Origin of the sequence: Pontibacter populi (assembly GCF_040278685.1) — a bacterium.
Classification (GTDB): Bacteria; Bacteroidota; Bacteroidia; order Cytophagales; family Hymenobacteraceae; genus Pontibacter; species Pontibacter populi.
In genome coordinates this window covers 1-57,671 of sequence record NZ_JBEOKT010000017.1, presented here as the reverse complement: position 1 = coordinate 57,671, position 57,671 = coordinate 1, and the positions used below count along the sequence as shown (strand labels likewise).

Here is a 57,671-nt window from a genome sequence, read left to right as displayed (position 1 = left end):
TGATAATGTAGAAGATGCCCTGGAGTGGCTTAAACAGCCTTTTGAGGATGAAATAGTCCGCAATGGACCCGGTTCTGCTTCCGCTGAAGCTTGAGCCGGCGACTAACATAAACACTACTTTTGCCTGCCTGTTGTCGGCTATAGTTCTGGCTCATTCCATCGCAGTTTTCTACGGAGCCGATTTATAGTTATTCCGTCGCTGCGGCTTTTAAAAATAACTATGTGCTAATCAGCACGTAGATTTTTATACACAAACAACTATAACTATGAAAAATTACGGACTACTAACTTTAGGACTTGCTGTTATATTGTCATCATGTAACGATCCGAAAGGGGATGTTGAAAACGATTCAATGCAAGAAGCAACAGAAGATACTGCTGTTGTGTATGATGATGCGCGTGGACGGGTGGAAGCCGATGGAGCCGAAATAAAGGATGTGGGTGAAGACTTTTGGGCAGACATTAACTGGGATGCTCCTGTTGTAGATGATCCGGAGTTAAAAACATCTGAGATCGAAGTTCGCGCTGAAAAAGAATACAACATTTATGGTTTAGATGATCGCCTGCTATTCGACACTGACAAAGCACAAATAAGGGCTGAAGGCGAAGAAAAGTTACAGCAGATAGTTAATGAAATTAAAGAGTTGCCACAGAACGGTCAGATCCGTATTTTCGGGCATGCCGATGCACGTGCCGGTAACGAGTATAACAAAGAGCTCTCGGCTGAGCGCGCCAATGCCGTAAAAGACTGGCTACAAAATAAAGGAGGTATTGCCGCTAACAGGTTGTCTATAGAAGCCATGGGCGAGACTGCACCTAGAGCAACAAACGAGACAGCCAGAGGGCGCCAGCTTAATCGCCGTGTTGCGATTGTGGTTGTTACCCGCGAATAGCGGCACAGTTCAAAAGCCTTTTTTATAAAACGGCAGTACAGCAAATTTATAAACGCGTTGATGGTTAAGGAAATACGGCCCTGAAAGACTTCGGTAATGTATAGGGCATTATACTTTGGTTTTTTAATCCAAATACAACGCAGGACGATAATAAAAAGGTGAGCTATAGTTCATTAAACAAAAGGCACAAGCTAAAACTTGTGCCTTTTGTTTTGCCTGCTTTATAGTTAAGTATTGCCTCAAAAGTAATCCGGTTTCTTTTTAGCTGTATTTATACTTTTGGCGTATCAATTACGCATAAGGGGCATTTAACCTGACCTTAAATTTAAATATACAACTATGAAAAAGACGATATTATACCTGGTGCTTGCTGTAACAGGCTTGGTAAGTGCCTGCAATACGGTAGATGAGAAAACGGAAGCTACCGTAGATGAAGCAACAGAAGCAACTGCCGATACAGCCGTTACTTTCCAGAATGATAATGCGCCCGACTCAGCAGCAGATGGAACTATAGTTGACGTGGATGCCAGCGGAGATGCAGACTGGAACAATTTAGACATCGCTACTGAAACCTGGGAAATGTTTAAAGTCGGTGATTTGGAAGTACGAAGTAACGAAGATTATAGTGTTTACTCTCTCGATGAAAACATCCTGTTTGATACCGACAAAGCCGTGATCAGGAAAGGCGCTGAGGAAGATCTTAAAGAGATCAGTAATTCTATAGCCGAGCGCAGCAAAAATGGCGCTGTGCGTGTGTATGGTTATACGGATGCCAGAGGCAGCGCCGGTTACAATAAACAACTGGCCGAACAACGTGCTGAAGCTGTAAAGAACTGGTTAGTAAAAAATGGCAACATCAACGCCTCCCGTATTTCTGTTCACCCTGTAGGAGAAGCCAAACCAACTGCCACCAACGAAACCGCCAAAGGCCGCCAGCAAAACCGCCGTGTAGAAATTGCCGTGCGTAATAGCTAAGCAAGTATAAAGTATAGTTAAAAGGCACCTGGGAGAGATTTCAGGTGCCTTTTTTGTATTATAGGTCAGACGCTAGCAGGAGCTGCGCACACTGCTAGGTCTTTACCGTATAAGGTTAGATGCAAAAGTTAGCAGCGTTAGAATCTGGCAAGTATTACCATATTTATACCCGTGGGAATAACAAAGAAACGCTTTTTAGGCATCCTGACAATTACCATCTTTTTCTGCAATTATACCGAAAGTATATAGTGCCGTTTGCTGACACTTTTTCCTATTGTTTGTTGCCGAACCATGTACACTTCTTAATAAGGGTAAAAGAAAAAGATGTGTTAATGTGGCATGAAGTTAAAGAAGACTCTGGTAAGCTCGTAAGTGTTGAACGTCAACTGGCACATCTACTAAATTCTTACACCAAAACTATAAATCACAAATATGAAAGAATTGGTAAGTTATTCCAGCATAGGTTTGGCAGAAAGGAAGTTACTTCAGAAGCTTATTTCAATCGACTTATTTACTATATCCATTTCAACCCACAGCATCACAGTCTTATAGAAGATTTTAGCGATTGGCCTTACTCATCTTACCACAGCCTACTCTCTAAAAGTAAAACAGCATTGCAGCGCGAAGAAGTTTTAGAATGGTTTGGTAGCAGAGATTGGTACAAGAAGTTTCATGAAGAAAACGCAGCCGACTTTGCAAGTATAGCCCCACTTATTGAAGAAGACGAAATATAAAAGACCTAGCAGCGTGCGCAGCTCCTGCTAGCGTCTGGGAATAACTCCAAAAGTTGATTTAAAGCGTAATAGGTATATGTGGAAAAATATATCTTTAGATTTAGTATCATTTTTGATACTCCTTTACGTACTTTAATCAAAAGAAAAGGCTGCCCTATCAGAGCAGCCCCTTTCTAAGATGCTGAAGTTGTCTACGCTTTGCGTAGAAATGGAACACGCCACCGTCCTTCTTGAAGACTTTCTTACCTTTTATGGTAATAAAACGTGTAAACACTTCAACATAATCAGGATGGTCTTTCAATGACGCCTTCTTCATGTCGGAAATGAATTAGGTTAGACATTACTAGCAGAGACCTTCTCTACAAGAACCTACTAAGCTGCAACTTGGTAGGTTTTTTTTACTCCATCCTTAGCGTTCCTTTGGTAAAAATTGAGTCTTTAAAGAAGAAGGAGGACAGTGAGTCCTCCTTCTTTAGTTATTTACGATCCGCAAGCTTCGCAAGCGTCCGGGTTGTCAAGTGAGCAGGCCATGTCATTTCTGTTCTGGTCCTGGTTGTAAACCGGCGACAGGGTTTCGGCGGCTTGTTTCTCAACTGTAAACTTAATGGCATCAACAGCGGCTTTGGTGCGCAGGTAATACATACCCGTTTTCAGGCCACGCTTCCACGCATGGAAGTGCATCGAAGTCAGCTTACCGAAGTTCACGTTCATTACGTGCAGGTTCAGCGACTGACTCTGGCAAATGTAAGCACCGCGGTCGGCACTCATATCAATTACCGTACGCTGGCTGATCTCCCATACTGTTTTATACAGGTCCTTTATGTTCTGCGGGATGTTCGGGATATCCTGTACCGAGCCGTTGGCTGCAATAATATCCTGCTTCATCTTATCATTCCACAGGCCAAGCGCGATCAGGTCTTTCAGCAGGTGCTTGTTAACCACCATAAACTCACCAGACAGTACGCGACGCAGGTAAATGTTAGAAGTATAAGGCTCAAACGATTCGTTGTTACCTAATATCTGGGCAGTAGAAGCAGTTGGCATAGGTGCTAATAACAGCGAGTTACGTACACCATGCTCCATTACTTCCTTACGAAGCTCTTCCCAGTCCCAACGACCTGACTTAGGCGTTACACCCCACATATCGAACTGGAACTGACCTTTTGATAATGGAGAGCCCGGGAATGTTTCGTAAGCACCATTCTTCTTTGCCAGGTCTTTAGAGGCCGTCATTGAAGCGTAGTAGATCGTCTCGAAGATATCTTCGTTCAGACGTTTCGCTTCTTCGCTCTCGAAAGGCATGCGTAGCGCTATAAAGGTATCAGCCAAACCCTGTACACCCAACCCAATAGGTCTGTGGCGCATGTTAGAGTTCTTGGCTTCAATTACCGGGTAATAGTTAATGTCGATAACCTTGTTCAGGTTAAGTGTAACATGGTAGGTTACATCAAACAACTTCTGGTGGTCGAATATCTTATGGTTGCCATTGTCTTTTACATAACGCGGCAGGGCCAGCGATGCAAGGTTACAAACAGCAACTTCGTTCTCGTCGGTGTACTCCATAATTTCGGTGCACAGGTTCGAGCTTTTTATAGTTCCAAGGTTCTGCTGGTTCGATTTGGCGTTAGCAGCATCTTTATACAGCATATATGGCGTACCTGTCTCAATCTGCGACTCCAGTATATGGAACCATAGATCCTGTGCTTTTACAGTTTTGCGGGCGCGGCCTTCACGCTCATACTTCTCGTACAGGCGCTCAAAGTCCTTACCCCAGCACTCAGCAAGGCCAGGTGCTTCATTCGGGCAGAACAGGCTCCAGTCACCGTTCTCTTCCACACGCTTCATGAACAGGTCTGGCGTCCACATGGCATAGAACAGGTCACGGGCGCGGTTCTCTTCTTTACCATGGTTCTTCTTCAGATCCAGGAAATCGAAGATATCGGCGTGCCATGGCTCCAGGTAAATTGCGAAAGCGCCTTTACGCTTGCCACCACCCTGGTCTACATAACGGGCCGTATCGTTAAATACCTTCAGCATCGGGATGATACCATTCGATGTACCGTTTGTGCCTTTGATATAAGAACCTGTAGCACGCACGTTATGGATGCTCAGACCAATACCACCGGCACTCTGCGATATCTGCGCGCATTGCTTCAGGGTATCGTAAATTCCTGGTATGCTATCGTCCTTCATGGCCAGCAGGAAGCACGAAGACAACTGTGGCTTAGGCGTACCAGCATTGAAAAGTGTTGGCGTAGCATGTGTAAACCACTTCTCCGACATCAGGTTGTAAGTCTCGATAGCCGACTCGATATCTTCTTTGTGTATACCAACAGCTACACGCATCAGCATGTGCTGCGGGCGCTCTACAATCTTTCCATCTAAACGCAGCAGGTATGAACGCTCCAGTGTTTTGTAGCCGAAGTAGTCGTAGTTATAGTCGCGGTCGTAAATTATAGTTGAGTCAAGGGTAGCGGCATTTTTACGGATGATCTCATACACATCCTTAGAAAGCAGTGATGCATTTTCACCGGTTTTAGGGTCTGTGTAGGTATACAGGCGCTTCATGGTGTTGGAGAACGACTTGCTGGTAACCTTATGCAGGTTAGAGATCGCAATACGTGCTGCCAATACCGCATAATCCGGGTGCTTGGTAGTTAACGATGCAGCAGTCTCAGCAGCCAGGTTATCCAGCTCAACTGTAGTTACGCCATCGTAAATACCATCAATCACCTTTTTGGCAACTTCAATTGGCGATACATAATCAGCATGTAAGCCATAGCAAAGCTTCTCGATGCGAGCTGTGATCTTGTCGAATTTAACGGATTCGCGCCGGCCGTCTCTTTTAACTACTAACATAGTGTATACAATTAGCGGGATTCAAAAGCCCGGGTTATTAAACAGATATAGTGAAATGCTTCTGCCGGAGCAGATAGTATTAAATATTTAAAGTATAAGATACAGTCAGCTAATACGCGGAGTGGTATAAGCCGTTGCAATACAATAGTTTATAGGTAAAGCCAAATGCTTTTACTATATAGTAGGGATGGAATTCCCCGTTGGTGGCTCGGTGGCCAGCTTTGATACCGGTGCAGTTTTGCGGTCGCTTCTATACTTCAGCTACTGCCCGGTAAGTTGTGTAAGAGTATTTAAGTGGCATCCGGAGCGTTTATCTCCTTCGCCACTTAAATATAGTTGGTTTCTGATATTATTAAAAGTCTTCGTCCAGCGAAAAAACATTTTTATCCGATCCGCCCAGTACGCCGGCTTTCTGGTATTCGCCTACGCGTTTCTCGAAGAAGTTTGTCTTGCCTTGCAGCGAGATCATCTCCATAAAATCGAATGGGTTGGTAGCGTTGTAGATCTTGCTGTAACCAAGTGATATTAACAGGCGGTCTGCTACGAACTCGATGTACTGGCTCATCAGCTTTGCATTCATCCCGATCAGGTCAACCGGTAATGCATCTGTTACAAATTCCTGTTCTATAGCTACTGCGTCCTTTATAATGGCGTGAATGCGTTCTTCAGAAAGCTTGTTCTGCAGCATAGAGTATAGCAGGCAGGCAAAATCGCAATGCAGGCCTTCGTCACGGGATATCAGCTCGTTAGAGAATGTTAAGCCTGGCATTAAACCACGCTTCTTCATCCAGAATATAGAGCAGAACGAACCGGAGAAGAAAATACCCTCAACGGCAGCAAATGCTACCAGTCTTTCAACAAAGTCTTCGCTGTTTATCCATTTAAGCGCCCATTCACCTTTTTTCTTCACGCATGGTACTGTCTCCAGTGCATTGAACAGGTGGTCTTTCTCAGATTGCTTCTTTATATAAGTGTCTATCAGGAGCGAATAGGTTTCGGAGTGGATGTTCTCCATCATGATCTGGAAACCATAGAAACAACGCGCTTCCGGCAACTGCACTTCCTGCATAAAGTTTACAGCCAGGTTCTCGTTAACGATACCGTCTGATGCGGCAAAGAAAGCAAGTACGTGACTGATGAAATGGCGCTCGCCATCGTTCAGGTTATCCCAGTCTTTCAGGTCCTGGCTAAGGTCTATCTCTTCTGCAGTCCAAAAGCTGGCTTCAGCCTTTTTATACATCTGCCATACCTCATCATGCTGAATCGGGAACAGTACAAAGCGGTTTGGGTTTTCTTGTAATATTGGCTCCATAAGCTACTAAATGTTTTATTGGTTGAAGGGGTAAGCTAATCAGCTTAGAAAACACCCCATATTTACTTTTGTTTTCGACGGGTGCCCGGCAGGTACCCGATAGTATCGTGACTTCAAATATAGAGAATTGAACTTGAAACTAGGGGCTAAAGTTGTTCAATTTATGCACAAATAATTAACTGGCTGATGCTGTGTTATTTGTGTCGAAATCAACACGGTTATGCACATGCGTTATCACATATATTATCATATGATTATATTGGTATTTATCTAAAAGATGTGTTTTAAGTGCAATGTTCAGGCGCTCTATAGTGTTTAAACACGTTATCGTAAGCATAAAGTGAAATAAAAGTCCAAAAAGCATAATTAAATGCCTTGCCCAGGAGGTGACCCACGGAGAAATAAAAAATGCTTTGTGGAAAAGTGTGGAAAAGTATTTTTGATGCAACTGTCTGCCTGTTATATGGTTAAGGCTGTTTTAAAGATGTGCAAAAAGATGTCCCTGATATTTCAACATGGTTATCCACATTGTGTAATTGCTCTCTTTATTTAGATGAACAAATTAAGCAGCAAGCATTTGCAAATTAAATATTAGCGCCGTACTTTTGCAGACTAAATTTTAAACATACATTGAAGCTGATGTACGCAATTGTAGAAATCGCAGGTCAACAGACCAAAGTAGAGAGCGGTAAGTTTATCTACTCTAACAAGCTTTCCGGCAATGAAGGTGACGCCGTTGAGTTCGCCAATGTTCTTCTTACAGATGATAACGGTACACTAACCGTTGGTGCTCCATTCGTAAGCGGTGTTAAAGTGGTTGGTAAAATCCTTGGCAACGTGAGAGGCGAGAAAATCCGCATTTTCAAGAAGAAGAGAAGAAAAGGGTATAGAAAGTCTAGAGGACATCGTTCTGACTATACGAAAGTTCTTATCGAGAGCATTGGTTAAGAGTAAGAGGAAATTATCGTAGAAACTTTCAGGCCCAGGCCTGATTAAATAGTAAACAAAATGGCACACAAAAAAGGAGCTGGTAGTTCTAACAACGGTCGTGAGTCACATTCAAAACGACTAGGTGTTAAGATTTATGGTGGCCAGGAAATTATCGCTGGTAACATCATTGTAAGACAAAGAGGTACTGCACACCACCCAGGCAAAAACGTGGGTATGGGTAAAGACCACACTCTGTTCGCACTTATTGATGGCAAAGTAGAATTTAAGAAAAGCGTTAAGAATCGTTCTTACGTTTCTGTAATTCCTAACGTAGTAGCTGAGGCTTAATACGAAACTTTGCAGATGCAACAGAAAAGGGATGCCGGAAGGTATCCCTTTTTTATTTTGTAAGATGGTGAACTAGAGATTTTTAGTCTCGTATAATAGACTATAAAGAGTTATAGTTAATACAATTAAACTCTTTTAGGAAAAGGACACTTAATGTGTCCTTTTCTGCTTTTCAGACATTCCTGAGCAAGCCTGCAACTATAGTTATATACTAATGAAACATAATTGTGGCTTTTTGCGGATATGTGTAGTAACTTGCAGTTTCTTATCAAGAAAGACCGAGGGAATGGGCCCTGTGACGTCTTAGCAACCTTGACTAAACTTGGTGCTAACTCCCTTCCGGAAGCTCTTGCTGTCCGGAGAAGATAAGATAGACCTCCTTTCTCTGGGTGTCCTTTCTTGATAAGCAGTAGCAGTTTGCAAAGCGAGAAGACGGATACCAACATGAAGAACAACCATCCCATTTACAGTTTATTAAAGGAACGCGTGCTTGTGCTTGATGGCGCAATGGGCACCATGATCCAGCGTTATCAGCTATCAGAAGCCGATTTCCGTGGCGAGCGCTTTAAAGATCACCCATCTGACCTGAAAGGCAACAACGACCTGCTCTCCATTACCCGCCCGGATATCATCAAAGCCATTCATACTGAGTACCTGGAAGCTGGGGCTGATATTATTGAGACCAACACATTCAGTGGTACAACTATAGCTATGGCTGACTATAAGCTGGAGCATATCGTGTATGAACTCAACTATGAGTCGGCTAAAATTGCGCGGGAAGCTGCAGATGAAGTGGAAGCCAAAGATCCTTCGCATAAACGTTTTGTAGCCGGTGCTATCGGCCCGACAAACCGTACCGCTTCGCTTTCCCCGGATGTAAACAACCCTGGCTACCGAGCTATAACATTCGACCAACTGGTAGAGGCTTATTATGAGCAGGTGCGTGGTTTGGTAGATGGCGGCTCTGATCTGTTGCTGGTAGAAACTGTTTTTGATACGCTGAACTGTAAGGCTGCCCTTTTCGCGATACAGCAATTTGTAAATGATGGCGGTAAAGAGCTGCCAATTATGATATCCGGAACTATAACTGATGCCAGTGGCCGCACCTTGTCTGGCCAGACCGTAGAAGCCTTTTACAACTCTATCTCGCATGCGCCTATTCTAAGCATAGGCTTTAACTGTGCCTTAGGGGCGCGACAGCTAAAAACACACATACAGGAGCTTTCCCGCATTTCGGACTGTTACATCAGTGCTTATCCGAACGCCGGCTTGCCGAACGCCTTTGGCGGCTACGACGAAACTGCCCAGCAAATGGGAGCTATAGTTGAGGAATATCTGAAAGAAGGTCTGGTAAATATTTTGGGAGGTTGTTGTGGTACTACGCCAGTACACACCAAAGTAATTGCAGACTTAGTGCGAAAGTATAAACCGCACGTTCCTACCCCGGTTGCCCCACTCCCACGTTACAGCGGCCTCGAGCCCCTAACTATAACCCCCGAAAGCCTTTTTGTGAATGTCGGTGAACGTACCAATGTTACCGGCTCCAAAATGTTCTCCCGCCTTATCGTCAATGGTCAGTTTGAAGAAGCTTTGGCAGTTGCCCGTCAGCAGGTAGAAGGCGGTGCCCAGATCATCGATGTGAACATGGACGAAGGCATGCTTGACTCGGAGCAGGCCATGACAAACTTTCTCAACCTGATCGCCTCTGAACCGGATATTTCCAAACTTCCTATCATGATCGACTCTTCGAAGTGGAGTGTGATTGAGGCTGGATTGAAATGTGTACAAGGCAAATCTATAGTTAACTCCATCTCACTTAAAGAAGGTGAAGAAGCCTTTAAGAAATTAGCCCGTAAAGTGCGCCAGTATGGTGCCGCGGTGGTGGTGATGGCATTTGATGAGCAGGGCCAAGCCGATACCTTGGACCGCAGAAAAGAGATCTGCGAACGCTCTTACCGCATATTGGTTGATGAAGTAGGCTTCCCGCCGCAAGACATTATTTTTGACCCGAACATACTTGCCATTGCTACAGGAATAGAAGAACATAACAACTATGCAGTTGACTATATCGAAGTAGTAAAATGGATAAAAGCCAACCTGCCACATGCGCTTATAAGTGGTGGCGTAAGTAACCTGTCATTCTCGTTTAGGGGTAACGATGCCGTGCGTGAAGCGATGCACACCGTGTTTTTATACTATGCCGTGCAGGCTGGTATGGACATGGGTATTGTGAATGCCGGTATGCTGGGCGTGTACAGCGAAATACCAACCGAACTGCGCGACCTGATAGAAGATGTGATCTTTAACCGCCGCCCGGATGCAACTGAGAAGCTGGTAAACTATGCTGAAACTGTAAAAGGTAAAGGCAAGACTGCCGCTGCCGCTGATACCGCATGGCGCGATGCCCCGGTAAAAGAACGTCTGGAGCATGCATTGGTGCGCGGTATAGTTGATTTTATTGAAGAAGACACTGAGGAAGCCCGTCAGAAAGCTGCCAAAACGCTGGATGTTATTGAAGGTCCGCTGATGGCAGGTATGTCGGTGGTGGGTGATCTGTTCGGTGCCGGTAAGATGTTTTTGCCGCAGGTAGTGAAAAGTGCCCGCGTGATGAAGAAATCGGTGGCGTACCTGTTGCCGTTTATGGAAGCAGAGAAGCTAGCCGGTGATACGTCTAAATCTACAGCCGGGACCATACTTATGGCAACTGTAAAAGGCGACGTACACGATATTGGCAAAAACATTGTGGGTGTGGTGCTGGCTTGTAATAATTATGAAGTAATAGATCTGGGCGTGATGGTGCAGCTAGACAAGATCCTGTCTGAAGCCGAAGCGCATAATGTAGATATCATTGGCTTGAGCGGATTGATCACGCCATCGCTGGACGAGATGGTATATGTGGCGCAGGAAATGGAACGTCGTGGCATGAAGATTCCGCTACTGATTGGTGGGGCAACTACTTCGCGTGTACATACAGCTGTGAAAATTGCGCCTCAGTATAGCGGGCCGGTAGTGCATGTGCATGATGCTTCGCGAAGTGTAACTGTAGTGAGCAGTCTGTTGAGCAGTGAGCGCGATAGCTATATTGCCGAGATCAAAGCCGAATACGAAAAGCTGCGCGAAGACCACCTGAGTCGAACCAAAGACCGTGCATTTGCAACTATAGAAGAAGCCCGTGCCAACAAGTATAAAGTTGACTGGAACACCACCAAGCCAACCAAGCCAAGCTTTATTGGTAACAAAACATACACCAACTACCCGCTTTCCGAGATAGTTCCGTACATCGACTGGACACCATTCTTTCATGCTTGGGAGCTCAAGCGCCAATACCCGAAAATATTGACCGACCCTGAGTTAGGCATTGAAGCAACCAAACTGTTTAACGATGCCCAGCAAATGCTGCAGGAGATCGTGGATAAGCAATTACTGGAAGCGCGTGCTGTAGTTGGATTCTACCCAGCCAACGTGGAAGCAGACGATACCATTGAAGTATACGCCGATGATTCACGTGAAAACGTGCTGACGGAATTCCATACCTTAAGGCAGCAGGGCAAAAAAGGTGGTAATGTACCGAACATGGCTTTCTCAGATTTTGTGGCACCGAAAGAAACAGGCGTGCCCGATTACATTGGCGGCTTTGTGGTATCAGTTGGTTTTGGTATTGAGAGGCTTATTGAAAAGTACGAAGCGGATCACGATGATTATAAGGCTATTATGGTGAAAGCGCTGGCGGATAGACTTGCAGAAGCTTTTGCGGAACTGATGCATGCTAAAGTGCGCAGAGAACTGTGGGGTTATGAGCCAAATGAAAACCTGAGCAATGAAGATCTGATCAAGGAAAACTATAAAGGTATCCGCCCTGCGCCAGGTTACCCGGGCTGTCCGGATCATACTGAAAAGATCACCCTGTTTAATTTGCTGGATGCCGAAAGAACGTCCGGGGTTATACTTACCGAAAACCTGGCCATGTACCCAACAGCAGCCGTGAGTGGTCTATACTTCTCGCATCCGGAGTCAAAGTACTTTGGATTAGGTAAAATTGGTGAAGACCAGGTGGCTGACATTGCGCAGCGCAAAGGCATGCCGAAAGAAGAACTGGAACGCTGGCTGTCGCCGAACCTGAACTATGAGCCGAAGCCATTGGCGCAGCAGGCGGTGTAGTTAGTTATTTTATTCTGTTATTTCTCCTGCTGGTGCGAGCTTGTAGCTCGTGCCAAACTATATTAGAGTATGAAAGATACGAGCTACAAGCTCGCTCCAGCAACAAGCCGGCAGGCAAATCAACTTTTTAACAATTGAACCATCTAACAATTTACCATATAAATTGAAAGTAACAGACCACTTCAGAAACGCCAACGGGAAAACCCTGTTCACTTTTGAGATACTGCCTCCACTGAAAGGCGAGAACATGCGAATACTCTTTAACCATATCGACCCCTTAATGGAGTTTAAACCGCCATTTATTGATGTGACTTACCACCGGGAGGAGTATGTGTATAAGCAGCGCGAAAATGGCCTTTTAGAGAAAATTACTACACGCAAGCGCCCAGGCACGGTTGGTATTTGTGCGGCCATCCAAAACAACTATAAGGTAGATACAGTACCGCACCTTATTTGCGGAGGATTTAACAAAGAGGAAACAGAGAACGCCCTGATTGACCTTCATTTTCTCGGAATAGACAATGTACTGGTGCTGCGCGGCGACTGTGTGAAAAGCGAACAGCGTTTTGTGCCGGAGCCGGGAGGCCATCATTATGCAACAGAGCTTATCGGGCAGGTGGTTGATATGAACAACGGACGCTATTTAGATGATGAGCAAACCTACCACAACCCTACCGATTTCTGCATAGGTGTGGCAGGCTACCCCGAAAAACACTTTGAAGCACCTAACCAGAAATCGGACCTGCGCTGGTTGAAAAAGAAGGTGGAATTGGGTGCGGAATACATTGTAACCCAGATGTTCTTCGAAAACCAGAAGTATTTTGATTTTGTGAACCGCTGTCGCGAAGAAGGTATCACTGTACCGATCATTCCGGGGTTAAAACCGATGACTACTAAAACCCAGCTAACCTTACTGCCAAGCCTTTTCCATATTGAAGTGCCTTGTGATCTGGCCGATGCCATAGAAGACTGCCCGGATAATAAGGCAGCTGCACAGGTGGGTGTAGAGTGGGCCATCAAACAATCGAAAGAACTGATGGAATTTGGTGTGCCCTGCCTGCATTATTACTCTATGGGCAGATCAGAATCGGTTCGTAAAGTGGCCGAAGCCTTATTTTAAAAATAACACTCCTTACAAACAACTAAACTGCTTAAGGCCGGGGCAACTGCTCCGGCTTTTGAGTTTATAGTTGATCGGGCTTAAATATTTCGGCAATCATACAGCGCACGCTGCCACCACCGCATTGCTCTATCATGTGTATCGGGAAGTGTAACAGGTGGTCGTTATGTCTTTTAAGCTTTGCTAATTGATCATCTGAAAGCGAACGATAAGCTGCTTCAGACATGACAAGTATCGTCTCGTTTTGCTTGTTGCGCAACTGCAGCATGTTGCCTGCAAAATAATGGTGCGTCTGGTCAGCAGTTAGTTCGATGATCTCTTTCCCGGTGCTTTCTAGTTGCTGGCGTAAGTTATCCCTGTCTTTAGCATCCACCACCTCCAGGCCAACTATAGCATATGTATCACCAAGGCACATCATGACGTTAGTATGATAAATAAGCTCGGCAGTGGGGCCGTAGGCTTTAAAAGTTACCGGTTTGTAGTTTAACTTGTCGCAGAATTCCTGTAGCGGTTCCAACTCTGTTCTTGGCGATAAGGCGGCATAGGCAATTTTGTTTTTCCTGTCCAGGATCATGCTCCCTGTTCCTTCCAGGAATTTTGGTTCAGGCAGTTCCTCGAAGTACTCTAGTTTTAGATGGTCACGGTAACCATACTTCTCTTTCAGGAAATCAATAATATCCTGCCGGCGTTCCTGGCGGCGGTTGGCTGGGGCCATAGGGTAGGTAACCAACTGACCGGATTGGTGTGTGGAGAACCAGTTATTTGGGAAGATAGAATCCGGGGTGCTTGAGTTGTCCAGATCACGGATCACGTTAACCTCCACACCAACTTCCTGTAGTTGCTCCACCTTCTGCCTGAATTCCTGTAGCGCTCTTTCCTGCACTTCTTCAAGCGTTAAGCCTTCTGCCTGCTTCTGGAATTTGTTTGTCTCAGCTGCCAAAGGGTTGTAGCCAAAGTTTGTCGGCTCTATCATCAGGATGGTGTCAGTTGTCTGTTGCATGGCCAACTATAGTTGTGGAAAAACCGGCGATAAACTATAAAGCACAGGTTTACTTGGGCTGGCATCTAACTGCAGGCTGGTGATCTGTAGATTTAACAAGTATACCCCATCCACAATGTAGTTCGGCACATAGATGAGCTCGGTTATAGTAGCGCCGCAGCGGGTATTTTTAGGATATTGCCAGAACCCATGATGACATAAAAGTTTACCTTCGTCAAGTTCACGGTCTACGGAGGGCAGGTCTAAAAGCAAATGTTGCACACCTTTCTCAGCTAAATACTGGCCTATAGTTGGCTCTAGGTATGGCGGGTTGGTGCCGGAATAATGCCTGGTTAGCTTATCGTCGGAGTTAGGTATGGTGCGAACTATAACCGCTTCCGGTTTCAGGCCTTCCAGTTGTTTCTTTACATCATCCAGCAGTACCACCTCGTCGCCGTTCTCCTGTTTTTGCGGAGCTATAGTTATAAGCTGGGCTACAAACAGAAAGCGTTTCAGGCAATTATGGATGGTGGCATGTTCGTCTGCAGAAATATGACCATAGCACTCGGTGTGGGTGCCATTGCCGTGCGGGGTTATATGCACACGTTTATAGTTGGTGCTGCCGCCCTCTGCCACAGATCCTACAAAATCACCAACCCGGATCACATCAAACTGAACAGGTTCGGCCCAAAAACACTCCGGCTGTAGTTGCCTGTCGTGCAGCGGCATCGAAATATCCAGCGGTTGCAGCGGGTTAAAACTATAAGCCTGGTCGTGGTAGGTAATGGTAGCTTCCATAATTAACAAGTATAAGCGAAATTAAGCAAACCTGTCAACTATAAAAGATTAAAACGAACTATACTTCCAGCAGCCAGCGCACTGCCTCCTCCTCCGAAGCAAAGTCCTGGATCTGGTAAGATATTTCGCCGGCAGCGTCTGCCCTGGCCACTACTGAGGTGAGCGCCAGTTTCTTGAACAGGTTATCGGGCATTACGCGGGCCATTTTCTTTAGAGCAGTCTGGGAGAACAAACTATAGTAGGTATTAGAGAGCCAGTCTTTTGTGTCGGGGCCTAGGATAGAGACCTGCTGCGAGTTTACAAGAACGATTTCTGCATTCCTTTCAGCAATTACGTCGTGTGCCCGCATTGCTTCCATCATAAATTCTTTGTCGGTTAGCGGCCGCAACCATTCTGTTCTGATATAGGCGAGGCTTTCGTCAGCTTCGATCTTGAAGTTATCTGAACTATAAACTGTTGTAAGTTGAAGCAGCAACATGGAAAAGCATGATCAGGTGAGGGTGACTAGGTAAAAAGACATACGTTAACTGTAAAGTTATGTGCTAACTATAGTAAGGTTTAATGAGTTATAAACAGCTACTCCACAAACAGATCGAGCGTGATCTGGTCGGCTAGTAGTTTGCCTTTGTCAGTCAGGTATAATACCTCATCTTTTATAGTTGCCAGTTCTTTTTGCTGAAGTTGCTGCAGGTAAGATCGGTGCGTTGCCTCTATATCGTAACTATAATTGTCGCGCATTTTTGTTAGGTCGCAGCCCCATATGGTGCGTAGCGTGGTAAGCAGGTAATCGTTGGCCTGGTCTGCTAAGGTCAGATCTTCAGTTTCTGCAGGGATGATCTGCTGACTAATGGCTTCTGTATACTTGCGGTTATTAGCTACATTATACTGCCTGCTGTTGCCGTTAAAAGAATGCGCACTCGGGCCCACACCCAAATAATGCACGCCGCGCCAGTAATTGCTGTTGTGTTTCGACTCGTAGCCCGGTTTACAGAAATTGGATATCTCGTACTGCACAAAGCCATGCAGTGCCATTTGCTCTAACAATATCTCAAACTGCTGGGCAGTAAAATCATCCTCAGAAGGTATAAACTTACCTTTTTTGCTCCAGCGGCCCAGCGCCGTGTCAGGTTCTATAGTAAGGGCGTAGCAGGAAACATGTTGCACGTCTAGTGAGAAAAGCGTTTCCAGGTCCTGTAGCCAAATGCTGTGGTCAGGTGCCGGAATGCCATAGATAAGATCTACCGTAATGTTATCAAAACCGGCGGCCTGTGCATCTTTTACACATTGCAGGCTTTCGGTGGCGTTGTGGGCGCGGTTCATCATGCGCAGGTGTGGCTCATGAAACGACTGTAAACCTATACTTAACCGGTTTATACCTGCGGATTTCAGTTCCTGTAGTTTCTCCGGCGAAAGGTCGTCAGGGTTGGCTTCCAGGGTGATTTCTGCGTTATCAGCAACTATAAACAACGATCTTATAGTTTGCAGCAACAGCTCCAGTTCCTGCTGTGTAAGCAGTGATGGTGTGCCGCCACCAAAGTAAATCGTTTCTATAGTTTGGTCCTGCAGGTAATTCTGGCGCAGTTGCAGTTCACGGGCAATGGCATCTACTGTTGCCGACTTGTGCCCCATACTTGTACTGAAATGGAAATCGCAGTAATGGCAAGCCTGTTTGCAGAATGGGATATGTAGGTAAATTCCGGCCAAGAGTTATCTGGTTAAATTGCTGAGTTGTTAAATTGTTGATGAACTATAAATCTGTAATACAGAACCCGTTACCTTTGTGAGTATAATAAGGTATATAAGCCTGCTGGTTTAATAGGTTAACAATTTAGCCGTTAAACAATTCAACAATCAATTACACAAATGTATAAAATAGCTGCCGTAGTGTTGTGTTTGCTTTTGTGGGTGCCGTATGTGCACGCACAAAAACAGCCTGATGCGCCTTTGCAGCCCAAAATTATCCTTCGCGTTCATACTACTCCGGATGATGCTCCTCGGCTCCGGAACTATAGTTTCCAGGTTACTCACCCCGACTCAGCAGAAGCAAATAAAGAAGTAAAGTCGTTGGTTTATAAAATGCAGCAGGATGCCTATCTGCTTACTTCAGCGGATAGTTTATACCTGCGCAACGATACGCTTCACGTGAAACTATTCATTGGCGAAAGGTTTGAATATGCCAGCCTGCGGAACGGTAACCTAAGCGAAGGTATTCTGATCGAGTCTGGTTTCCGGGAGAAGTTTTACCGCAATGTGCCTTTTAAGCCAGCCGAATATGTAAAGCTGCAGCAACGCATACTGGATTATGCCGAACGTAACGGCTACCCTTTTGCCAGTGTGTGGCTGGATACGATAACTATAAAAGACAATAAGATTGAAGCTGCCCTGATGGTAGAAAAGGCTTTTATAGTTACCTACGACTCGGTGCAGGTGATGGGTGGCAGCAAAACGAAACCAAAGTTCCTGATGCGCTACCTGCAACTATACCCGGGCCAGCCATATAACCAGGAACAGATAGAAGCTACCCAGCGCATGCTTACTGCTTTGCCTTACATCAGAGTGACAAGGCCACCGCAGGTACGATTTGCCCGCGATAAAGCACGGGTTTATTATTTCCTGGAAGATCGGCAGTCGAACCAGATAGATGGTGTAGTTGGCTTTTTACCTGACCCCAGCCGCAGCGGCAATAAGCTCCTGATAACCGGCGAAGCCAACCTGAACATCCGGAACATACGCGGTACTGGCAAAAGCATAGGCCTGCAATGGCGGCGAGTAAATAAAGGCTCTGTTATACTTAATGGCGAGTACCTACACCCAAACCTGTTCGGTACGCCGTTCGAGCTGGGTACGCGTTTTAACTTGCTCAAACAGGATTCATCGTTTATAACCATACAACCGCGCCTGCAACTGGGCTACTATACCCTAAAGTATGGCAAGTTTAGTGTGTATGGCGAGTGGCGTAATTCCCGGATCTTAGGTGATGTTAGTACCCAAAGCCTTCGCAACCTCGACCTGGCTGATGCCCGCACCACTACTTATGGCTTTAATTACCTCTGGAACAACCTCGATGACTTTTACTTTCCGCGACGTGGCCGGTTAGTAGAACTGGAACTGGCAGCCGGCACCAAAACCCTGTTACGCAACGCCGACCTCGAGAAAAGCTTTTACGATACCCTGGATATGCGCACTACGCAACTGAGCCTGGGTATAAGGGCTGAGAACTTTTTCCGGTTAAGCAAGAACAGTGCTTTACTGGCCAGAATTGAAGGTAATGCCTTACTAAACGACCAGGTTTTCCTGAACGATATGTACCGGCTGGGTGGCCTTACTTCTATCCGCGGCTTCGACGATTATTTCTTCTATGCCTCTTCTTATGCCATCGGAACTATTGAGTATCGTTTGTTTACGGCTGCCGATTCGTATGTGCTGCTTTTCTACGACCAAGCCTACTACCGCAGCGATCTGGAAAAATCGGAGGCAAGTGGCTGGCCTTCGGGTTTGGGTGGCGGAATTAGTTTTAGTACAGGCGCAGGAATTTTTCAGTTAGTGTATTCCGTGGGACGATCTGAGCAACAGCCACTTTCGCTCAAGTACTCCAAAATACACTTCGGGATAACCAGTAAATTTTAACTTTTTTTGCCTTTTTTAGGTACAATCACTTGCAAGGTAAGATTTGATATACTACTTTTGTAACACAATAACAGTGCGGGATGGAGCAGTTGGTAGCTCGTTGGGCTCATAACCCAAAGGTCACAGGTTCGAGTCCTGTTCCCGCTACCTAAACAGAAGCCTGATTCAGAAATGAGTCAGGCTTTTTTGTTTTTATACTAATTGCTGGAAGTTAATCCTATACTTTCACTTAGCTCATTCTCATAGACTTAGGGTGCTTGCACACATATAAGTCATTTAATAAATTAGCTTTTCCAAGTTCTAAATGCTCCTTTCCTAACTAAACCTAAATACTATGTTTATGATAGAATGTCTTAAGGCTGGTGACTTAAAGGTAAACTCTGTCTTAAAGCAACTTGAAATAGCGGACGGTCAAATAATATATCCCTTCGATAAAATTAAAAATTCAGAATGGGGGTATGTATATGAAAAGTTTGTAGGGCAGATCTTAGAAAGTGAAGGCTTTAAAGTTACCTATAACGGGTTTAATGGTTTTACAGACGATGGAATAGATTTGATTGCTGAGAAAGGAAATGCTATAACTTTCATCCAATGCAAATATTTCCAAACCAAAAAACTTTCTAAAAGTCATATAAACGAAATACTTTTCAAGGCCTCAAAAAAACTATCGGAAGCTTACAGAGAAAAGGACAAACAGCTTGCCTTTGCTTTGGTAGTACACTGCACCGAGAGTAACTTCAGACGTACCCCGCTTAAAGAAGATCCAAACAAACAAGAATACCCTTGGCTACACTGCTTTAAAAGTCAGGACCGTAGATATCCTAATTTAAGAGTAGGTTTCAGGGAGATACCAATGCATACATAAGATTAACGACATAGCTAAAATGTCCATTTTAGCATAGAGAAGTAGCGTTTTGGAAGAAGTATCAATAAGACTGAGCCTGCGCGCTTTATAAAACATAATTAAACCTGAAGTTGCCATGTGTAATATGTTGATTATCAGATATTTTTAGTTATAACAGATTAAAATCCGTATATTACATATAGCAGACTTGCCAAGAGCTACTTTACCCTTCATATGGCAAGTATTTTTTCATAGATTGATTCCAGAACGGCACATATCTTAGCTTGTATCCGTTGCTTTGGGTTAATGCATCCCCCGTTGGTATGACTTCCCAAACCGCGAACGCTTCGAATAACGAAAGCGAAATACAACAACAGTACAACAAAATATTAGTCAAACTCCGGAGCACCGTCGCTAACCACAGAGCCGATTTTCCGCAACTTTCAACAGTCGAGAAGTTTTTGGATGTAGAATTCCCAGAAGCGAACAGAGACGAAGACTTTGTAAACAGGTTGGATGAAATATGCTCTTTCCTAAATAAGTTAAGCTCAGGTTCTTACATCATCCGTCACCTGCACCACTACTTGTGCGGGGATGTGGAGTTAGTCAAAAACAAAACTTTTCATTTGTTGAATGAGCACGATGATTACCTGATATTCCCAGGTTAGTACGAATCAGATTTCGTAATCGGTAATAAAGAACTTACATGGGCTTCATAGCTACGCTATAAGGGAAGTAAAGGCTGAGCTTGACATTACCTAAACACACATTTGTTAAATGTTAAATGGGAATTGGGTCAAGTAATGGTGTTTAGGCAAAGTCTGCAATGGCTGCTAAATCATTAAAGATATTGTTCGATAAATGAAGGTTATGTTCTACAACAAAGAAGCTTGATTCAGAAATGAGTCAGGCTTTTTTGTTTTCATTTTGGGTGGTACAACTATAATTTCCTGATTATCACTTATAAACTTGGTTTCCTACAGAAACTTTACCTTTTCTTAATATGCTAAAGCAGTGATATATTTTCTTCAATAAAGTACCTTTGCGGCATCAACCCTTAGTTACTTTTCATGAAGAGAATTCTACTCGCTTTCAGTATCTTACTGTCGGCAACGCTGCAGCTTGTGGCACAAACGGCCCCGCCAGCCAATTTATCGGGCAATGAGCTTAAAACCTGGCTCAAAACAAACTGGTATGATGGGAAACACAATAATTTAAGTTACAGTACGGCGCGTGGCAAGATGTATAATTACATCGACAACTACGACAATAAAGTGACCTGCGTGTATTCTGGCTACCAGGAAACGAAGGCATATAGCGAGTCGAATACCTCTACCACTATGTCTAACATTAACTGCGAGCATAGTATACCACAGTCCTGGTTTGGTAGCAGCACGCCAATGGTGTCAGATATCCATCATCTTTATCCGACTGTTATCCAGTGGAACAGCGACCGCGGCAGCGACCCATTCGCCGAGATACCGGATAACACAACCACCAAATGGATACGCGGAACAACTTCTCAGACTACTATTCCTGCCGCTAACATCAGCGAGTATAGCGAAGATACTAATTCGCAGTTTGAGCCCCGAGAAGACCATAAAGGCAACCTGGCCCGAACAGCTTTCTACTTTTATACCATGTACCCGACGCAGGCCGGTAACATTACCCGCCTGGCAGATATAAACACTCTATACCAGTGGCACCTGCAGGACCCGGTGGATGACCGTGAGCGTGAGCGTAACCGAAGAACAGAAATAGCACAGGGTAACCGTAACCCCTATATCGATTATCCGGAACTGGTAGCCAAGGCGTGGGGACTTACCCCTGTAAACTGCTCACCTGCTACCCAGCTAACAAGCCTTACAGCTGCTCAGAAAACAACTTCAACTATAACACTTAACTGGGCAAACGGCTCCGGCGACAGACGACTTATAGTTGTGAAAGAAGGAAGCGCAGCCAACCTGGCACCAACCGGATCTTATACCGGCATTAATTCTGATTTTACAGCAGCCACAGACCAGGGCAACGGCAACCGTATAGTTTACTATAACAGTGGCAGCTCCGTAACTATAACCGGCCTTAAGGCTAATACAGCTTACTATGTACAGGCTTTTGAGGCGTGTTCATCTGATAATACCTACAATACCACCAATGCGCCAACTATAACTGTAACCACTCCTGATTATGCATGTACCGGTGTGCCAACAGCTGTTACAGCAGTAACATCAGGTAGCGTTACACAAAGCGGCTTTAACCTGAGCTGGACAAACGGCTCTGGCGACGGCAGAATAGTTGTGGTAAGAAAAGGCGAGGCTCCGGCATTTAAGCCACAGGCGGGTATCACTTATAATGGGGCCTCGGCAAATTATGCCACAGCAACAACGCTTACTGATGGTAGCAAACTGATCTATAACGGTGCTGGCAATGAGGTGGTAGTGGCTGGTCTTGAGGCAGGTAGCCTTTACTTTGTACAGGTATTTGAAAGTTGCTCTAACGGCTACCAATACGAAACTGCTACCGCACCATCCTTAGCTGTTACAACCGCAGCTGCCAACAACCCGCCAACCGGCAATGGCAACGTAATAGCTATCCAGAATTTTAACGGAACAGCAAACGATGGCTGGGTAGTAACTTCAGGTTTCAGCAGCTCTACCATAAATACTGGCTTACCTGACGGACAACGGATAAAGACAGGTGCAAGCTTACAGGTATCTAATGCCACAAAAGAAGTTGTGTTAGCTGACGTTAATACTACTGGTAAACAGGATGTGTACTTTGAGCTCTATAATTCTTCCGTTTCAGTAACAACAGGCAATGGTTTTGATACCGGAGATTACCTGGAAGTATATGTAGCCCTGAATGGTGCTGATTTTTCAACCACACCAGACATTAAGATCACTGGAAATGCCAGCGATAATAATATTCGGTACGGCATGGATGGTACGGCAACAATAACTACAGCTGCAGGTACTCCGACAGAGAAAATATTTACAGAGAAACTTACTTCTCCAAATGTATTGGCTGCAGACAAAGCGCCATCAGTTCTTCGTGTAACTATACCAAATGGTACTACTTCAGTAAAGGCAAAGGTTAATATCAAAAATAATTCATCAAACGAAGTGTGGAATGTAGAAGACGTGGCTCTTTATGCAGCTGCTTCTGCTCCTGCTGATTGTGATGAGTTTACCCTGGAAGGGCATGCGGGCGAAGATAAAACGCTTTATGTTGGTCAGGCAGTAACTATAGGTGGTGCTGCTGTGGCTGGCTATACCTATAGCTGGTCCCCTGCAACCGGTTTATCTGACGCAACTCTAGCTAACCCAACCATTACATTTACTACGCCGGGTACTTATGTATATACACTTGCAGCAACCAAAGAAGGATGCGTATCTACAGACCAGGTAACACTTACAGTACAGGCTATTACGGCACCAACAGCAAATGATGTTACGATCTGCGCTGGCCAGACTGCTACTTTAACAGTAGCTAACGCAGTTGCAGAATTTACCTATAAATGGTATGATGCTGAAACAGCAGGGACACTATTGCATACAGGCGTTACCTATACTACATCTCAGCTTACTGCCACAACATCATATTACGTAGAGGCTGTTAATGCGGCAGGTGTAGCAAGTACCCGTACAAAAGCTACTGTTAATGTTGCTTCCGGAAATCCTGAGGCGGCTACTATAACTGGCCAGAATGTAGTTTGTCCCGGCGAAACAGTAACCTATACAGCGAATGCACAAAGTGGTATTACCAGCTATAGTTGGAGTGTGCCTGAAGGATGGACTATCGTTTCTGGTGGTAATACAGCGCAGTTAACTGTAGTTGCAGGCACTACAGCCGGTAATGTTAGTATAACAGTAGCCAATAACTGTGGCGGAAGCACTGCTACAGATCTGGCAGTAACTATAACGACACCAATTGCGGACAATACAATCAGCGAAGTGCAAACAATATGCGCTGGTCAGGCTCCGGCAACTATAAACGGCTCGGCTGCAACCGGCGGAAACGGAACTTACACCTACCAGTGGCAAACCAGCACTGATGGTACTAACTTTGTGCCTGCCGCAGGTGTTAATAACAGTCAGAACTATAGTGCAGGTGCTTTAAATGCAACCACGTACATCCGCAGAAAAGTAACGTCAGGTACATGCGGCGAAAGCATCAGTGCAGCTATCAAGATCACTGTAAATGCAGCTCCTGCCAAACCAACTATAAGCCAGCAGGCAAACCAGCTGACTGCAAGTGTGGCAGGCTCTGGTTATGAGTGGGCCAAAGATGGTGTAACTATAGCAGGTGCTACAACACAAACCATAACTATAACCGAGGCTGGCAGCTACACTGTGCGTGTGCAAAACGAAGCTGGTTGTTACTCTGTAATTTCGGATGCGGTGCAGGCAACAGTGCAGCCAACTGCCATCGAAGACGAAATAGCATCAGGTGTTATAGTAGCGCCAAACCCGGCCCGTGGTAAATTCAGCATCTCAACAGAGGTGCCGCTGCAGCAGGCCGAAGTAATTATTACAAACCTGTTGGGTAGTGTGGTGTATCGTGCTACTCTGCCGGTATTGCAGGATAAACTGGATGTGGACCTGAGCAGGCTTCCGGCTGGTTTATATGTAGTGCAATTGCAGGCAAAGCAGCTAAAAGTGGTGCGTAAAGTGCTTGTAACAAAATAACGTTATAAATTTATACTTACCGAAGGCCCTGCAGCTAACCTGCAGGGCCTTTTTGCGTTTATATGCTGTATGCCAGTTATTCTATTACCCTCTTACCTATACCTGGCGCTATTTAGTATCGTTTTTTAGAAAACAAACTGATTTTTAGCTTTATTATCTGTTGATAATGAGATTGTTAAGGTTGTGTGTCTTTTTTGGTTTAGCAACCTTTCTGCTAGTAGTTTGACAACAGCTATAACTTTTGATCTGATACCAGGCAGAAGGCCTAACACTTTGTTTAGCGGTATCTGCCAAAAAAATATACACTAACGTTGGCTGGCCATTGCCCGGGCAGTGGTACAGCTGGTAGTTCACCCTTTTAATACTGACTTGATGCGCTTACCTTTTATAAAGCACATATTCTATCCGCTGCTTTTCCTGTGTCTGTTGCTTGCTAATGTGGCAGTAGCACAGACTACCCCGTCGTGCCAGGTAACTATAGATGCGGAGGGTTCATCATCGCTGTGCCAGGGCGAATCGGTAATTTTGCGTGCCGTTTCATCAAACCAGATAAGCAGCTGGCAATGGTTCTTTAACAATGCTCCTATAACCGGGGCAACCGGGGCCACCATATCGGTCAGTGTTGCCGGCGATTATAGCGTTCAGGTCTCTGGGGCCACCTGCCAGACCACTACTTCAGCTGTATTTCCTGTAACAGTATCGCCAAAGCCAGCTAATCCGGGTTTCCTGGTAACGCCAACTACTACCCAATGTGCAGGTACACCACTCGCCTTTGAGGTAAATGCACCGCAACCAGACATTTTTTATACTTGGATTTTCGGGGACGGAAGCTCAGCAAAAGGCGATTCGGTTGGCCATACTTTTAACGATAAAGGCATAAACTTCGCGACCTATAATGTAAAAGTGCTGGCCACAAGCGCACAAGGTTGCCAATCCGATACCGTAACGCAGCAGGTACGTGTTGCCCGCATGCCCGAAGCAGCTTTCTCAGACTCTTCCAACTTCCAGACCTGTTTGCCAGATACTGTTGAAGATGACGAAATTGAAGTGTTTGCTTATATTGAGAACGGCACCGCAGAGCCCTACTTGTCAGATATCAGAACCTATATTGTGAATTGGGGAGATGGCGGACCGGATGTGCAGTATAGCCGTAACGAATTCCCGATCAGCAACCCGAGTGCCTACACCGAAGTTGGCGACTACCCGATAACGATAAGGGCTGTAGCCAGCAACGGCTGCGAATTTGTGTTTACTCAAAACTATAGTGTCAGCAAAGAACCCAAGGCTAATTTTATACTCAACAAACAGCCAGCCGCTACCCCATCGTCGTGTTTGCCGGTCATTGTTTCGTTGGGTGATAGCTCGACTGGTGGCGGTTTAACCTACAAATGGACCATACAACCAACCACAGGGTTTACCATAGAACACGGCGGCCTTGACCAGGATACGCTTGCCCTTTTGTTTACTGAAAGCGGCATTTACCAGATAGAACTGATCGTGGAGAATGGTTGCGACGATGACACCACTTCGCAGTCGGTTGTAGTTGGCTGGCCGCAAGTACAACTCCCTCCGGATACGGTTTCCTGCGGGCCGATAGACTTTAAATATACCACCGGCGCCATACCCGGGACCGGAAACGTATTTGTAGACCCGAACCTGGGCAGGATACAAAGTGCCGTCTGGACGGTAGTTGGACCAACAGGTGCAACGCGCACACTCAGTGGCCAAAACCAAACGATACGCTTTACTGAAGAAGGGGTGCACGAGGTCACGCTCGTCGTAGAGAACGAGTGCGGGTCTTCGGAAGAGCTTGCCGGTACCTTCCCAATGGTGCAGCGAATAACCGTGTTGCCCGTTCCGGAAGCGCCAACTATACAGGATATTACCGTTTGCAGTGGAGACTCAGTATTGCTGGAGCCATCCGGTGGCAGCGGCAACTATAACTTCTATGATGACCAGGGTACTCTTTTGCTGACAGGGCCAAACTTTACTACTACCAGCATCACACAGACTACCACTTTTAACATAGAGAGCATAGGCGAAGACCAGTGCCCGAGCGCCCGTGTCCCTGTTACAGTTACAGTTGTGCCACCGCTGGCAAACAATACCATACAAGGCGACCAGAGCCTTTGCCAGGGCGATGCACCTGCGCCTTTAACAGGAAGCACACCAACCGGAGGAACAGGTGGTGGCTACATTTACACCTGGCTGAGCAGTACATCGGGCCCGGATGCAGGGTTTGTGCCGGCAGCAGGTGTTAACAACGATGTAAACTATAATCCGCAGCCACTAAGCCAGCGCACATGGTTCCGCAGGTTAATATCGGTTGCCAGCTGCTCTCCGGACACCAGTAATGTTGTTTTGGTGAATGCCGTACCTAAAATTCAGAACAATACTATTTCAGAGTCGCAGGATATTTGTGCTGGCCAGACACCTGAGCCTCTGGTTGGTTCGCGGGTTACAGGCGGAGATGGAACAGGCTATACATTTAAGTGGCAGGTGAGCACCGAAGGTCCTGCAACAGGTTTTGTGGATGCGCCAGGCAACAACATTAGCGAGAACTATAGTCCGGGTGTACTTTCGCAGGCATCGTGGTTCAGGCGGGTGGTAACATCGGCAGGTTGCGTGGTTTTCTCGGAGCCTGTGATGATCGATATCGTTCCTCCTTTAGATAACAATACTATTTCTGCGGCGCAGACAGTATGTGCAGGCAGCACGCCAGCGCCGCTTACTGGCTCAGCGCCAACCGGCGGAACAGGCACATATACATACCTTTGGGAGAGCAGCATTACCAGTGCAACTACAGGTTTTGCAGCAGCAGCCGGTACCAACAACGGTCAAAGCTACACACCGGGCAACCTAAGCGTAAATACCTGGTTCCGGAGAACAGTAACATCAGAAGGTTGCGAAGCCGATGTGAGTGAAGCTATACTGATAACAGTAAATCAGGGCGTTGCCAACAACAGTGTTAGCGCACCACAAACTATATGCGCCGGCGAAGTACCGGAAGCATTAACTGGCTCAACACCGATTGGCGGCAGCGGCACCTATACGTATCTGTGGCAAAGCAGCATTTCAGGTCCGGACACAGGTTTTGGATCGGCGGCAGGCACAAATACCAATGCAAACTATACCCCGCAGGCACTTACACAAAATACATGGTTCAGGAGAGTGGTTGATTCGCAGGGATGTAAGTCTACTTCAGAGGCGATACTTATAACTGTAAACCCAAGGCCATCACCACCAATACTTACCGTGCGCGATGCTACTACCTGCCCGGGCGGATCAACGACCTTAACGGTACAGAACGCAAACGGCGGAATTTACCAGTGGTTTACAGATGCCACAGGCGGCGAACCGGTTTTTGAAGGAGCTATTTTCAAGACGCCAAACCTAACGCAGCCAACTACTTACTATGTGGAGGCTGTTAATACAAATGGCTGTTCGAGCGCAACCCGTACGTCTGTGAATGTAGCTATAGTTGACCCTGTAGCTGATGCCGGCCCGGATGCCACTATTATACAGGGTAGAACGATAGAGCTACGTGCAACCGGAGGAGATACCTACTTATGGGAACCCGCCATCGGCCTGAGCAACCCGAACATTGCCAACCCTGTTGCAAGACCAGATGTGACCACCACCTATAGGGTAACTGTGAGTACCGGAGAGGGCTGTACCGCCACCGACGAAGTAACTATAACAGTTATTCCTGCCCTTGTAATACCGAATGCGTTTACGCCTAACCGCGACAATGTGAATGAGCTCTGGGAGATCAAGAACATCGAGAACTACCCGGATGTGCGCGTGGAGATATTTAACCGCTGGGGCAACCTGGTGTTTACTTCTAATGGCTATGGCAAACCCTGGGACGGCACCTTTAACGGCGAAGAACTGCCGGTAGCAACTTACTATTACATGATCTTCCTGAACAGGTCTGAAGAACCTATTTCGGGCAACGTTACCATTATCCGCTAACTATGAAAAAGCTATACCTATACCTGCTGTTGATTTTTGGGGTGATGTGTGTGCAGGAAGCAGCCGCGCAGCAACGACCGCAGTATAGCCAGTACATGCTAAACAACTATATTCTGAACCCTGCCATTACCGGTATCGAGAACTATGCCGACATACGCATAAGCAACCGCCGGCAATGGGTTGGGTTAGATGGCGCTCCCGTTACCTATTACCTGACAGCCCATACACCACTAAACAAAGGGGCCGGAAGCACGCAATACCACAGGGCACTTGCACACCATGGCATAGGCGCTACTTTCCATACTGATAAAACAGGCCCGCTGCGCCGCACCGGAGTGTCTTTTTCGTATGCCTACCATTTGCCTGTAACCAACTCCATAAATGTTTCAGGAGGTACTTCTGTAGGCATTATCCGGAACAGTATAAACGCCAACGACCTGGAGTTCGGTAACAACAACGACCCGCTGGTTGGTGGCGGTGGTCTGAACAACAACGTAGTAGACCTTAACCTGGGCCTTTGGATCTATTCGCGTAATTTCTCTATTGGAGTGGCCGGCGCACAGCTACTAGAGAATGTGGGTAGCTTTACAGCTGCTGAAGAAGAGCGAGCCGCCCTGGACCTGCAACGTCATTATTTTGCTACTGCCAGCTTCCGCTTCGAGCCTACGGCTACTTTAGATGTGATCCCATCTGTGATGGTGAAAATGGCAAGCCCAAGCCCGACCTCAGTTGATGTAAGCTTACGAACTATATATGATGAACGATTCTGGGTAGGAGCAGCTTACCGCCACAACGACGCTATAGTTGGGATGGTAGGGGTGTATGTGAGCCCGCTGCTGGATATTTCGTACTCTTATGATGCCACAACTTCTAACCTGAACCAGGTAAGTGCCGGCACACACGAGGTAGTGGTTGGCTTTAAATTACTTAATAACAGACGAGTACTTTGTCCGCAATGGATATGGTAGAATGCCCGTAAATTACAACTATAGATTAACTATGGCGCAGCGCAGGTTGCGCCTTTTTATTTGACTTCTCTACTGCCAGATCAGCCCTTTCAATTGTACACTTCTTACGGGCTATGATTGATTAAATTCTACGATTTTTATAATATTCATTATCAGTAAGTTTGGCTGTATTTATAATTTTCTTATATTAGTGTACATCTATGTACACTGATTACTGGTGTGTTATATTATAATGATTGCTTAATTTTGCATTTATCTAATATAATTACCAGCCTATGAACGATATTTGAAAATTGGATGTAACTTTCTGAAAACAAGCACCTGAAGGAAAAGATCTGATGTGCTGCGAGGTAAAATCATGCTAAATGGTAAGCCCCGGTAACACAGAATATGGAAGTTCGCAAGTGCTGTTAAAATACAATCTATCTACAAACTTAATCAGTCCTATTGTAAAACATTTACTTTTTACTAAATGGGGAGCTCAGTAAAGAAGGTACTACTGCTTGCGGTAGTCTTCTTCAGTGTTATTGCCAGTGCTTTGGCGCAGGGCCTGTCGTTGGGTTCTGCTGCTGCGTTTAACATACTTGCCAGTAAAAAAATTGAGAACAATGGTAGCACTATTGTTCAGGGAAATGTGGGCGTTGGTACAGGTGCTCAGCTTACCGGCTTTGCGTCCGGTAGCATTAAAGGTGTTACACACATCAACAATTCCGTTTCGCTTACGGCTCTCTCCGATCTTTCGGCAGCTTATAATACCTATTCTCAAAGGCCTGCTACCCAAACGCTTCCAAATACTTTCGGTGACCAGCTTTTTACGGCCGGTGTCTACAAAATAAATGGTTCGGCAGTTATCTCAGGCCCTATAGTGCTGGATGCCAACTATAACCCGAATGCTACCTTTATTTTCCAGATCAGCAGCAGCTTGCAGGTTAATGATAACGTTACTATTGCCCTGATTAATGGCGCTAAGGTAGATAATGTGCTATGGCTGGTTAGCCAGGATGCAACTATAGGCGCTGGTGCTTACTTTAAAGGAAACCTGGTTGCCAAAAGAACGATACGGGTACAGGATGATGCCGCCGTGCTTGGCCGTGTAATGAGCATAAACGATGTGGTGTACCTGAGCAATAACATCCTGTCGTTGCCAACCGACCTTACCATTGCAAAAACCAAAGTTGCAGCTTCTCCATCTCAGAAATATGCTGTAGGCGATACCGTTATCTTTAAAATAGAAGTGAAGAACCTGGGTCCGGTTGACGATGAGTCGGTGATGATACGTGATGTACTGCCTGCAGGTCTTAGCTATATCTCCTCTACTTCTTCAAAAGCAGGTACTTCGTATGAGCCAACCTTTGGTCTCTGGATTTTAGACCAGCTGAAAGTGGGTGAGGTACAGACGCTAACTATAAAAGCCCGCACAACTATGGCTGGCTACATCGTGAACACGGCAACAGTTGCCGGCTCTACGGTGGATGAGAACCTGACCAACAATAAGTCGGATGCTGATATTTGCGTGGTGCTTTCGGATGCCGGGCAAATACAAGGGCCAACAGCTGTTTGCGCAGGTAGTACCAATACTTATAACATAAAGCAGATCGCCGGTGCCACCTATACCTGGTCTATGCCATCGGACTGGACGATAACTGCCGGAAGCAGAAACTCTTCTGAGATAACAGTAAAGATCGGGAATACGGCAGGTACCATTTCGGTAACGGTAAACAACATCTGCGGCGCCAGCCCTCCAAGCAGGCTAACGGTAGAGGTTGTAAAAGATGTGCCACCAAAACCAGGGCCAATAAGCGGTACGCTGGAGCTATGTTCCGGAAAATCAACTACCTATAGTATAGCGCCTGTGCCAGGGGCAATCGGTTATCGCTGGACACTGCCAACCGGCTGGACCATGGTAAAAGACAACGGAACATCTATAGTTGTAACTACCGACGGCGACGCCACTAAAAAAATACTAAGCGTATCGGCATATAACATTTGCGGCGACGGTGAGCCAAGTATTTTAGAGGTTACACCGGTGCTGAAAGTGCCAAATAAACCAGGGGCCATCAGTGGCCCTTCTGCCGTTTGTTCTACCGTAGCATCTGCCATCTACAAAATCACAAACGTACCAAACGCAAGTAGCTATGCCTGGACAGTGCCAGCCGGCTGGACCATACTGAGTGGTCAGGGAACATCAACCATAACTGTAAAGCCAACGGCACAGGCCGGCGATGTAACTGTAAAAGCCATAAACGATTGCGGCGAAAGCGAAGAACAAAAACTAACTGTAACTCCGGTTGATAATCCGCCACTGGCGCCGGGAGCTATAAAAGGAACCGATGCGGTTTGCGTGAGCACAGCAGGCAATGTATATAGTATAGACCCTGTTACAAATGCAAAAGGCTATACCTGGACCGTGCCCGCAGGCTGGACTATAGTTAGTGGACAAAACACACCAACTATAACTGTAACTGCCGGTATGAGCGGTGGTAAAATAACAGTAGTTGCCCTTAACGATTGCGGTTCAAATGGTAGCAGCTCTAAAGATGTACAGATAACAGCTACTGCACCGACTGCGCCAACAGCTATAAAAGGAACGCCTTATGGTTGTGCTACCCAGACTGCAACGTATAGTATAGATCCGGTAGCTGGTGCGCAAAGCTACACGTGGGCAGTACCAACCGGCTGGACTATCACTTCAGGACAAGGCTCTACAACTATAACCGTAAAAGTAGGAACAGGGTCAGGCACGATCACAGTAAAAGCGGTAGGTACCTGCGGCGAAAGCCCTGCTAAGACCCTGAATGTTCAGCCTCAGGTAACACTGCCAGCTGCGCCAGCTTCTATTACTGGTCCGGATGAAGTTTGTCTGAACCAGGCAGGATTAAACTATAGCGTAACTGCAGTAACTGGTGTTACCAGCTACACCTGGACAGTGCCGACTGGATGGACGATCGTTTCTGGTCAGGGCACCACAACTATAAACGTAACAGCAGGCGCTGCGGCAGGGAATATTACTGTAACAGCGACCAACGACTGCGGAACCAGTGCGGCAACTATAAAAGCAGTAAAAGTATCTACAGCTGCTCCTGCAAATCCGGGGGCAATTGCAGGGTCATCTACTGTATGTACTTCTCAGGGAAATTTAACTTATAGTATAGCCGATGTGGCAGGCGCGACATCTTATGAGTGGAACGCTCCGGGCTGGACTATAGTCTCTGGTCAGGGTACTACAAAGATCACAGTAACGGCTGGAACAGCCAATACAACTATAAAAGTAACAGCTAAAAATGCCTGTGGTGTTACAAGCAGCAGTACCAAACTGGTTCAGGTTACCAACGAGGTTCCGGCAGCTCCGGGAGCTATAAAAGGTACTCCTTATGGTTGCGCAAATCTTAATGCGACTTATACCATTGATCCTGTAAATGGTGCTGAAAGCTATACCTGGACAGTGCCTGCTGGGTGGGTAATCCAAAGTGGCCAGGGGACGACCAGTATCACCGTAAAAGCAAGCTCAACAGCAGGCACGATCTCCGTAAAAGCAAAAGGCACTTGCGGCGATGGTCCGGCAACAACTTTAAATGTTCAGCCTCAGGTAACACTGCCAACCGCACCGGCAGCTATCAACGGTCCTGATGAAGTTTGTGCCAGCCAGGCAGGAGTTGCGTATAGTGTGGCTGCTATAACAGGCGTATCAACTTACACCTGGGCCGTGCCAACCGGCTGGACTATAGTTAGCGGGCAGGGTACAACTATCATCACCGTAAATGCAGGCACTACGGCAGGAAACATATCAGTAACAGCAACCAACGACTGCGGAACCAGCGCAGCCAAAACCAAAGCAGTAAAAGTATCTACAGAAGCGCCGGCAAACCCGGGCGCGATCAGCGGTATTGCAACAGCATGTAAAAACCAGGGCAGCCTGACCTATAGTATCTCAGCAGTGGCGGGAGCAACATCTTATACCTGGACTGCACCGGGCTGGACAATCGTTTCGGGTCAGGGAACTACAAGCATTACCGTTACAGCAGGAACAGCAAATACAACTATAACCGTGACCGCTAAAAATGCATGTGGCAACGCAAGCAGCAGCACAAAAGCAGTGCAGGTTACGGACCAGCTTCCGGCAGCACCAACTGCTATTAAAGGCACGGCTTATGGTTGCGCTACCCAAACAGCTACTTACACCATAGATCCGGTAGCCGGAGCACAGGGCTATACCTGGTCCGTACCAACTGGCTGGACGATCACTTCAGGACAGGGTACTACCACTATAACTGTTAAACTAACTTCAGAACCAGGCACAATATCCGTAAAAGCAAAAGGCGGCTGCGGCGACGGTCCGGCAACTTCCCTGAATGTGCAGCCACAGGTAACCTTACCAACTGCGCCGGCAGAAATTACTGGTCCGGATGAAGTATGTAAAAACCAGGCAGGATTAACTTATAGTATAGCCGCTATCACAGGAGTAACCAACTATACCTGGACTGTTCCGACAGGCTGGACTATCGTTTCTGGTCAGGGCACTACAACTATAAAAGTAACAGCGGGCGCTTCAGCAGGCAACATCACAGTAAAAGCTACCAACGATTGTGGCACCAGCGCGGCAACTATAAAAGCAGTAAAAGTTTCTACAGAAGCGCCATCGGCTCCGGGAGCCATAACAGGCCCGGCAACAGTCTGCGGGAACCAAGCGAACTTAACTTATAGTATTGCAGCGGTAGCAGGTGCAACATCTTACGAGTGGAGCGCACCAGGCTGGACTATAGTTAGCGGCCAGGGTACAACAAGTGTGGTACTTACAGCAGGTGCAACCGGAACAACTATTTCCGTTATCGCGAAAAATGCCTGCGGCAACACCAGTCCAGCTCAGATCGCAGCGGTTATCACTCAGTCGGCGCCAGTTAAGCCTGGAGCTATAACCGGAACTACAGCGGCCTGTATCGGTAAAGAGCAAACCTACACCGTGTCTCCGGTTGCAGGAGCTACCAGCTACACCTGGTCCGTGCCAGCCGGCTGGACGATCGTATCGCAGAATAACAATACCATTGTAGTAAAAGCAGGATCAACAGCAGGAAATATCAGCGTATCGGCGAGCAATGGTTGCGGAAGCGGGGCGGCATCGGTGTTAGCAGTTTCTTCTATTTCGGGAGCAGTAACCGGAATTACAGGCATAAGCGGAGCAGCTGCGGCTTGCGTAAGTGGTAACTCAACTTTTACAGTTCCGGCTGGTACAAACGTCTCGAAATATACCTGGGAAGTGCCGACTGGCTGGACGATAGTATCTGGGCAGGGAACTACAACGATAACAGTAAAAGCCGGAGCTACGGCAGGAGATGTAAAACTGACAGCTTCTAACGATTGCGGGTATGTAACAGTGACCAAGGCCGTACAGCTAAACGCAACTATACCGGCAACTCCGGGAGCCATAAGCGGCAACGCTACTGGCTGTTCCGGAAGTACCCAGAACTATAACATTGCACCTGTAAACGGAGCCGTAAGCTACACCTGGGTAGTACCGCAAGGTTGGGAAATCACAAGCGGCCAGGGAACTACAGCCATCACCGTAAAAGCAGGAACTACATCAGGCCAGGTAACCGTAACAGCTACCAACGCCTGCGGAAACAGCAGTTCATCATCAACCAAAACAATAACCATAACAAGCAGCGCACCGGTAGCCGGAAATATAACAGGCACCAGTACGATCTGCGGAACTACAAGTGGCCTGGTTTATAGTATAGCGCAGGTAACCGGCGCTACTGATTATACCTGGGTAGTACCAACCGGCTGGACTATAGTTAGCGGGCAAGGCTCAACAAGCATCACCGTAAATGCAGGCGCCGTTAGCGGTGAGATAAAAGTAGCAGCGAAGAATATTTGCGGCGAGGGTACTTACAGCGTACTGGCCGTAACCTTACCGGCTCCACTTGCAGCTCCAAAAGCAATCATAGGCCACATGGATGCCTGCAGTACCATATCAACCACTACCTATAGTATAGATCCGGTACCGGGAGCTACAGGGTATGCCTGGGAAATTCCGTTAGGCTGGACATTGGTTGCGGGGCAGGGCTCTACCACAATAACAGTGGGCGTAACAAGTGCACCAGGCACCATAAAAGTAAAAGCGGTAAATACCTGTAGCCAGAGCGCCTACACAGAATTAAAAGTAACGCCGGTAGCAACTACTCCATTACAGCCAACTGTAATAGCCGGACCAAATGAAGCCTGTATCGGCCGCAATGTGGTGTATAGCATTAGTGAAGTAGACAACGCTTCTTCTTACACCTGGACGGTGCCGGCAAACTGGCACATTGTTACGGGGCAGGGCACAAAACAGATTACAGTAACGGCAGGCACCCTGAGCGGAACTATAGAAGTAATGGCCAATAACGGTTGCGGATCAAGTGCGAAGGCTACTATACAGGTAAGAGCGGTTGAGATGGGCGCCATGGGCGAAATAAAAGATCTGAGCTCGCCATGCGAAGGCCTGAAATATATGGTTGACCCTGTTTATGGTGCTACATCGTACACCTGGACCTTACCTGATGGTTGGGTAATTATTGCCGGGGAAGGTACCAACATTATTATGGTTACAGCAGGCGGTAAAGACGGAACGATAAGTGTGGTAGCGGATAACGGAACCTGTGGTACAACGCCATCTACCATCATCTCCGATAAATCGAAAGCTGAAACTATCATTACTATACCAAACGTGTTCTCGCCTAACAATGACGGCACCCACGATACCTGGGTAATTGCAAGCCTCGAACGCTTCCCAGATAACGATATCACGATCCTGAACAGATGGGGTACCGAAGTATTCAAAGCAAAATCATACAAGAACAACTGGACCGGCGATAACCTGGCGGAAGGCACTTACTACTATGTAGCCCGCGTGAAGCTTTGCGATGGCACCGACAGGATGCTTAAAGGTTACGTGATGATTGTAAGATAAAACTATAGCGCCCATGAAAACAAAACTACCCTTATTACTCACGTTACTTGTTGCAATGGTTATGCAGCAGGCACATGCACAGCAGGCGCCACAGTATAGCCAGTACATCTTCAACGAGCTCGTGATAAACCCTGCTTACTCAGGTAGCAAAGACATCCTGAACATTAATGCTACGTACCGCTCGCAGTGGACAGGCCTTGAAGGTGCACCTACCACCCAAACCCTGAGCGCGGATGGTCCCATGAAAAACGACCGCATGGGCTGGGGGGTACATTTAATGAACGACATGATCGGGGCGCAAAGCCAGACAGGCTTGTATGCCAACATTGCTACCCGTGTAAACCTGAGCCGTACGGCGCGCCTTTCGTTTGGTATTGCAGGTGGTGTAGCCCAGTATACCCTGGACGGAACTAAACTTGATGCCGGGGACGATGTGCCGGATGCAGCCATACCCGAAGGCCGTGAAACGCAGATATTGCCTGATGCTAAGATTGGTGTCTTCTTTAACACCGAGCGCTACTATGCAGGTTTTTCCGCAGCTAATCTTATCCCTTTTAAGGATGATAATACGGTCATAGCAACTCCGCGCCGACATTACTTTCTTTCATCGGGCTACATGTTTGACCTGGGAGCTTACGTGCACCTGAAGCCAAGCTTCCTGATAAAGCATGACTTTAAAGGGCCGGCCAATCTCGATCTGAACGCTTTTTTACTGTTGTATAACAAGTTATGGCTGGGAGGCTCTTACCGTACTGCCGTGCCTGTGTTTACAAAAGTAGACATGACCGAAATTAAAAAACGAAATGCCTGGGCATTAATGGCGCAGGTATATGCCACACCTAAATTCAGGATCGGTTATTCGTACGATATAAGCCTTACAAAGCTTCGTGATTATTCATCGCACGAAGTATCTTTGGGCTACTCTATTTTCAAAAAACAAAACGGACGCACTATCACGCCGCGTAACTTATGATTTACCAGATTACCCGCAAGTATTGCCTGTCGCTTATTTTACTTGGTGTTATGCTTGTTTTTGCCCAGATAGCAAAAGCGCAGGATACACAACAGGCTGACAAACATTTTAATGAGTTCGAATTTAGCCTGGCGCTGGATGAGTATAAAGCAATACTGGACCAGGGCGAGCCGAGCTTAAAGGTAGTGCAGCGCATTGCCGATATTTACCGCATCCTGAACAACAGTAAAGAGGCTGAGTTCTGGTACGCGCAGGTAATTACATTTGCGGGTGCCGATCCGTCGGTTTACTTTTTGTATGCTGAGTCGGCGAAGCGGAACGGTAACTATGAGAAGGCAAAGCAACTGTTCCTGGAGTATAGCAAGCGCGTACCAGGTCAGGCTGCCTTAGCCCAGCAAATGGCTGCCTCCTGCGATACATCCATGAAATGGATACGTAACCCCAGGCCATTCAGAGTATGGAAAGAGAAAAGCCTGAACTCGGATGGAGCCGATTTTAGCCCTTTTAAAGCAAAAGACGGTTTATACTTTGCTTCTGACAGATTACAAGGCAAAGGAGAAGCACAATCGGCACGCTACGCCTGGACGGGTAATGGCTTCATTCAGATGTACTTTGCACCGGCCAAATCAGATACAACATGGGATAAACCGGTAGCACTGCCATCGGCTATAAACACAACCTACCACAACGGCCCGGCCGTTTCCCTCGAAAAAGACAACACCTTATACTTTACCCGTACGCGTGCTGTTCGCCGTGAAATAAAGAAGAACAGCGATCCTACCAGCTGGTTCCAAGGGGCTGAAGGCGGTACGCACATCAACAGGCTTGGGATTTATACTGCTGTTAAAAAAGGAAGTAAGTGGAAGAAGGTGAAAGCCTTTAAGTATAATAATACAGACCAGTTCTCTATCGGGCATCCGGCTTTAAATGCAGATGGTACTATGCTTTATTTTGTATCGGATATGCCGGGTGGTTTAGGTGAAACAGATATTTACTATAGCGAAAGGCAGGCAAACGGAGAATGGAGTTCCCCTGTAAATGCAGGTAACAAGATAAACACAACCGGCCGCGAAAGCTTCCCGAGTGTTGGTGCCGACGGCGTGCTGTATTTCTCTTCGGACGGACATATGGGAATGGGCGGTCTTGACCTTTTTAAAGCTATAGGCCCACATAAAGCCTGGACAGCCGTGGAGAACATGAAATACCCGTTCAACACATCGCACGACGACCTGGGGCTGGTAATGGACGCTTCCGGTAAAACAGGCATGTTATCGTCGGGTAGGTTTGCAACCGATGGATTTGATGATATCCTGTCGTTTGTAGAGAATCGCTTGCCATGTACTATAGCCGGTAAAACTATAGAATTTGTGGCCGATGCCCAGAACCGTGGTAAAAAAGTAGAGCAAGTTGTAGGCAATGTGATGCTACAGATAACAGAAGCAGGGAGTGATGCAAAGCCTATAGAGCTGACATCTGATGCAGAAGGTAACTTTACATTCCCGGTGTTTGCAGGTGCTACTTACACTATACGCGGGGCCAAGCCTAATTACCTGACCCAAACTATAACCGTATCGCCGGACTGCCGCAACACAACAGACTCTGTAAAAGTGGAGATGGTGTTTAACCGCGATACGCCAAACAGACCGATCGTGATCGAGAACATCTATTACGACCTGGATAAATATGAGATAACGGCACAAGCTGCTGTAGAACTGGACAAACTGGTTCAGACCCTGAAAGATAACCCGGCTATAGTTATAGAACTAAGCTCGCATACCGATAGCCGCCAGACAAACTACTACAACCAGATGCTGTCTGACCTGAGAGCCAACGCTGCTGTAGATTACCTGGTACTGAAAGGGATAGACCGAAGCAGGCTGGTACCGAAAGGCTACGGCGAAACCCAACTGATAAACAAGTGTAAAGACGGCGTTTATTGTCCGGAAGACATGCACCAGGAAAACCGACGGACAGAGTTTAAAATACTAAGAAAGGTAAATAACCTGTAAAAACAAAAGAGCGGCACTTAAACGGTGCCGCTCTTTTGTTTTAAACTATAGCTATAATTTACTGTGCCGACCAGCCACCATTTATAGGCAGCATGGCACCTGTCAGCATCCATAAACTCATCTGTCTGCTTGATACTTTTGCTTTTAAACTGAGGCTGGAAGTATAATTGCACAATATTTTCTGTAAAGATTGAATTTTTGACAGGCAGGTAACTAAATATTAAATTTTGTATATTATATTTAGCTGTTAATTCCTGATGCGTAATATTCTGCCTGATAAGTGATACTTGATGCCCCGTAAAGAGCATAAAGTGTAGCCTTCTGATATTATTCTGATTAGCTTTTTATAGTTCCGGCTTTTGCCAGCAAGCAGCTTCTTAGTCTATAGTTCTATTGTTAAATGCAGCACCTGCAAAAGTATAGCTGCCCGACTATCATGACCTTGAAAGCAAACGTTTACTCCGCCGTAGCACGAACTATAGTTTTAAGCTTACTGTGCCTCCTGTCTTTTAGCGTATCCGCACAAAATACCTCCAACAAAGGCAAAGATTTCTGGCTTGGTTTTATGGGCCACATCAATGGTATCCGGCAAAATGGGTCCAGCATGCCGCAAATGAGCCTGTACATAACCTCTACCGTTGCCACAACAGGTGTGGTGGAAGTGCCGGGCTTAAGTTTTTCGCAGGCTTATACGGTGGTGCCCAATAAAGTTACCGTTGTTAAAGTGCCTTATGGGGCTTTTATAAGAGGGTCTGAGGTTACCGAACAAAAAGGGATACATGTTACCGCTGTAGAGCCTGTAGTAGTATACGCGCACATTTACTCGCTTAATATTTCAGGAGCCACCTTGGTATTGCCAACCGGTACGCTGGGCCGCGAATACTATACCATTGCCTACAACCAGTACCCGGATACAGACTTTTCGGAGTTTATGATAGTGGGCGTAGAAGATGAAACAACCGTAGAGATCACACCGACTGCTGCAACTCGTAACGGCAAACCTGCCAACGAAACATTTACCGTAACACTGAATAAAGGAGATGTATACCAGGTGCAGTCTATCAACGACCTTACAGGTACAAAGATCTTATCTGTTGGCCTGAATGGCGCATCCTGCAAAAAGATAGCTGTTTTCTCGGGTAGTTCTTATACTAAACTGGGGTGCCCTGATGCGTTAACGCCCCCCCCGTCCACGCCTGTAAACTACCCGACTTCGTCTGGCGACAACCTGTTTCAGCAACTATACCCGCTTAGTGTTTGGGGCCAGAATTATGTAACGGCTCCTATGCTGTCGAGGTCGGGTGGTGATATGTTCCGGGTACTGGCCTCGAAAGATGCGACAACTATACGCTTAAACGGAGTTGCCCCGATAACTATAAATCAGGGCGAGTATTACGACTTCCAGAGTGATATTGCCAACAATGTAACAGCAGATAAACCGATCATGCTGGCGCAATACCCGAGAACACAGATCTGTGATGGTGCTCTAGGCGACCCTGAAATGGTTATTTTGAACCCGGTAGAACAAACCCTGAAAGATATTACGCTTTACTCATCGCCATTCTACCAGATACAAAAGCACTTTATAAATGTGTTCATGCGTACTTCCGAGACAAGTACATTCAGGTTAGATGGCAACCCTGTTACTTTTACGCCGGTACCGGGCAACCCTGATTTTTCTTATTCGCAGAACGAGGTAGCGCTGGGTAACCATACTTTAAAGGCAGATGAAGGATTTAACGCTATTGCCTATGGTTTCGGGCATGTAGAGTCGTACGGCTATTCGGCTGGTGCCAACATCAAAAACCTGATTCAGAACATCACTTTCGATAAAGAGCCTTATTGCGATGGCCAGACTGTTGGCTTTACCGGCTTTGCATCTTACGAGCCGCTTAAATGGCACTGGGATTTTGGCGATGGCACCACTTCGGATGAGCAGAAGCCAACCCACAAATACGCAGAACCGGGCACCTATACGGTTACGCTGGTAACTACCCGAAACAACGGCAACGACTGCGACTCACAAGACGCTACGTCAGCAGAGTTGATCATTTACCCAAATCCGGTAGCTGAGTTTAGTTCGGTGGGACAGTGCGAGAAAGGGGCCGTTACGTTCGAAGATAAATCAACCACCTCTGTAACGGGCAACGAAATTATAAGCTGGCACTGGGATTTTGGCGATGGCACAACCTCTGCGGAGCAGCACCCAACCCACACTTATGCCACGGCCGGAACCTATGATGTAACGCTTACCATACAAACGGCCTCTACGTGCAGCAATGTAAAAGTAAATAAGGTAAAAGTTTATCCGTTGCCAATTGCAGATTTTACGGCCCCGGAAACCTGCCACACCAGTGTTACTTCTTTTACAGATAAGTCTACCGTTGCCGAGGGAACTATAGCTGCCTGGGAATGGGATTTTGGAGATGGATCGCCTGTGGTAACCACCCAAAGCCCGGACCATACTTATGCTGCTCCGGGCACTTACACTGTTAAACTTACGGTTACCACTAATGCCGGCTGCCAGACTATAGTTAGCAAAAATGTCGTGATCAATCCGTTGCCGGAAGTAAAGGTGGAACTGCCTGATATCTGTATCCGGGATGAGGCGCAGTTCGTGAATTTGTCAACTATAGCATCCGGTTCTATAGTTAAGTATGAATGGGATTTTGGCGACGGAAACAAATCAACGCTCAAAAACCCGAAACACAGGTATACCGCTGAAGGTGTTTATAATGTAACACTTACCGCTTACTCCGATAGAGGCTGCTCCGAAACCATCGAAACAGAATACATTGTTAGCGGCGCTTACCCGGTAGCTAAATTCTCGGCTTCAGATTTTTGCCAGCGAAGCGAAGTACAGTTTAAAGACGAATCGGAAGTTGCCTTTGGCAGAATTGTGCGTTGGGAATGGGATTTTGGCGACGGTACAACATCAGCAGAGCAACACCCGAAACACAACTATACAAAGACCGGAACTTACACCGTTACCTTAACAGCTTACTCCGGTATAGTTTGCGGCAACACAACTACCCAGACTATAACTATCAATGCCAACCCGGATGCCGTTTTCACAACAAGTAATATCTGTCTGAGCGAAGCAGCTACTTTTATTAATTCCTCATCGGTGGCCGAGGGCAGTATAGTTTCCTATAGTTGGGACTTCGGGGATGGCTCCAAATCAACACTGGCACAACCGACTTACAACTATAAGCAGGCCGGCACTTACACCGTAACTCTCACAGCAACTACAGAAAACGGCTGCCAAAATATACAGCAAAAGCAGATCGTAGTTTACCCGCTGCCAAAAGCGCAGTTTACGCTGGCTCCTACCTGTATTTCGGATGTTGTGAGGCTGCGGGATGAAAGTACAGTATCCAGCGGTAACATTGCAACCTGGAGCTGGACATTTGGAGATGGAAGTGCATCGTCGCTACAACACCCGACCCACCAATATGCAAAATCCGGCATCTACACTGTAAAGCTGATAGTTACAACTGACATGGGTTGCACCAATGTGGTAGAGAAGCAGATTAAGATCGTGCCTTTACCAATAGCCCAAGCCGGTCCGGACCAGATTCCGGTTTGCGGTACAACCAGCACGCGCCTGCAGGCGAATAACCCGTCGCCGGCTAAAGGTACCTGGTCTATTCTTAACGGTGTTGGGGGGAACATTTCAGATATACATAATCCTCAGGCTACATTCTCTGGCCAGATGAACGAAAAGTATAAACTCCGCTGGCTTGTAGAAAACAGCCCGTGTGCGTCTGTTGATGATGAAGTAGAGATACTGTTCTCGCCTTACCCGTTGGTAGAAGCTGGCCGTGGAGCGATCATTATAGAAGGCGAAACGATAACACTGGAAGGTAGCGGAGAAGGTACTTTGGTATGGTCGTCGCCACAAAGCCTGGATAACGCTAACATTGCACAGCCAAAAGCATCGCCTATAGTTACGACTACTTATACGCTGACTGCAACATCGCCGCAAGGTTGTGTCAGCACTGACGAAGTAACGATAACCGTGTTGCGCAGGCTCCGCATCCCGAATGGTATCTCACCTAACGGAGATGGCATTAACGATGTCTGGCTGATAGATGGCTCTTACGACTACCCGGACATGACAGTGACCGTGTTTAACCGCTGGGGCAACCAAGTGTACACCTCAAGAGGATATGGCAACCCATGGGACGGTACCAGAGACGGAAGCCCGTTGCCAGATGGCGCCTACTACTATATCATCGATACAAACAAAGGCAGGAAAGCATTTACGGGCTCTATAACCATACTGAGATAAGATGAAAGGCGCTATTCTGACAATTGTTTTATGGACTATAGGTTTGGTAGCTACCGCACAGCAGTTGCCGCACTTTAGCCAGTATATGTTAAATGGGTATTTGCTTAACCCTGCTATGGCTGGTGTAGAGAACTATGCCGATGTGAAGATAGGGTACCGCAATCAATGGAGTGGCGTGGGTGGAGCGCCCAAATCCTATTATGCTACAGTGCACACCCCTTTTAATAAGTTTAATGTTAACAAAACTGCCAGCACCGTGCCTTACCGGGGCAGGAACGGTAGCAAAGAGCTAAATCATAACTATAAAAGCCGCAGCATGGTAATGCCGCAGGCGCATCACGGCCTTGGTTTTACAGCACTGTCCGATAAGGCCGGCGCTCTGGAGCGAACCGACATCAGCCTGACCTATGCCTACCACATGCCTTTAAATAAGTCAACGATGATGTCAGTGGGGTTAACGGGTGGCTTCTCTTTTTATGCCGTAGACCAGGAGGGCCTGCACTTAACAAATCCTACTGACCCTACTTTTATGGGGGGAGATTATCGCAGGGCAAAGCCTAACATTTCTGCTGGCATGCTGATTTATACCCGCAAATATTACATAGGTGCTACCACGTCGCAGATACTGCAGGACGAGCTTAGCAGGGAAACAGGTATTCCGGACCAGGACCGGGCTTTTATGCACTACTATGCAACTGGTGGGTATAAAATAGTTGTGTCTCCTGATCTTTCGGTGCTGCCATCGCTTATGGTAAAATATGTGCAGCCAGCGCCACTATCAGTAGATGCGAACGTGAAAGTCTTGTTCCAGGATAAAGTATGGTTAGGTGGGTCGTACAGGCATAAAGATGCGGCTGTGGTATTGGCTGGCGTAAACATTTCAAACCTGCTACAGGTGGGCTATGCTTACGATATCTCCAACTCCGATATTGGCCGAGTGAGCGACGGCAGCCACGAAATAGTGGTTGGCCTGTTGCTGAATAACCGTGGTAAGGTATTTTGCCCGGCGAGTCTGTAGTTGCTGTTTACCTACCCCTTGCCATAATTGCTGGTTTTGTTAGTTCTATAGTTGGAATTATCCAACCACCCCAAACCCTCAGAGATACGCTCGCTACCTTCGAAATCGCTTCTCGGTAGTCTAAGGAGGGGAGCTTTTATGCTTTTGCATATGGTGCAACCTTAGTTTTATCGTTTCAGTCTTAACACCCCTATAGTCCCCTCAAGGGGACAGTTTCTACTATTCCTATAGTTTACTTCTTAGTTCTATGGCTTACGGTATTGAGCGGACAGGTAGCGACCTGTCCCTACGGAACTATAGCCACGATAAAATTCGAAGCTTATAGTATCAAACTATAGTTAAGCGGTTGCTATGAGAAGCGTATCAGTCTTTGGGTTGAGCGCCTTGTGAATATCTGGTGCCGTAAGGCATTGCGAGGGACGAGCAAAAGAGATTCGCACAGCGCGATGCCCAAAGACGAGGCCTCCCGGCCGTGAGGGCACCAAAGATGGATTGAAACGATAGGTAACTAAAGCTCCCAGGATTGGTGGTGGTTTGACAGGATAGCTTGGTTCGAGTTAGAAAAAAGCAATCTATACGATTCAGATTTCTCCTGACGTCGAAATGACAAAAAAGCAACTATAGGACATATTAGATTCCTCGGCTAACGCTCGGGATGACAATAAATAAACTATAGTTTGTAAAATGAAAGAGCGAGGCCGGTTAGCTTCGCTCTTCTATTTTACTTTTAAATAACTGTTACGATGCAGAAATTTCGCCGTCAAGGCCTTCTTCCTTCAGTAAGTCGTTAAAAGCTTCGGCTTCTTGCTTATTGCCGAATTTCCCGATTTTAAGGCGGTGAATCTTTTTGCCTTGTACTTTATCTTCCATCAGCTCTACAGTCAGATGTTTATCAAAAGCTTTTAGCTTCTGGCTCTGCTGCAGCGCAGTTTCCTCAGATGTATAAGCACCTTTCTGGATAGTATAAGTTTCTGGCTCAGTTGGTGCAGCGGCTACTAAAGATTTACCATCTACCTCGATCACTTCAACTTTTACCTTAGCTACACCACGGCTGTGAATATCCAGTTTACGGGCAGCTACTTCAGAAACATCAATAATACGGTTGCCCACAAATGGGCCGCGGTCGTTGATGCGAAGGATTACTGATTCGTTGTTGGCGAGGTTGGTGACTTTTACCTTAGTGCCAAAAGGAAGTGTTTTGTGCGCTGCGGTCATGTCGTTCTTATTGTAACGTTCGCCGCTGCTGGTTTTTCTGCCGTGGTATTTACTGCCGTACCAGGAGGCAGGTCCTGTTTCGGTTTGTGTGATGTCCTGTGCTATAGTTACCTGGCCGATGCCAATAAATAGAAAAATGATTACTGTTAAGAGGATGCACTTTCTATTATATATCATATTTTAAATTGTTGGTGAAACAGCAAATTTACGAATAATTTTTTAAACGAAGCCTTTTAACGCAATATTGCCCTCTGTGCGGAGGGGGATACAGGATATGGTACAAAGTTGCTATAAGGGCTATAATGCGAAAAATGCTTTTTATGCAAGTATAGGCTTATTTTAATGCAGGAGTTTAGAAGAAAGTGCAATAAAAAATTTTATGAAAATATTTTCATAATGGTATAAATTCATACGTTCGTACAATTTTCAGCGCAAAAGCGTATAGTATAGCACATAACGTTTAAAATGGATTTCGGGAAATTACAGAACATAGATCAGGTGGATTTTACACTGCCGGCAGATCATCCTGATACTCAGCCTTTACTGAACAGGAATAAACAAGACGAGAAACCGGAAGTGTATATTGGTTTGCCGGTGTGGGTAAACAAATCGTGGGTAGGAAGTATTTACCCGGCAACAATGCGCGAAAAAGATTCGCTGTTGTGGTATGCCAAACAGTTTAACACCATCGAGCTTAACAGCACACATTACCATATACCTGGAGACACAACAATAGAGCGCTGGCGAAATTCTGTTCCGCGCGGTTTTAAATTCTGCCCTAAATTTCCGCAGCTCATTAGCCACGAGAGTGCCCTGCAAAACACGCATAGCATGACAGCTGCTTTTTGCGAAGCCATAGCCGGACTGGAAGATAACCTGGGAAGCTCGTTTCTGCAGTTGCCCCCCTACTTCGGCCCGAGCCAGTTACCAGACCTGGAAGCATTTGTAAAGTTTATTCCGGAGACCATACCGGTTGCCGTAGAACTACGCCACCCCGACTGGTTTACAGATAATATCGCCTCCCTGGAGCTATTTGAAGTACTGGAGAAATACAGGATAGGTTCTGTGCTGACAGACGTAGCTGGTCGCCGCGACGTGCTGCACATGCGCCTTACCACACCCACTGCTATGATCCGTTTTGTCGGTAATGGTCTCCATCCAACAGATTATAGCCGCATCGATGCCTGGGTACATCGCCTGAAATTTTGGTTTGATAATGGCCTGCAGCAACTATACTTTTTCGTGCATGAACCCGACAACACTTTATCCCCAGACCTGGCTATTTACCTGATAGAGCAGCTGAACAAAGTGTGTGGTTTAGACTTAAAAGTTCCGAAGAAGTTTGTGCAGCCTGTTCAGGGTGAGTTGTTTTGAGCGAAGAGATAGCTTTATAGTTGGTAATGCTGGCGCGAGTCTCCTGACTCGTGACTTACTATACTGTTGGGTCACCCGACTCAACTGGCCCGCAAGGGACAAGGATAGTAGTAGCCTTGCCCATAGTTTTATAGTTGCTGTAATCCAACCACCCCCAACCCCTCAGAGCTACGCTCGCTACCTTCGAACTCTCTTCTCGGTAGTCCAAGGCGGGGAGTTTATCTGCTTTTTACTTTGTCATCTCGAACAGCGTGAGAGATCTGGGCGATTTAACATCCCCCTTCGCCCCCTTCAAAGGGGGACTTTCTGCCTTTGCTATATTCGGAATTATAGTTTTATAGTGAAGCCTATCCCTACGAAACGGGAATGTAGAGACGCAATATTTTGCGTCTATTTCGGGTTGTAAGAACTCTAACTACAGGACACATGAGATTTCTCGGCTGCGCTCGAAATGACAAGGAAAAGCTATAAAACACATAAGATCCCCTTGACTTAGCTCGGGATGACAAGAGAGAAACTATAGTTACATTAAGCCAGAAGGACTTGCCTTAAACTTAAAACCAAAAAAGCGGCTGCCCTATTTGGAGCAGCCGCTTTTGCTATAGTTAAGAAACTAGTTCTTAGATCTTGAATGTATCGTCGCTGATGCCTTTGTTCACTTCAACCTTCTGTACTTCAGCTTTAATAACCTGAGGGCCAACAGAAGTTTCTACTGTATAAGGTACTTTAATGCCACTTACTTCTTTGTAGTTGCTGTAGTTTTTAGTCTGGGTAAGTACACCTTGTGGCGACTGCAGGCTTTTCACATCTTTCAGTAACAGGCCGGTGTTCTTATCGAAGTAATGCAGTGTTTTTTGGCCATTTGCCTGCGTAGCTTCCACTACATATGCCTGCTTGCCATCAACATCTTCCATGCCGGTTACTTTGGTTTTAACGCCAAGCTTATCGTAACGAGACTGCGCGAACATGTCAGCTTCCAGTTTCTGGGTAGCCAATTCTTCAGCTGTCATGTCTTTGTTTACGCCCTGCATCGGAGCTTCCATTTTACCTTTGTCGCCGTTGATAACTACACGCTGAAGCGGGCTGTTGTTCATGCTTACAAGGGCTACAAACTTATCCGAACCTTTCTGCTGCTGCGTAATCACTAGCGGCATGCCCTGTATAGTTGCGTTGCTGGTTACGGTAATGTCTTTTACCTTATCGATGTTCGCTTTGCCACCAATTGCTTTGATATAGTTCGCCAGAACTTTCTCTGCAGTTACATCAGCAGGAACAGTTGTAGCGGCTGCACTACGGTCTACTTTTTCGCCGGCAGTGTTGTAGTAAGTTATCTGGCCATCTTCCAGGTCAAATTTCTTTAGTTTAGAAGCTATATCGCCTGCGTTACCAACTGCAACAATGTATAACTGCTCAGGAGTTACATATTTCTGAGCTGCACGCTGGATATCTTCTGCTGTAACAGCTTCTACTTTTTTCAGGTAGTTTGCATAGTAGTCGGCTGGCAGGTTGTAACGTGCCGTGTTGATAGCATAAACTGCAACAGTAGCCGGATTTTCTAAGCCACGGGCAAAGTTACCAGTCATGTAAGCCTTTGCGTAGTTCAGTTCGTCGTTCGTTACACGTTCGCTGCGGATCTTATTAAGCTCTTTCATAAACTCAACAGTAGCGCTATCGGTAACAGCGTTACGCACGTTAGCCGATGCATTAAAACGACCCAGTATCTCATCAGAAGAAAGAGACGAGTAAGCACCGTAGGTATACCCTTTGTCTTCACGCAGGTTCATGAATAAACGGGCTGTGCTACCACCACCAAGGATCGTGTTCATCAACTGAGCTGAAACGGCATCAGGAGCACCTGGCTTTAAGTCGGCTGGGTTAACAAAAGAAAGTACACTTTGTACTGCGCTTGGCCGATCAACTATAACAACCTGCGTTTTAGCCGGAGCTGCCGGTAAATCAAATGTTTTAGCCGGTACGTCGCCTTTTTTCCAGTTTTTCAGCGACTTGTTTAGTAGCTTTTTCGCTTCCTTAGGAGTGATATCGCCAACTACAGCTAAGTAACCGATATTTGGTTTAAAGTATGTGTTGTAGTAGTTCTGAACATCAGCAAGCGTAATGCTTTCTACTGTTTTTTCGGTCATTACCTCGCCGTACGGGTGGTCCTTGCCATAAAGCAGCATGTTGCGCATTTTGCTGGCAATCGCATCCGGGTTATCTTTTTCAGATGCCAGGTTGGCTATCATCTGCTTCTTAACCTTGTCCAGTTCTTCCTGGGTAAACTTAGGATTAAGCAGGGCATCAGAAGTAAGGTTTAACAACGTAGGCAAATGCTTCTTAAGCGATGAAGCGTTAAAGCCTGTAGAGCTGAACGACAGGTTAGCGCCAATAAAGTCTACCTGCTCATCAAACTGGTCTTTGGTGCGGGTAGCAGTTCCGGTACGCATCATCTGGCCTGCAGCCGATACATAACCAGCTTTATCGCCTTCCAGGATCGGATCTCTGTCCAGAACTAAAGACATAGATACAACCGGCTGCTTGTGGTTTTCCACCACGTATACTTTAAGGCCGTTTTTAAGCGTGATCTGCTCGTACTTGCCAAGCTCAATTTTAGGAGCCGGACCCGCAGCAGGCGGAGACTGTTTTGTTTGTGCCGGAGCAACAGACACCAGCGCCAGAGCCAGCGCCAAAGTGGTATATAATTTCTTTATCATGAGTGAAATTCTCTTTTTATACTTGACGAAAGGCTATCAGGCGAAGAAGTTGCTTAAGTATAAACCGGGCTTCCTGTAGCATCATAACCTTTGTCTTAAAAAATTACTGTTTAGGCTGAGCTGACTTTGGCAGGTAGTGCAATACTACACGGTTGTCTTTGGTCAGGTATTCTTTCGCCACACGCTGAATATCTTCTTTGGTAACTTTCATGTAACGGTCGATCTCTGTGTTGATCAGGTTCGCATCTTTATAGTATACATGGTAGTTGGCAAGGTTCTCGGCGCGGCCGGCTACAGTGCTGTTCTGCTGCACAAACTGGCTCTCGATTTGGTTGCGTAGTTTCTGGAACTCCTTATCGCTAAGTGGCTCTGTTTTTACACGCTCGATCTCTGCATTCATGGCATCTTCCAGCGCTTGTGCTTCTGTGCCAACGCTCGCAATAGCATAGGTCAGGAACAGGCCTGGGTCTTCGGTCGGGAAAGGTACAGACAAAGCTGCCACAGCTTTCTGCTGCTTATCAACCAGCGCTTTCGGTAAACGTGCGCTTTCGCCACCAGATAATAAAGTGGTCAGCATGGATAATGCATAATGGTCAGGAGTGCCCTGCGCCGGAATGTGGTATGCCTGAATAACTGCCGGAAGCTGAATGTTGTCGTACACAATTTTACGACGCTCTTCTGTTTGCTTCGGCTCTTTTATAGTTGGGCGAGGTATCTCTTTAGTGCCTTTTGGAATGCTGCCGAAATACTGCTCGATCATTTTCTTGGTCTCGTCGATGTTGATATCGCCGGCTATAGAAAGTGTCGCGTTGTTTGGCACATAGAAGGTCTTATAGAAATCGCGGAACTCTTCGATCTTGGCGTTATTCAAATCTTCGAAAGTGCCGATCGGAGTGATTTTGTAAGGGTGCTCTTTGTAAGCCAACCCAAACGTGTTTTCCAGTATAGTTCCGTAAGGCTGGTTGTCAACGCGCATGCGTTTTTCTTCCTGCACTACTTTGCGCTGGGTTTCTACACCTGTTTCATCTACTTTAGCGCCTTTCATACGCTCTGCTTCCATCCATAAACCTAAAGCAACCTGGTTTGATGGCAGTAACTCGTAGTAATATGTTCTGTCGAAAGATGTATTGGCATTAAGTGAGCCACCTGCCGCCTGCACCATGCTCATATACTGGCCACGGTCAATGTTCTCGGTTCCTTCAAACATTAAGTGCTCAAAGAAGTGAGCAAAACCCGTACGTCCTTTTACTTCGTTTTTGGAGCCTACATGGTACAACACCGACACAGCAACGTTTGGAGTTGAATTGTCTTTGTGTAGGATAACATGCAGCCCGTTCGGAAGGGTATATTCCGTGAACTCGATCTTGTTGCCCTGGGTTTGCGCGAGTGCAGCTGCACTGGTTGCACACCACAGAAGGCAGGCGATAATTTTACGTTTCATATGTTTGTAAGTGTAAAATGATACTGATGACTGTGAAGAGGCGCTAGAACAGCCTGCTTCTCCACCGTATAAATTTAACCTAAAAACTGTCAGCATCCCAGCCTGCAGTAACTTACCTGTATCACGATTCGGCAAACCCATAGCACTTGCTGACGAACCCTGCTGATAACTCGACGAACCATAACTATAGTTTTACCCTGTTACAAAAAGCATTGGCATAAAAAAAGCGCCCCCGGTTAGGAGGCGCTTTTGCTATAGTTAAACTATAAGCTGATTAAGGTAAAACTATTGCACGGTACTGTGTCTCGTCAACTTTTGGTATACGAGCATTGTATTTAGCATTGATAGCGCTTATAAACTCGTTTGCCATTATTGCCTGTCCTCTTGGAGTAGGGTGTATACCATCTAAAGAGAATAAGTTGCCTCTGATATATGCAGGTGAATAGAATACGCCACTTCTTGTAAAGCCATTCTGAATGCTGTTAAAGTATGCGTTTGCATCCCAAATTGCTAAATTATTTGATTGTGCTTCGGCTTTGATAATGTTATTCAGTTCAGTTGTTCTGGTTGCGATTTCTGCCTGTTCAGTTTCATCAAGTATTAATGAACTTGGCCAAGGGTTTAAAGCTGTACCAAAAGCTTGTGTTGTGTCAATACCATACGTTCCAAGGAAGTATTGCAAACCTGCAGTTGGGTTGCCAGGGAATGCAGTTTTTGATATATCTCTCCAGTATTTACCGCCTGGAGCACCTAATAATGGTATATAGGCAGATGCAGTTAACGGAATTAAGGCTGTGCCACCAGTAGCATCCTTAATGTTATCTACAGGTAGAGGTACACGGGTTGCTGTTTTCCCTGTTAATATAGCAATTGCAGGAATTCCTTTTGCTTTTAAGCCTGCTTTAAGAGTGGGGCCAACAGTAGTGAAGAATGGAACAGCTGTAACATTAGGTATTGTTGCTACTACACCTTTAGCATTGTTAGCTGTTAGCACATCTATCAATTCACTATAGTTTGCCTGAAAGGTAGCAACATCTGTTAGTGTACTTGAGAAAGCACCAGAAGTAGCATAAGTCAGAACATCGTTGTTACCTAACCAGTTACTGAAGAATGTAGGCTCTGCTGCATCTACATTTGCCTGTACGTACTCCAGGTAAGACTGCTGTGCAGTTGCTGCAACACGCTCGAACTGTGGGAAAAACAATGCACGACCTGTTTGTGGATCGAAGTTCTGCGGATTAGCCAGGTTGTTATTTTTGATCTCGGAAATACGCATATCCGGTACACCAAGGTTGTTTACATTACCTGTAAACTTGGTATACAAAAAAACAGGAAGTTTTGGGTTAGGACCTACTGCGGCACGAATAGCTAATTCAGTTTTAACTGCTTCTGTTATAGGCGTAGGGCTGCCACCAGGTATAGCAGGAGCACCAAATCCAACAAGCCTTAAATATCCTGTACCGTTTCTCTGAGCTTCAGTGAACAATGATTGGGTGAAATCGCCGCCACCAACAGCTTGAAATTGCTGGGCCAATAATGCAGGATAAGAGCTTAACTGCCCTTCTAAGTACAGACCGCCATCAGCATACCCTGCAGTAAGCGAATTACCTACTGCAACATAGCTGCTAAAGTCTGCAGTTCCTGAAGTAGGTTCTGCAACATCAATCTCAGGATCGCAGCTTGTAAGTAATACACCGGCAAAAAGTGCCAGCATACCAGATTTATAGACAAAGTTCTTCATATTGATAAACTGGAAAATTAGAAGTTATAGTTTAAAGCGAAACCAGGGATGTATGCAATAGACTTAAACGTGCCTGGTACGCCATTTGATAGATTTGCTTCATCGGTTCTTTCTTTCTTATTGATGTAAAGGAAAGAAGCATCTATGCTGATATTTTCGTTAATAGAGTAACCCAGACCTACAGACAGACCACGTGAGTCAGCATCTGGTGTTTCCGGAGTTAGGTAACCATCTTGCACTGGAGTTTCATCATAATATGCACCGGCACGTAGGGCAAGCGCATCAGTTACCTTGTATTCTGCACCAATACGGTAGATGTAAGTATCTTCGTAGTTACGAGCACTCGCAGATGTAGTATTGCCACCTACTGGTTTAGTAAAGTCAAAGCGTAATTCTTCGTATTCACTCCAGCCTACTCGGCTAATGTCAACGGCTAATGTAAGCTTTTCAGTTGCATTGTATCCTATACCAAAAGACAGAGTTGAGGGTAAAGGTAATGTTGCAGCAAACTGAGCCCCATCAGGGAAATTCGTTCTTGCTGAAGCTGAAAGATTTTCGAGGTTTGAGTATGTAACATCACCTTCTTCAACTTCTACATCTACTTTAGAACGGTAGCTTAAACCTAAAGAAAGTTTATCAGTTGGCTGGAAGAAAATTCCTAAGTTGTAACCAAAAGCGCTTTTAGCATCGCCATCCAGTTCAATACCAGCTTCTGCTCCGCCTTCGCCTTCAATTGGTAGTGTTCTTTGCAGGTTTACACTTCCTATAGTATAGGTTACGCCTGCACCAATCCCTAATTTATCTGTTACCTGGTAGCTTATAGTTGGCTGTATATAAATAGCCTTAAGCGATAGTTCATTTAGACCTTTACGACCATACCATTCGCTTCCCCAGTTTACAGTACTGCCGAAAGGAGTGTATACGCCAAGGCCTACCTTGATTTTGTCATTTATGCCATAAACACCATATACCTGAAAAGGTGTTCCTGTTGGGTTGTCAGCTGCAGTTTCAGAATAATCCGGAGCCTGGTAAGCAATTTTAGAAACAATAGCACTGGCACCTATAGTTATTCCGTTACGTGCCTGTGCCATAGCACCAGGGTTAAAGAAAATGCTGGAAGTCCCTGTAACCAGACCTGTACCCGTGTGGCCCATACCGATCTGTCGCTGGCTGGCCAGGTTCACTTGGTATCCGCCGGCCATGGCCGTGCCTGTAAGCAGGGTGCTGCCCAGCAAGGCTAAGATTTTACTTTTCATAAATGCAACTTTTAATTATAGAGTGTTTTACGTCTAAACAAATATAGAAATATTTAATATGCAGCCTAAGAGCAGGGCTTGCTTTTTTTCAAATATTTTTTGCTATCAGTCGAAAAACGATAAAAAGTATTCTGAATGAAGTTCTTGCAGCTTCACTTATAGTTGCTGCACCGCTGCCCCCCCGTATTGCAGGACAATTGGCAACTATAAAACAGCTGGCAGCCAAACTATAAATTTTGTCCTTGGCACCACCTGTTCCAGAAACTGTACGTTTACATAGTCTTGAATCTGGAATTGATACTGAATTTATGTACGATGTTATAATTATAGGCGGAGGCCCTGCCGGACTGAATGCAGCCATGTTGCTGGGGCGTTCGCGCCGTAAAGTGCTTGTGTTTGATAGTGGTAAGCCCCGCAACCGGTGGGCAAAGCATATGAATGGTTTCCTGGGCAGCGATGGCATGAACCCACGCGAGCTTATACAAAAAGGAAGAGAAGAGCTGAAACGCTATGATGTGGAGGTAATTGAAAAGGTTATAGTTACAGCCACTTACTCTAAAGGCGAATTTGTGCTGAATGATACAGATGGGAAGGTGTACAAGTCTAAAAAGCTGTTGCTGGCCACAGGGCTTAAAGATTTTTTGCCCGAAATAGAAGACGTGGAAACTTACTATGGCAAAAGTATACACCACTGCCAGTATTGCGATGGCTGGGAAAGCCGCGACAAAGCGATTGCAGTATATGGCAAAGACAGGAACGGCGTAGGGCAGTCGCTGGCCATGAAAACCTGGAGCCCGGATATTACTTTATTTACAGATGGCACCAATAAACTTACCAAAACAGACCTGGATCTATTAGAGCGAAACGAAGTAAAACTATGCACTGATAAGATAGCCCGTCTGGAAGGGAATGACGGTATGCTGGAGCGCATTATACTGGCAAACGGGGAGGTTAAACAACAGCAGGCAATGTTCTTTTCTACGGGAAGTACGCAGCAATGCGACCTGGGCGAACAGCTGGGGTGTGAATTTACCAGTAAAGGTGTTATTAAAACGCGTCGTCAGCAGCATAGTAACATACCTGGCTTGTTTGTGGCCGGAGATGCCGCCCGCGATATGCAGCTGGTTATAGTTGCCGCCGCCGAAGGAGCCAAAGCAGGTGTTGCCATTAACATAGAACTCCAGGACGAGGAACGGAAGTAACTATAACTATAGCCTGTAACTATACCCATGATGGTTTATAGTTGCAGGCTATAGTTATAGTTATGCTGTAATGGTGTTTCCGTTTAAGGTGGTTTGGTGTGCCACCGGCTGGAACAGATGATCGCGCAGGCAGTAACGGTATCCTTCTGTTAACAGGTGCATCACCAGGTTCTCAACGGCAATAGGTTCATTCTCTTCGGCTTTGCGCACCCTCGAAAATTTAACTTTGCTGGCATCTATTATAGTTACCACTCCCGGCCCGAATACTTCTACCTGGTCGCCTTCTTTTATGATAATGCCGGTTTCTTCGCTCAGGCCAATACCAATGTGTGTAGGGTCGTGGGCAACGGCATGGGCCAGGCGGCCAAAACGGCCCCGCTCTGCAAAGTGTGTATCAATATAAATGTTGTTTATAAACCCAAAGCCTATCGTTGTCTTCATTTCGCCTTTTATAAACGAGTAATGCCCGTAGCCGTCATATATCATCCTGTCAGACATAACTGCTGCGCCGGCGCTGGTACCTGATATAATAATGTCTTCCTCGCGGTAGCGTCGGCTCATAATATCAAGGAGCCTGGTGCCGCTCAGAAATTTGGCTAAACGCAGTTGGTCGCCGCCGGTAAAAAATATTACATCTGCTTTTTCTATGCGCTCCAGGTTTTCAGGAATATCTGCTTCGTGCTCCTCGTCAATACGCATAAAATTTACGTTGCTGCAACCCAGTTCTTCAAAGGCTTCCTTATAAGCATGCCCCGAGTCAACTGCATCAGATGGTTTTGGAGTAGCTGTAGCAATAACTTCTATGTTAGAGTTGAGATTACAGATTTCAGAACGGATCAACCGGATCATACCTTCGTCGTCGCCTCCTCCAAGAGCTATCAATTTTCCTTTTACTTGTTCCATATATGCTTTCGCTAACTGTAATGTAACTTATACTTTGTTTTAGCGCCCTTTGTTGATGCGAAACCCGCTTCAGCTTCCATAAAATATAGTTGCCTGGTGGTTCCACAACTATAAACTCACTATAACCTTCTCATTTTAAGAACTATTTGTCCGGAGATGCACTGTACGGAAATGAAAACTTGTTCACTTCTGAACAGAAAAGTGTACGCCACCGGACACTTTTACAACCCTATATAGGTGTGTTTTGTTTGTAATTAACTGATAATTAGATTGTTATGTGGTTTGGCACACAAAATGCAATAACCCAATCAAGAATAAAAAAAATTATAGATGGCCAAGCAACCTTTTGATTATGAGTACCATCTATTAGTTACAAAGCATCAGAAAGAAAAGAATTTATAACCAACTAACTACCTACTATTATGAAAATTATCGCACTGCTTCTCGCATTATTACTGGGCCTCGGAGCCGGCATGAAAAAGACTGCTGACGATCAGAAAGAGATCAGCTTCCAGAATGAGCTTAACCAGTACAAATCTTACCCTAACTTATTGCCTGTTGTTGAAGTGATAGGCCACAAAAGCTAATCAGTAAAATAAATTAACCAATAACCATTAAATCTAACACTATGAAAATTATCGTTCTTCTTTTAGCTCTCTTAGTTGCCTTCGGGTTTGCCATGAAACAAGCGGCCGAAAACATGGAGGAAATGACCATCCAGCAAGAGATAAAGCAACTTGATCAATACCCTAACTTATTACCTGTTGTAGAGGTGACCATATAACACCGGCTACATAGGTCGCGCTACCTGCCTGCTACACCCAACACCTGACTTTAACTATCCACACTATGAAAACCTTATTGCTTTTGCTGGCACTATTGCTGTGCGTATACCTTGCCCGGTTAAAAACACATAGCGCAAGATCTTTAATGACACTACGCAACAACCCTGAGATGCTGGTTCACCCTTACCAGCATACTGCTAACCCCGCCCCAACTGTTTTTATAGTATAGTTTAGGGGTTCATCACTCCCTCTCGCCCTGATTTAAAAATTCCTGGATTAAAAATATAAAGCCGCCAATGTTACGATTCTCGTAAAAGGCGGCTTTTTTTTGTTAATGATTTTGGGTTTAAGCTCTGCAAGGCTGGTTTTTGCAAAATAAGAGCTCTAAATTCTGATGTTACGGACTGTGCTCCGATTTCCTTTTTTGCCAAGTTCTAAAAGCTTACATTTGTTCTGCAGAGCAATGTCTAAGGTGTTAGAGTGAGAACTTGCTCTGTGAAATATGCCTGCAGGCTATTTCTTTAGGCAGAGTGCAAGTAACCCGTTTACCAACTATTATTGTTGCGGTAAAAAAGTAGCAAGGCAAGCGGCTCCC

The 57,671-nt window shown here is 46.0% G+C and carries 36 protein-coding genes, 1 tRNA gene and 1 riboswitch (1 of these 38 running past the window's edge); of the genes, 24 read left to right on the top strand and 13 right to left on the bottom strand.

Annotated elements, in window-relative coordinates; genetic code table 11:
• The 4 genes from ABS362_RS15820 to ABS362_RS15805 form a co-directional block, all read left to right on the top strand.
• Window positions 1-94: the end of a hypothetical protein gene (locus ABS362_RS15820; RefSeq protein ID WP_350413578.1), read on the top strand. The gene continues 386 nt to the left of window position 1, outside the view; the window shows 94 of its 480 coding nt (coding positions 387-480); its start codon lies off the left edge, out of view; its stop codon occupies window positions 92-94.
• A gap of 172 nt (window positions 95-266) precedes the next feature.
• Window positions 267-893, top strand: a complete 627-nt coding sequence (locus ABS362_RS15815; protein WP_350413576.1) for an OmpA family protein — start codon at window positions 267-269, stop codon at window positions 891-893.
• A gap of 339 nt (window positions 894-1,232) precedes the next feature.
• Window positions 1,233-1,868 carry an OmpA family protein gene (locus tag ABS362_RS15810; RefSeq protein WP_350413575.1) on the top strand — a complete coding sequence of 212 codons (636 nt, stop codon included), beginning with the start codon at window positions 1,233-1,235 and terminating at the stop codon, window positions 1,866-1,868.
• 119 nt (window positions 1,869-1,987) lie between these two features.
• On the top strand, window positions 1,988-2,602 hold the full coding sequence (locus ABS362_RS15805) for a hypothetical protein (RefSeq protein ID WP_350413573.1): 615 nt from the start codon (window positions 1,988-1,990) through the stop codon (window positions 2,600-2,602).
• A 480-nt stretch (window positions 2,603-3,082) separates the two neighbouring features.
• Here the strand turns inward: ABS362_RS15805 and ABS362_RS15800 are convergent, their stop codons facing one another.
• Together ABS362_RS15800 and ABS362_RS15795 are read right to left on the bottom strand one after the other, a co-directional pair.
• Window positions 3,083-5,461, bottom strand: a complete 2,379-nt coding sequence (locus ABS362_RS15800; RefSeq protein WP_350413571.1) for a ribonucleoside-diphosphate reductase subunit alpha — start codon at window positions 5,459-5,461, stop codon at window positions 3,083-3,085.
• 352 nt (window positions 5,462-5,813) lie between these two features.
• Window positions 5,814-6,773, bottom strand: a complete 960-nt coding sequence (locus ABS362_RS15795; RefSeq protein ID WP_350413569.1) for a ribonucleoside-diphosphate reductase small subunit — start codon at window positions 6,771-6,773, stop codon at window positions 5,814-5,816.
• Window positions 6,774-7,412: 639 nt separating this feature from the next.
• On the opposite strand from ABS362_RS15795, the gene rplU reads away from it, so the two are divergent.
• The 4 genes from rplU (at window position 7,413) to metF (ending at window position 13,329) form a co-directional block, all read left to right on the top strand.
• The gene (rplU, locus tag ABS362_RS15790) at window positions 7,413-7,721 is read left to right on the top strand and encodes a 50S ribosomal protein L21 (RefSeq protein WP_350413568.1); all 309 of its coding nucleotides are present in this window, start codon (window positions 7,413-7,415) and stop codon (window positions 7,719-7,721) included.
• Window positions 7,722-7,781: 60 nt separating this feature from the next.
• Window positions 7,782-8,051: a 50S ribosomal protein L27 gene (gene rpmA / locus ABS362_RS15785; protein ID WP_162428176.1), complete on the top strand. Its 270-nt coding sequence runs from the start codon at window positions 7,782-7,784 to the stop codon at window positions 8,049-8,051.
• 262 nt (window positions 8,052-8,313) lie between these two features.
• A riboswitch (SAM riboswitch) is annotated at window positions 8,314-8,423 on the top strand.
• A gap of 72 nt (window positions 8,424-8,495) precedes the next feature.
• The gene (gene metH / locus ABS362_RS15780) at window positions 8,496-12,209 is read left to right on the top strand and encodes a methionine synthase (RefSeq protein ID WP_350413566.1); all 3,714 of its coding nucleotides are present in this window, start codon (window positions 8,496-8,498) and stop codon (window positions 12,207-12,209) included.
• Window positions 12,210-12,372: 163 nt separating this feature from the next.
• Window positions 12,373-13,329, top strand: a complete 957-nt coding sequence (metF, locus tag ABS362_RS15775) for a methylenetetrahydrofolate reductase [NAD(P)H] (protein WP_350413565.1) — start codon at window positions 12,373-12,375, stop codon at window positions 13,327-13,329.
• Window positions 13,330-13,393: 64 nt separating this feature from the next.
• Here metF and ctlX read toward each other — a convergent pair whose 3' ends face one another.
• The 4 genes from ctlX to hemW form a co-directional block, all read right to left on the bottom strand.
• Window positions 13,394-14,329, bottom strand: a complete 936-nt coding sequence (gene ctlX / locus ABS362_RS15770) for a citrulline utilization hydrolase CtlX (protein ID WP_350413563.1) — start codon at window positions 14,327-14,329, stop codon at window positions 13,394-13,396.
• Window positions 14,330-14,335: 6 nt separating this feature from the next.
• Window positions 14,336-15,106: a cyclase family protein gene (locus ABS362_RS15765; protein ID WP_350413561.1), complete on the bottom strand. Its 771-nt coding sequence runs from the start codon at window positions 15,104-15,106 to the stop codon at window positions 14,336-14,338.
• Window positions 15,107-15,164: 58 nt separating this feature from the next.
• Window positions 15,165-15,584, bottom strand: coding sequence for a hypothetical protein (locus ABS362_RS15760; RefSeq protein ID WP_350413560.1), 420 nt, complete (start codon window positions 15,582-15,584; stop codon window positions 15,165-15,167).
• A 98-nt stretch (window positions 15,585-15,682) separates the two neighbouring features.
• Complete coding sequence (hemW, locus tag ABS362_RS15755; protein WP_350413559.1) at window positions 15,683-16,810, bottom strand: radical SAM family heme chaperone HemW; 1,128 nt, start codon at window positions 16,808-16,810, stop codon at window positions 15,683-15,685.
• A gap of 159 nt (window positions 16,811-16,969) precedes the next feature.
• Here hemW and ABS362_RS15750 point away from each other — a divergent pair, with 159 nt between their 5' ends.
• The 10 genes from ABS362_RS15750 to ABS362_RS15705 all read left to right on the top strand — a co-directional run bounded on the left by ABS362_RS15750 (window position 16,970) and on the right by ABS362_RS15705 (window position 39,136).
• Complete coding sequence (locus tag ABS362_RS15750; RefSeq protein WP_350413558.1) at window positions 16,970-18,733, top strand: BamA/TamA family outer membrane protein; 1,764 nt, start codon at window positions 16,970-16,972, stop codon at window positions 18,731-18,733.
• A gap of 74 nt (window positions 18,734-18,807) precedes the next feature.
• Window positions 18,808-18,880, top strand: a tRNA-Met gene (locus ABS362_RS15745).
• 187 nt (window positions 18,881-19,067) lie between these two features.
• Window positions 19,068-19,598 (top strand): restriction endonuclease, encoded by a 531-nt coding sequence (locus ABS362_RS15740; protein ID WP_350413556.1) that lies wholly within the window; start codon window positions 19,068-19,070, stop codon window positions 19,596-19,598.
• Window positions 19,599-19,900: 302 nt separating this feature from the next.
• Complete coding sequence (locus ABS362_RS15735) at window positions 19,901-20,245, top strand: hypothetical protein (protein ID WP_350413554.1); 345 nt, start codon at window positions 19,901-19,903, stop codon at window positions 20,243-20,245.
• Between the two features lie 402 nt (window positions 20,246-20,647).
• A complete protein-coding gene (locus ABS362_RS15730; RefSeq protein ID WP_350413552.1) occupies window positions 20,648-24,265 on the top strand; it encodes an endonuclease in 3,618 nt (1,205 codons plus the stop codon).
• Window positions 24,266-24,637: 372 nt separating this feature from the next.
• Entirely contained in the window at window positions 24,638-28,240 is a 3,603-nt protein-coding gene (locus ABS362_RS15725) for a DUF8696 domain-containing protein (RefSeq protein WP_350413551.1), read from the top strand.
• A 2-nt stretch (window positions 28,241-28,242) separates the two neighbouring features.
• Window positions 28,243-29,208, top strand: coding sequence for a PorP/SprF family type IX secretion system membrane protein (locus ABS362_RS15720; RefSeq protein WP_350413549.1), 966 nt, complete (start codon window positions 28,243-28,245; stop codon window positions 29,206-29,208).
• Between the two features lie 472 nt (window positions 29,209-29,680).
• On the top strand, window positions 29,681-36,154 hold the full coding sequence (locus ABS362_RS15715; protein WP_350413548.1) for an ice-binding family protein: 6,474 nt from the start codon (window positions 29,681-29,683) through the stop codon (window positions 36,152-36,154).
• 13 nt (window positions 36,155-36,167) lie between these two features.
• Entirely contained in the window at window positions 36,168-37,127 is a 960-nt protein-coding gene (locus tag ABS362_RS15710; protein ID WP_350413547.1) for a PorP/SprF family type IX secretion system membrane protein, read from the top strand.
• A complete protein-coding gene (locus ABS362_RS15705) occupies window positions 37,124-39,136 on the top strand; it encodes an OmpA family protein (RefSeq protein WP_350413545.1) in 2,013 nt (670 codons plus the stop codon). Before ABS362_RS15710 ends, ABS362_RS15705 begins: the two co-directional genes overlap by 4 nt.
• 17 nt (window positions 39,137-39,153) lie before the next feature.
• Here ABS362_RS15705 and ABS362_RS15700 read toward each other — a convergent pair whose 3' ends face one another.
• A complete protein-coding gene (locus tag ABS362_RS15700; RefSeq protein ID WP_350413543.1) occupies window positions 39,154-39,309 on the bottom strand; it encodes a hypothetical protein in 156 nt (51 codons plus the stop codon).
• Between the two features lie 263 nt (window positions 39,310-39,572).
• On the opposite strand from ABS362_RS15700, the gene ABS362_RS15695 reads away from it, so the two are divergent.
• Both ABS362_RS15695 and ABS362_RS15690 read left to right on the top strand, forming a co-directional pair.
• Window positions 39,573-43,430: a PKD domain-containing protein gene (locus ABS362_RS15695; RefSeq protein ID WP_350413542.1), complete on the top strand. Its 3,858-nt coding sequence runs from the start codon at window positions 39,573-39,575 to the stop codon at window positions 43,428-43,430.
• Window position 43,431: 1 nt separating this feature from the next.
• Window positions 43,432-44,448, top strand: a complete 1,017-nt coding sequence (locus ABS362_RS15690) for a PorP/SprF family type IX secretion system membrane protein (protein ID WP_350413540.1) — start codon at window positions 43,432-43,434, stop codon at window positions 44,446-44,448.
• Window positions 44,449-45,186: 738 nt separating this feature from the next.
• On the opposite strand, the gene ABS362_RS15685 is transcribed toward ABS362_RS15690, so the two are convergent.
• On the bottom strand, window positions 45,187-45,840 hold the full coding sequence (locus ABS362_RS15685) for a septal ring lytic transglycosylase RlpA family protein (RefSeq protein ID WP_350413538.1): 654 nt from the start codon (window positions 45,838-45,840) through the stop codon (window positions 45,187-45,189).
• 288 nt (window positions 45,841-46,128) lie between these two features.
• Here ABS362_RS15685 and ABS362_RS15680 point away from each other — a divergent pair, with 288 nt between their 5' ends.
• A complete protein-coding gene (locus tag ABS362_RS15680) occupies window positions 46,129-47,037 on the top strand; it encodes a DUF72 domain-containing protein (protein ID WP_350413537.1) in 909 nt (302 codons plus the stop codon).
• 620 nt (window positions 47,038-47,657) lie between these two features.
• On the opposite strand, the gene ABS362_RS15675 is transcribed toward ABS362_RS15680, so the two are convergent.
• From ABS362_RS15675 to ABS362_RS15660, 4 genes are all read right to left on the bottom strand, one after another.
• Window positions 47,658-49,748 carry an insulinase family protein gene (locus ABS362_RS15675; protein ID WP_350413536.1) on the bottom strand — a complete coding sequence of 697 codons (2,091 nt, stop codon included), beginning with the start codon at window positions 49,746-49,748 and terminating at the stop codon, window positions 47,658-47,660.
• A gap of 103 nt (window positions 49,749-49,851) precedes the next feature.
• Window positions 49,852-51,189, bottom strand: a complete 1,338-nt coding sequence (locus ABS362_RS15670) for a M16 family metallopeptidase (RefSeq protein ID WP_350413534.1) — start codon at window positions 51,187-51,189, stop codon at window positions 49,852-49,854.
• 274 nt (window positions 51,190-51,463) lie between these two features.
• A complete protein-coding gene (locus ABS362_RS15665; RefSeq protein WP_350413533.1) occupies window positions 51,464-52,930 on the bottom strand; it encodes an SGNH/GDSL hydrolase family protein in 1,467 nt (488 codons plus the stop codon).
• A gap of 17 nt (window positions 52,931-52,947) precedes the next feature.
• On the bottom strand, window positions 52,948-54,186 hold the full coding sequence (locus ABS362_RS15660) for an OmpP1/FadL family transporter (RefSeq protein ID WP_350413531.1): 1,239 nt from the start codon (window positions 54,184-54,186) through the stop codon (window positions 52,948-52,950).
• Window positions 54,187-54,494: 308 nt separating this feature from the next.
• Here ABS362_RS15660 and ABS362_RS15655 point away from each other — a divergent pair, with 308 nt between their 5' ends.
• A complete protein-coding gene (locus ABS362_RS15655) occupies window positions 54,495-55,388 on the top strand; it encodes an NAD(P)/FAD-dependent oxidoreductase (RefSeq protein ID WP_350413529.1) in 894 nt (297 codons plus the stop codon).
• 60 nt (window positions 55,389-55,448) lie between these two features.
• Here ABS362_RS15655 and ABS362_RS15650 read toward each other — a convergent pair whose 3' ends face one another.
• Entirely contained in the window at window positions 55,449-56,291 is an 843-nt protein-coding gene (locus ABS362_RS15650; RefSeq protein ID WP_350413528.1) for a cyanophycinase, read from the bottom strand.
• Window positions 56,292-56,713: 422 nt separating this feature from the next.
• On the opposite strand from ABS362_RS15650, the gene ABS362_RS15645 reads away from it, so the two are divergent.
• Together ABS362_RS15645 and ABS362_RS15640 are read left to right on the top strand one after the other, a co-directional pair.
• Window positions 56,714-56,878: a hypothetical protein gene (locus tag ABS362_RS15645; protein ID WP_350413527.1), complete on the top strand. Its 165-nt coding sequence runs from the start codon at window positions 56,714-56,716 to the stop codon at window positions 56,876-56,878.
• Window positions 56,879-56,919: 41 nt separating this feature from the next.
• Window positions 56,920-57,075: a hypothetical protein gene (locus tag ABS362_RS15640; protein WP_350413525.1), complete on the top strand. Its 156-nt coding sequence runs from the start codon at window positions 56,920-56,922 to the stop codon at window positions 57,073-57,075.
• The last annotated feature ends 596 nt before the right edge of the window (window positions 57,076-57,671 follow it).

Excerpts from the sequence above, each read along its gene's own strand:
- ABS362_RS15815 (WP_350413576.1), top strand. The coding sequence starts at position 267 with ATGAAAAATTACGGACTACTAACTTTAGGACTTGCTGTTATATTGTCA.
- ABS362_RS15810 (WP_350413575.1), top strand. The coding sequence starts at position 1,233 with ATGAAAAAGACGATATTATACCTGGTGCTTGCTGTAACAGGCTTGGTA.
- ABS362_RS15805 (WP_350413573.1), top strand. The coding sequence starts at position 1,988 with ATGCAAAAGTTAGCAGCGTTAGAATCTGGCAAGTATTACCATATTTAT.
- ABS362_RS15800 (WP_350413571.1), bottom strand. The coding sequence starts at position 5,461 with ATGTTAGTAGTTAAAAGAGACGGCCGGCGCGAATCCGTTAAATTCGAC.
- ABS362_RS15795 (WP_350413569.1), bottom strand. The coding sequence starts at position 6,773 with ATGGAGCCAATATTACAAGAAAACCCAAACCGCTTTGTACTGTTCCCG.
- rplU (WP_350413568.1), top strand. The coding sequence starts at position 7,413 with ATGTACGCAATTGTAGAAATCGCAGGTCAACAGACCAAAGTAGAGAGC.
- rpmA (WP_162428176.1), top strand. The coding sequence starts at position 7,782 with ATGGCACACAAAAAAGGAGCTGGTAGTTCTAACAACGGTCGTGAGTCA.
- metH (WP_350413566.1), top strand. The coding sequence starts at position 8,496 with ATGAAGAACAACCATCCCATTTACAGTTTATTAAAGGAACGCGTGCTT.
- ctlX (WP_350413563.1), bottom strand. The coding sequence starts at position 14,329 with ATGCAACAGACAACTGACACCATCCTGATGATAGAGCCGACAAACTTT.
- ABS362_RS15765 (WP_350413561.1), bottom strand. The coding sequence starts at position 15,106 with ATGGAAGCTACCATTACCTACCACGACCAGGCTTATAGTTTTAACCCG.
- ABS362_RS15760 (WP_350413560.1), bottom strand. The coding sequence starts at position 15,584 with ATGTTGCTGCTTCAACTTACAACAGTTTATAGTTCAGATAACTTCAAG.
- ABS362_RS15750 (WP_350413558.1), top strand. The coding sequence starts at position 16,970 with ATGTATAAAATAGCTGCCGTAGTGTTGTGTTTGCTTTTGTGGGTGCCG.
- ABS362_RS15740 (WP_350413556.1), top strand. The coding sequence starts at position 19,068 with ATGTTTATGATAGAATGTCTTAAGGCTGGTGACTTAAAGGTAAACTCT.
- ABS362_RS15735 (WP_350413554.1), top strand. The coding sequence starts at position 19,901 with ATGACTTCCCAAACCGCGAACGCTTCGAATAACGAAAGCGAAATACAA.
- ABS362_RS15730 (WP_350413552.1), top strand. The coding sequence starts at position 20,648 with ATGAAGAGAATTCTACTCGCTTTCAGTATCTTACTGTCGGCAACGCTG.
- ABS362_RS15725 (WP_350413551.1), top strand. The coding sequence starts at position 24,638 with ATGCGCTTACCTTTTATAAAGCACATATTCTATCCGCTGCTTTTCCTG.
- ABS362_RS15720 (WP_350413549.1), top strand. The coding sequence starts at position 28,243 with ATGAAAAAGCTATACCTATACCTGCTGTTGATTTTTGGGGTGATGTGT.
- ABS362_RS15715 (WP_350413548.1), top strand. The coding sequence starts at position 29,681 with ATGGGGAGCTCAGTAAAGAAGGTACTACTGCTTGCGGTAGTCTTCTTC.
- ABS362_RS15710 (WP_350413547.1), top strand. The coding sequence starts at position 36,168 with ATGAAAACAAAACTACCCTTATTACTCACGTTACTTGTTGCAATGGTT.
- ABS362_RS15705 (WP_350413545.1), top strand. The coding sequence starts at position 37,124 with ATGATTTACCAGATTACCCGCAAGTATTGCCTGTCGCTTATTTTACTT.
- ABS362_RS15695 (WP_350413542.1), top strand. The coding sequence starts at position 39,573 with ATGACCTTGAAAGCAAACGTTTACTCCGCCGTAGCACGAACTATAGTT.
- ABS362_RS15690 (WP_350413540.1), top strand. The coding sequence starts at position 43,432 with ATGAAAGGCGCTATTCTGACAATTGTTTTATGGACTATAGGTTTGGTA.
- ABS362_RS15685 (WP_350413538.1), bottom strand. The coding sequence starts at position 45,840 with ATGATATATAATAGAAAGTGCATCCTCTTAACAGTAATCATTTTTCTA.
- ABS362_RS15680 (WP_350413537.1), top strand. The coding sequence starts at position 46,129 with ATGGATTTCGGGAAATTACAGAACATAGATCAGGTGGATTTTACACTG.
- ABS362_RS15675 (WP_350413536.1), bottom strand. The coding sequence starts at position 49,748 with ATGATAAAGAAATTATATACCACTTTGGCGCTGGCTCTGGCGCTGGTG.
- ABS362_RS15670 (WP_350413534.1), bottom strand. The coding sequence starts at position 51,189 with ATGAAACGTAAAATTATCGCCTGCCTTCTGTGGTGTGCAACCAGTGCA.
- ABS362_RS15665 (WP_350413533.1), bottom strand. The coding sequence starts at position 52,930 with ATGAAGAACTTTGTCTATAAATCTGGTATGCTGGCACTTTTTGCCGGT.
- ABS362_RS15660 (WP_350413531.1), bottom strand. The coding sequence starts at position 54,186 with ATGAAAAGTAAAATCTTAGCCTTGCTGGGCAGCACCCTGCTTACAGGC.
- ABS362_RS15655 (WP_350413529.1), top strand. The coding sequence starts at position 54,495 with ATGTACGATGTTATAATTATAGGCGGAGGCCCTGCCGGACTGAATGCA.
- ABS362_RS15650 (WP_350413528.1), bottom strand. The coding sequence starts at position 56,291 with ATGGAACAAGTAAAAGGAAAATTGATAGCTCTTGGAGGAGGCGACGAC.
- ABS362_RS15645 (WP_350413527.1), top strand. The coding sequence starts at position 56,714 with ATGAAAATTATCGCACTGCTTCTCGCATTATTACTGGGCCTCGGAGCC.
- ABS362_RS15640 (WP_350413525.1), top strand. The coding sequence starts at position 56,920 with ATGAAAATTATCGTTCTTCTTTTAGCTCTCTTAGTTGCCTTCGGGTTT.